We start from the raw sequence: 56,726 nt of genomic DNA, 5'->3' as shown, positions 1-56,726 counted from the left end.
GAAGACCTTGGACATCGGCACCGGCGCCAGCCCGATCAGCTTTTCAGCGAGGTCGATGCCGGGCTCGTGCGACTTGTGGCCGAAGATGTGATAGGTGGACAGCTGCCGCATCTGCTTGGCCGCCGCCTGGACCAGCCGCTCCTCACCCCAGCCGAGCGAGACGCACCACAGGCTGGCCATGCCCTCGATGTAGCCCTTGCCGCCATCGTCGAAGACGCGCACGCCCTCGCCGCGTTCGATGATCATCGGCCCCTGCGTCTCGTGCGCGTGCAGGTTGGTGTAGGGGTGGAGGATGAAGGCCTTGTCGCGGCTGGCGGCAGAGTTGCCGACGGTGCTGCCCGGAACGGTCATGGAGAGGGTCTTCCTGTTCGGTCTGATCGGGTCGCTCCCCCCGCCGTCCGCATCAATGTCCGCCGGAGGGTGTTCGATTTGTTAAACAGCTTCGCCGATCATACGCACAGTTCGGTTGCTCGACAAACCCGTATCAAGCTCATCCGTGCCATGCACGCAAGGCGCTGGCCCGACCGCGGCGGCGATGAGGCCGCTTGACCCGAACGATGGGGGAGGACCCGCTTTGTCCACGCGTTGCGGGGGCGCGGTATCACTGAGGGGCGGAAAGAAAAACCCTCTCCCGGGGCTCTCGGCGGATCTTCGATCCGCCTGACGCCGTCGGCACAAACGACGTTTGTGCGAGAGGCGGGAGAGGGCTTTGCAACCTTACCCCTTCCGAACCAGCCCGCTGACCGGCTGACCGTCGATCGTCAGCGAGCTGCCTTCGGCCCCGACCGTCACCGTCTGGCCGTCCTTGACGCGGCCTTCCAGGATCAGGGTCGCCAGCGGGTTCTGCAGCTCGCGCTGGATCACCCGCTTCAGCGGCCGTGCGCCATAGACCGGATCGTAGCCGGCGTTGGCCAGCCACGCCGTCGCCGCCTCGTCCACCGTCAGCGTGATCTCGCGGTCGGCGAGCATCTTGGTCAGGCGGCCGAGCTGGATCTTGACGATGCCGCCCATGTGCCGGCGGTCGAGCCGGTGGAACAGCAGGATCTCGTCCAGGCGGTTCAGGAATTCCGGCCGGAAATGGGCGCGGACGGCCTCCATCACCTCCTCGCGCACGGCGCCGCTGTCCTCGCCCTCCGGCTGCTCGGCCAGCGCCTGCGAGCCGAGGTTGGAGGTCATGATGATGACCACGTTGCGGAAGTCCACCGTGCGGCCCTGGCCGTCGGTCAGGCGGCCGTCGTCCAGCACCTGCAGCAGCACGTTGAAGACGTCCGGGTGGGCCTTCTCGACCTCGTCGAACAGCACGACCTGATAGGGCCGGCGGCGCACCGCCTCGGTCAGCGCCCCGCCTTCCTCATAGCCGACATAGCCCGGAGGCGCGCCGATCATGCGGGCGACGGAGTGCTTTTCCATGTATTCCGACATGTCGAGCCGGACCATCGCCGTCTCGTCGTCGAACAGGAACTCGGCCAGCGCCTTGGTCAGCTCGGTCTTGCCGACGCCGGTCGGACCCAGGAACAGGAAGGAACCGATCGGACGGTTCGGGTCCTGCAACCCGGCCCGCGCCCGCCGCACGGCGTTGGACACGGCGACGATCGCCTCGTCCTGGCCGATGACCCGGCCGCGCAGCTTGTCCTCCATCGCCAGCAGCTTCTCGCGCTCGCCGGCCAGCATCTTGTCGACCGGCACGCCGGTCCAGCGGCTGACCACCGCGGCGATGTCGCTGTCGCGCACCTCCTCGTTCAGCATGCGGCTGGAGGCATGCTCCTCGGCGTCCTTCAGGGCCTTCTCCAGGCCGGGGATGACGCCATAGGCCAGCTCACCCGCGCGGCCCCAGTTGCCGTCACGCTGCGCCGTCTCCAGCTCGGTGCGGGCCTTCTCCAGGTCCTCCTTGATCTTCTGCGCGCCCTGGAGCTGGTCCTTCTCGGCCTGCCACTTGGCGGTCAGCTCGGCCGACTCCTGCTCCAGCTCGGACAGCTCGCGCTCCAGATTGACCAGACGGTCGCGCGACGCCTGATCGGACTCGCGCTTCAGCGCCTCGCGCTCGATCTTCAGCTGGATGATGCGGCGGTCGAGTTCGTCGATGCTCTCCGGCTTGCTGTCCACCGCCATGCGCAGGCGGCTCGCCGCCTCGTCGATCAGGTCGATCGCCTTGTCGGGCAGGAAGCGGTCGGTGATGTAGCGGTTGGACAGGGTCGCCGCCGACACGATGGCGCTGTCGGTGATGCGCACGCCGTGGTGCACCTCATAGCGCTCCTTCAGGCCGCGCAGGATGGAGATGGTGTCCTCCACCGTCGGCTCCGACACGAAGACCGGCTGGAAGCGCCGGGCCAGCGCCGCATCCTTCTCGATGTACTTGCGGAACTCGTCGAGCGTGGTGGCGCCGACGCAGTGCAGCTCGCCGCGCGCCAACGCAGGCTTCAGCATGTTCGACGCGTCCATCGCGCCGTCCGACTTGCCGGCGCCGACCAGCGTGTGCAGCTCGTCGATGAAGACGACGATCTCGCCGGCCGCCGCCTGGATTTCCGACAGCACCGCCTTCAGCCGCTCTTCGAACTCGCCGCGGTACTTGGCGCCGGCGACCAGCGCGCCGAGGTCGAGCGACAGCAGTTGCTTGTTCTTCAGCCCCTCCGGCACGTCGCCCTTGACGATGCGCTGGGCCAGCCCCTCGACGATGGCGGTCTTGCCGACGCCGGGCTCGCCGATCAGGACGGGGTTGTTCTTGGTGCGGCGGGCCAGCACCTGGATGGTGCGGCGGATTTCCTCGTCGCGGCCGATCACCGGGTCCAGCTTGCCGTCGCGCGCCGCGGCGGTCAGGTCGCGGGCGTACTTCTTCAGGGCGTCATAGCCCTGCTCGGCGCTGGCGCTGTCGGCGGTGCGGCCCTTGCGGATGTCGTTGATGGCGGTGTTCAGCGCCTGCGGCGTCACACCGGCCGCCTTCAGCGCCTTGCCCGACGGGGTGCCGTCGGCCATGGCGAGCGCCAGCAGGATGCGTTCGGCGGTGACGAAGCTGTCGCCGGCCTTTTCGGCAACCTTCTCCGCCTGCTCGAACACGCGCGAAAGCTCGGGCGTCAGGTAGAGCTGACCGGCGCCGCTGCCCTCGACCTTCGGCAGCTTGTCCAGTTCGGCGTCGACCGCCGACAGGGCCGCCTGCGGGTCGCCGCCCGCCGCACGGATCAGGTTGGCGGCGAGGCCTTCCTTGTCGTCCAGCAGGGTCTTCAGCAGATGTTCCGGCGTCAGGCGCTGGTGCCCCCGGCGCACGGCCAGGGTCTGCGCCGCCTGCACGAAACCGCGGCTGCGCTCGGTGTATTTTTCGAAGTCCATGATGCTCCCCTTTCTCCCGACGACCGTCCGCGAGGCAGCCCGGTCGTTCCGATCCACATAACCCGTGCGATCCGCAAGGTTGCTGCGGAAGATGTAGGCAAGGCCAAAGGCCATGCAAGACCATCGACAGCGAAAGGTTATCGGCTGGGACACGCCGTCGCGGCCCGGCGCGAGCCAGTGCGAAAGAGGTAGCGCGACGACCGCCGATTGCGCCCCTTACCCGCCCCGGCGGACGGCGTCTAGACTGCGGCACCTCCCCCGCCGCCCTCCGTCCGCTCAGCCTGGAACCCCACCATGACCGATCTTGCCGACCCGCGCACGCGCACCGACCGGAGGGGCACCGACCGGACGGGCACCGCCGCTCCGCCGGCGGTCCAACCCGCGGCCCGGCCGATGACCAGGATGGCGCTGGCCCGGCTGCTGCGTTGCGCCTGGCGGCTGCGCGGGCTGTGGCATCTGCTGGCGCGGCCCTTGACCATGGGGGTGCGGGCGATCGTGCTGGACGAGTCGGACCCGGCCGGCGCCTGCGTGCTGCTGATCCGCCACAGCTACGTCGACGGCTGGCATCTGCCGGGCGGCGGCGTCGGGCGGGGCGAGACGCTGGCCGACGCCATGCGGCGCGAGGTGCGCGAGGAGGTCGGGCTGGAGGTGGACCGGACGGCGCAGCCCTTCGCCGTCTACGCCCGCTTCCGCAACGGCGCCAGCGACCATGTCGCGGTCTTCGTCGTGCGCGGCTGGAACGGCGGCCCGGCGACGGCCCCGGTGGCCGACAATGTCGAGATCGTCGAGGCGCGTTTCTTCCCGCTCGACCGGTTGCCGGCGGAGTTGTCGCCCGGCACGGCGCGCCGGCTGGACGAATTTCTTGGCCGCCGCCCGGTCGCCGAACGCTGGTAGCGTCACCAAATAAGGGGGAGGAGCGGGCGGACGCGGTGGTCCCGATCCGCCACAGCCGTCGCCGCGGCGTGGAATTCCGGCACCGCATCGGTTGACAGGGACGCTCCGCCCCTCTCATTGTGCAGTGCAATGAACGCCACACTCGCGACGATACGCCGCTACCCCGTCAAGGGGATGAGCGGCCAGGACCTTCCCGCCGCCGAGCTGACCGCCGGCCAGGCGATCCCGCTCGACCGCCATTATGGGCTGCTGCACGGCCCCGCCGCGCTGGACGCGGAGACGGAAGGCTGGCGTCTGCCGTCGGACTTCTTCACGCCGGACCGTACGGAAAAGCTGGCCGCGCTCCAGACCGAGTTCGACGAGGCGACGCGGACCCTGGTCGTCCGCCGCGGCGGGCGGCAGGTGTCGCGCGGCCGGCTGGACCAGCCGATGGGCCGCACCCTGCTGGAACAGTTCTTCGCCGCCTATCTGGCGGGCATCGTCCCCGGCATGCCGCGCTTCATCGAGGCGACCGGGGGCGAGGCGACCGGGAGCGGGGCGACGGGTGGCAGCTTCGGCGACAGCGAGGAGCCGTCGGTCACCCTGCTGAACCTCGCCAGCCTGCGCGACGTCGAGGAGCGGATCGCCAAACAGCCGGTCGATCCGCGCCGCCTGCGCGCCAACCTGCTGATCGACGGGCTGGACGCCTGGGCGGAACGCGCCTGGGTCGGCCGGACGCTGACCATCGGCGGGGCAAAGCTGGAGGTGGTGGAGGCGCTGGACTGCTGTCCCGGCCACGACGTCAACCCGGACACCGGCATCGCCGACCTCAGCCTGCCGACGATCATGGAGCGCGGCTATGGCCACAGCCAGATCCGGCTGCGTGCCCGCGTGGTGACCGGCGGCCGGATCGCGCAAGGCGATCCGGTCATTCTCGACGACTGAAAACCCGCCGGGCGATCAACAACCGCCGAGCCGTCAGGCGTTGACGGCCGTACGCTCTTCGCCGTCGGCCTCGTCCTCGTTGGCGGCGTCATCGTCGTCGCCCATCGAGGAACTGCCCTGCGACTGATGGCTGTGGCCATTGCCGGGCTGGCCGCCGCGCTGGCGGTTTTCCGATTCCTGGATCTGGTTGATGATGCGGAGGTAATGCTCCGCGTGCTGCAGGTAGTTTTCCGCCTGCACCCGGTCGCCGGACGACATCGCGTCGCGGGCCAGCGCCTGGTATTTTTCCTGGACTTGCCACGCGTTGCCGCGGATGCGGACGTCCGGACCGTTGCTGTCGAAGGTCTGGTGACGCAGCGGAACGTTCTGGCGCCGGCCGGCACTGCTGCCCCCGCCACCACCGCCGCCGCCACCCCCGCCGCCGCTGTTGCCACGACCACGCGAACGCCTGGAGTTCGGTCCCTGTCTCATTCGGCTCTTAAGGCCCCATGCAAGAGAAGCGCAGTCCCCGGAACGCTTCGGCGGCCATCCGGCCACCAAGCCCGCCATGGACGATTTTCCACGGCTCGGTCACGGGGTTCAAACGACGCGTCCGCATCGCGTGCGGCAGGCCTTGGCGGTCAGCGCTCGGCAGAAAACCATCCGAGAATCATGCTCCGCAGGCCATAGGTTCGCGGTCGTGTACCGCACACTACCCGCCATGGCCCGGCGATCCAACCGTTTTTTTGGTGAATCGGCCCCTCACCGCCCGTGTCGCGCCCGAACACAACGTTTTACCCCACCGAGGTCACACAGGATCGCGGTGTCGGCGAGCCCCTGCGCCTCGACCAGCGCGGCGACGTCCTCGGCTTGGCCCTGCCCGACCTCGAAGGCGACCAGCCCGCCCGGCCCGAGCAGGCGGGGCAGTTCCGCGGCGATGATCCGGTAGGGCTCCAGCCCGTCCGGTCCGCCATCCAGCGCGCGCAGCGGATCGTGCTCCCGCACCTCCGGCTCCAGCGTCGCGATGTCGGCGCTGGGGATGTAGGGCGGATTGGACACCACGATATCGAAACGATCGTTGATTCCCTTGGCCCAATCGCCGGTCTGGAAGCGCGCGCGCTCCGCCAGACCGTTGCGCGCGGCGTTGCCGGCCGCAGCAGTCACCGCCAGCGGGCTGAGATCGACGCCGAGACCGGTCGCGTTTGGCAGCTCCGACAGCAGCGCCAGCAGGATGCAACCCGTTCCGGTTCCGAGATCGAGCAGGCGGAGCGCGGCCTTCCGGTCCGGAATGGCCGCCAGAACCGCCTCCACCACCGTCTCGGTGTCCGGCCGCGGCTCCAGCGTGTCGGGGTTGAGCGCGAGGTCGATGGTCCAGAACTCGCGATGCCCCAGGATACGGCCGACCGGCTCCCGCGCGGCGCGGCGCTCGACCAGCGCCAGCGCACGGGCGGCATCGGCTTCGGAGACGGCTTGTTCCGCCTTCGTAATGAAGTCGGTGCGGGTCAGGGTCAGCGCGTGCTCGAGCAGGTAGCGCGCGTCGAGTTCCGGGGTGTCGACCCCGGCCTCGCGCAGGCGGGACTCGGCCACGGCGCGCAGGGCGCGGAGGTTCATGGGTGCGCGCCCCCCTCCCGCGACAACCAATCCCCTCCCCCGCCCAGCGGGGGAGGGTTAGGGTGGGGGCAAGTGTCCCTCATTGCAGGATGTGCCGGATGCGCAACCCCGTCCTCAAACACCGCGCCCGCGGCATGCGGATGCTGCCGACCGACGCCGAACGGCGCCTGTGGCAATATCTCCGCAACGGCCAACTCGGCGGCTGGCGGTTCCGGCGTCAGCATCCGATCCCTCCCTACATCCTTGATTTCGCGTGCCTGGAGGTCTGCATCGCGGTCGAGGTGGATGGCGGGCAGCATGCGGACTCCAGCTATGACGACGCTCGCACTGAGTTTCTGAGGGCTCGCGGCTGGCGGGTGTTGCGGTTCTGGAACAACGAGGTGCTGCGCAACCCGGAGGGGGTGGCGGCGAGCGTTCTGGAGGCTTTGGGAGGTCCCAGGCACGCGGACACTTGCCCCCACCCTGACCCTCCCCCGCTGGGCGGGGGAGGGAAATAGGTGTCGCCCGGCGGGTACGCTCACCCCAACTCCGCCAGCCTGGCGGCCTGGTCTTCGGCGACCAGGGCGTCGACCAGTTCGTCCAACGCTTCGCCGGCCATCACCTTGTCGATCTTGTAGAGCGTCAGGTTGATGCGGTGGTCGGTCACCCGGCCCTGGGGGAAGTTGTAGGTGCGGATGCGTTCCGAGCGGTCGCCGCTGCCGACCTGGTTCTTGCGGTCGGCGGCGCGGACGGCGTCCTTTTCGGCGCGCTCGCGGTCGTACAGGCGGGCGCGCAGCACCTTCAGCGCCTTGGCCTTGTTCTTGTGCTGCGACTTCTCGTCCTGCTGGATGACGACGAGGCCGGTCGGCAGGTGGGTGATGCGCACGGCGCTGTCGGTGGTGTTGACCGACTGGCCACCCGGGCCGGACGAGCGGAAGACGTCGATCCGCAAATCCTTCTCGTCGATGTGGATGTCGACCTCCTCCGCCTCGGGCAGCACGGCGACGGTGGCGGCAGAGGTGTGGATGCGGCCCTGCGCCTCGGTCGCCGGCACGCGCTGGACGCGGTGGACCCCCGACTCGAACTTCAGCTTGGCGAACACGCCGCGGCCGGTGATGTTGGCGGTGGCCTCCTTGTAGCCGCCGATGCCGGTCTCGCTGACGTCCATCGCCTCGAAGCGCCAGCCATGCAGGCCGGCGTAGCGCCGGTACATCTCGAACAGCTCGGCGGCGAACAGCGCCGCCTCGTCGCCGCCGGTGCCGGCGCGCACCTCCAGGATGGCGTTCTTCTCGTCCGCCTCGTCCTTCGGCAGCAGCGAGATCTGGACGGCGCGCTCCAGCTCCGGGATGCGCTTGGCCAGATCGCGGAACTCGTCCTCGGCCATCGCCCGCATCTCGGCGTCGCCGGCGGGGTCGGCGATCATGCCGGCAAGGTCGGCCGCCTCGGCCCGCGCCTTCTTCAGGCCGGCGATCGCCTCGGCGATCGGGGTGAGGTCGGAATACTCCTTCGACAGCCGGGCGAAGTCGCCGGAATCGGCCGTACCGGCTGCGAGCGTGTCGCGCAGCTCGTCGTAGCGGGCCATCACCCTATCGAACTTCTCGTCCAGGCTCACGTCGCTCGTCCTTATCCCGTTCGTTTCCGTCCAACCCGGCCCCGTCCGCGGCCGAACAGCGGTCCAGCCCGAACAGCCGGAACAGCAGCCGCTCGGCCGCCGCCCGTTGGGCCAGCCCTTCGCCGCTGCCATCGGCCGCCAGCGCCCGCAGCGCTTCCGACGGAGCGTGCAGCAGCCGGTTGACCAGCAGCCGCGTCGCCGACGCCGCGTCCAGGTCGCCATGCCCGGACAGCAGCCGCCGCCGCTCCGCCTCGAAATGCGCGCGCAACGCCGCCACGGCGGGCACGGCGGCGCGTTCGGCGCGGTCGCGGGCGAAGGCCCCCACCGCCTCGTCGACGATGCTCCAGGCCGCCTGGGTCGCCGCCTCGCGCCCGACGCGGCCCTGCAGCGCCACCCGTTCCAGATCGGCCAGATCATAGACGAAGGCGCCGTCCATGCCGGCGACCTCCGGGTCGACGTCGGCCGGAATGGCGGCGTCGACGACGAAGACCGGACGGCGGCGGCGGCGCCTCAACGCCGCCTCCATCATCGGTGCGGTCAGGATATAGCGCCCCAGACCGGCCGCGGTCACCAGGATATCGGCGCCGGCCAGCGCCGTCTCCAGCTCGGCCCAGGGCGCGAAGTGGCCGTCGAGCCGCCGCGCCGCCGCCTCCGCCCGGCGGTCGACCGGGGCGGCGATGGTCAGCCGCGGCAAGCCGGCCTCGCGCAGCCCCTCCAGCACCAGGGCGCCCATGTCGCCCAAGCCCACCAGCAGGGCGCCGCAGCGCCGGATGTCGCCGTGCAGGTCGCGCGCCACCTGGATGGCGGCGGCGGCGAGCGAGGTCGCCCCCTCAGCGATCGGGGTTTCGCTGCGCACCCGCTTGGCGGCGGCGTAGCCAGCCTGGAGCACCGCCTCCAGCTCCGGCCCGGTCATGCCGGCCGACGCGGCGCTGCGGTGGGCGGCCTTCAACTGGCCGAGGATGTGCGGTTCACCGACGATCTGGCTGTCGAGCGAGCAGGCCACCGCGAACAGGTGGCGCACCGCGTCGATGCCGGTGCGGGTGTAGAGCTGGGGCGCCAGGTCGACGGTGGGCAGGCCGACCCGGTCCGCCATCACCTCGGCGATCGCCAGCGCCGCCTCGTTCGGGCGTTCGTGGACGGCCTGCACCTCCACCCGGTCGCAGGTGCTGAGCCACAGCGCCTGCCCCACCCCGGCGGCGCGCAGCCGTTCCAGCATGCCCGGAACCTCCACCTCGTCGGTGGAGAGGCGGTCGCGGACGACACCGGCACAGGTCCGGTGGCTGGCGCCGATGACGAGGTAGGAGGTGGTGGTCACGCCGCGGATCGCTGTCCCTGCTTGATTGGGAGGCAGCTTACTCCGCGGCCGGCGCCACGTCTCGGGTGGTTTCGGCCGCCTCGGCCCCCGCCTCGGCCGCCGCCTTCACCGCCTCGATCGCGGCGGCCTTCTGTTCGACCAGCCCGACCAGATGCTCGACGATGTCCTGGTTCTTCAGCCGGTGGTCGGTGACGCCCGACAGGTAGACCTGATGGGTGTTGTTGCCGCCGCCGGTCAGGCCGATGTCGGTCTCGCGCGCCTCGCCCGGGCCGTTCACCACGCAGCCGATCACCGACAGGGTCAGCGGCGTCGTGATGTGGGACAGCTTCTGCTCCAGCAGCTCCACCGTCTTGATGACGTTGAAGTTCTGCCGGGCGCAGCTCGGGCAGGAGATCACCGTCACGCCGCGGCGGCGCAGGCCGAGCGACTTCAGGATCTCGTAGCCGACCTGGACCTCTTCCGCCGGCTCGGCCGACAGCGAGACGCGCAGCGTGTCGCCGATGCCCGACCACAGCAGCATGCCCAGCCCGATGGAGGACTTGACCGTGCCGGCGCGCAGGCCGCCCGCCTCGGTGATGCCGATGTGCAGCGGGTAGTCGCAGGCCTCCGCCAGACCCTGGTAGGCGGCGACGGCCAGGAAGGCGTCCGACGCCTTCACCGAGATCTTGAACTCGCGGAAATCGTTGTCTTCCAGGATCTTCGCGTGGTTCAGCGCGCTTTCGACCATCGCCTCCGGGCAGGGCTCGCCGTATTTCTCCAGCAAATCCTGCTCCAGCGAGCCGGCGTTGACGCCGATGCGCATCGAGCAACCGTAATCCTTGGCCGCCTTCACCACCTCGCGCACCCGGTCGGCCGAACCGATGTTGCCGGGGTTGATGCGCAGGCAGGCCGCCCCGCTCTCCGCCGCCTCGATGGCGCGCTTGTAGTGGAAATGGATGTCGGCGACGACCGGCACCTTGACTTGGGCCACGATGTCCTTCAGCGCCAGCGCCGACTCGCGGTCCGGGCAGGAGACGCGGACGATGTCCACCCCGACCCGCTCGGCCGCCTGGATCTGCTCCACCGTCGCCTTCACGTCGGTGGTCGGCGTGTTGGTCATGGTCTGGACCGAGATCGGCGCATCGCCGCCGACAAGCACGTTGCCGACGCGTATCTGGCGCGACTTGCGGCGGAGGATCTGGCGATAGGCGCGCACGGTCATGACGGAAAGCCTCTAGACAGCAAATACGATGCCGGACGCGCCTCCCGACGCGGCCGGGCCCAGGCCAGAAGTGCGGTGCGGCAGCGGAGAATCAAGAGCCCCGGCACCGCCGTTCAGCGGCGCACCAGCCCACGCTGGTCGATGGTGACGTCGCGCAGCACCTGACCGACCGACCCCAGCGGCGGGCTTTCCGTCCCGTCGGCCATCACCACCAGCCCGCCGGCGTTGCCGGTGCGGATCTTCACGTTGGGCTTGTCGGGCACCCGGAAGGTGTCGCCCGGCTTCAGCACGCGGGTGAAGACGATTTCGCTGCCGTCGCGCACCTGCAGCCAGCTTTCCTGCGTCGCCTTCAGGACCAGCTTCGCGTTGGTGTTCAGCGTGCCGTAGACCTTGCCGTTCGCCGGCACCGTCTCCGCCGCCGGAGCGGCCGGAGCGGCGGGCGGCGCGGCGGCGGTGGCGAGCGAGGTGGGTTCCTGCGGCGTGCTGTCCTCGTCGTCCTCGGCCGGCGGCGCCGGCACGTTGATGACCCCGGCGGGCGCCGGAGCAAGGGCAGCGACGGTCGGCGGCTTGGCGGGTGCCACGGGGGGCGGCGCGGAGCCGGACGCCGTCACGGCCGGCTTGGCCGCGCCGGGGGCGGGCCCCGCCGCCGCCGGCGCAGGCGGGGTGGCCGACGCCACGGAGGGCGGCGCCACCGGCATCGGCACGGAGGGCGTCGGAGCAGGGGCCGGGGCCGGAGCCCCGGTCGGAGGGGCCGCAGGGGTCACGGCAGAGGGCGCCGTCGGGGGCGTGGCCGGGGCCGCCGCCGGGGCGGTGGCGTCGGCGGCCGGCGGGTGGTCCGGCCGGCTCGGCACGCCGTCGAGCAGCGACACCAGCCGGTCGGGCAGCGTCGGCACCAGATCGGCGACGGAACGGTCGGTCGTCGACAGATAATACCAGCCGCCATAGACGATGCCGGCCAGCACCAGCGTGCCGAGCAGCAGCGTGCCGCCGGACGCCCGTCCCTCCGCCGCCGGGGTCGGCAGATAGAGTTCCTGGCGGCGGACCGTGCCGGCCGCCTCCTCCTTGTAGCGGGCGACGACGGTGTCGGGGTCGAGCCCCAGGCACTCGGCGTAGGAGCGCAGGAAGCCGACCGCGTAGGCGCTGCCCGGCAGATCGCCGTAGCGGCCCTCTTCAATGGCCAGCAGGTAAGGATAGCGGATGCGCAGCATCGCGGCGACGTCGCGCAGGTCGTACCCGTGCGCCACCCGCGTGTCGCGCAGCGTCTCGGAAACGGTGGGGCCGGACGGGGCCGGGTCGAAATCGCTGAAAACCTTGCGCTTGGCCATGGGCTCGCCATCTGCTCGCAACAGGTGTGCGCAGGGGGGCTTGCGCACAGGGGGCATCCGTGCGGATGCAACAAGCGGAATGGGTACGACATGCCGCACCCGCGGCGCAACCGCTATGACCGTGGTTCGACACCGGACAGCGCCCATGGCCCGTGACAATCACGCTTTCGCCATGGTCCGGCCGTCAGATCAGGACACCATGATCCTTGCCGAAGCTGCGCAGCTTGTCGCGCAGGCTGTGGTCGGCGCCGATGTAGAGGCCGCTCATGTACTGGCGCAGCGCCGCGACGTCGAGCGAGCGCAGCATCGTCTTCACCGGACCGACCGACGGCGGCGACATCGACAGCGTGCGGAAGCCGACGCCGATCAGCGCCATGGCGTCGAGCGGCCGCCCCGCCATCTCGCCGCAGATCGACAGCGACACCTTGTGCTTGGCGCATTCATCGACCAGCCGGCGCATCACGCACAGCATCGACGGCGACAGCGGGTCGTAGCGGCCGGAGGTGCGCGGGTTGCCGCGGTCGGCGGCGAACAGGTACTGGGTCAGGTCGTTGGAGCCGACCGACAGGAAATCCAGCTTCGGCAGCAGGGCCGGCAACTGCCACAGCAGCGACGGCACCTCCAGCATCGTGCCGACCCGCAGGTTGCCGGGTCGGGCGATGCCCTGGGCGTCCAGCCGCTTCAGCTCCAGGTCCACCAGGCGGCGGGCGGCGTCGAACTCGGCGACCTCGGCGATCATCGGGAACATCACCGACAGCGGCCGGCCGGCGGCGGCCAGCAGCAGCGCGCGCAACTGCTGGCGCAGTAGCGACGGATGATCCAGCCCGATGCGCACGGCGCGCCAGCCCAGCGCCGGGTTCTCCTCCTCGCCGCCGGTCATGTAGGGCAGCATCTTGTCGCCGCCGACGTCGAGCGTGCGGAACACGACCGGCCGGTCGCCGACCTCGTCCATGATGCGGGCGTACAGCTCGGTCTGCGCCTGCACGTCGGGGTAGGAGGCGCGGACCATGAACGGGATTTCGGTGCGGTAGAGCCCGACCCCCTCGGCCCCGCTGGCCGTCAGGTGCGGCAGGTCGATCAGCAGCCCGCAGTTCAACTGGATCGAGATCGGCACGCCGTCGCGCGTCACCGAGGGCAGGTTGCGGATCTCCGCATACATCTGCTCCTTGCGGTGCTGCAGGGCGACCGCCTCGGCGAAGGTCATCTGGATGTCTTCGGCCGGGCGGATGAAGACCGAGCCGTGGTCGCCGTCGACGATCAACTGGTCGAGCGGTTCGATCCGGTTCAGCGCGTCGGCCGCCTGCACCACCGGGATGTTCAGCGCGCGGGCGACGATGCAGACGTGGCTGCCGGGCGAGCCCTCCTCCAGCAGCAGGCCGCGCAGGCGGGTGCGGTCGTAGTCCAGCAGCTCCGCCGGCCCCATCGAGCGCGCCACCAGGATCATGTCCTCCGGCAGGGTCGCGCCGTCGGCGCTGCTGGTCTTGCCGGCCAGATGCTGCAGCAGCCGGTTGGTCAGATCCTCCAGATCCATCAGCCGTTCCCGGATGTAGGGATCGGTCAGATGGCTCATCCGGGCGCGGGTGTCGTTCTGCACCTGCTGCACCGCGGCCTCGGCGGTCAGGCCGACGCGGATCGCCTCGCGGATGCGCGACAGCCAGCCGCGGTCCTCGGCGAACATCCGGTAGGTTTCCAGGATGTCGCGCGGCTCGCTGAGACCGGCGAGCGACGCCGCCTCCAGCAGGTCGTCGATGGCGCTGTGCATGGTCGACAGCGCGGTGTTGAAGCGTTCCAGCTCGGCGTCGGCGTCCTCCGCCACCATCTGGCGGACGGTCAGCTGCGGCCGGTGGATCACCGCCAGCCCCATCGCCAGCCCGGCGCTCATCGCCGTGCCCGACAGGCGGGCCGGCAGCAGCACGGGGTCGCCGGTGGTGGTGACCTCCACCGGGTTGACCAGCTCGCTCTGGGCCACCAGCTCGGCGACGACCATGGCGATGGTCTGGAGGGTTTCGACCTCCTCCTCGACGTAGCGGCGGCGGTCCTTGTGCTGGATCACCAGCACGCCGCGCACCTTGCTGCCGCGCAGGATCGGCACGCCGGCGAGCGACAGGAAGGGATCCTCGCCCGTTTCCGGCCGGTAGGCGAAGCTGGGGTGCGTCGGCGCGTTGTCCATCGCCACCGGGCGGGCGTGGCCGGCGATGTAGCCGACGATGCCCTCGCCCACCCGCAGGCGGGTGTTGTGGACGGCGGTCTTGTTCAGGCCCTCGGTGGAGAACAGCTCGAGCACCTCGCCCGCGCGCATGACGTAGCAGGAGCAGACGTCCGCCCCCATCTCCGCCGCGATCAGCGTGACGATCTTGTCCAGCCGGTCCTGCCCCGACCCCGACCCGGCCATGATGTCGCGCAGCCGGGCCAGCAGCCGGCGCGACGAGGTGCCGTCGAAGCCGGGGGTGACGCCCTTCTCGCCGGCCGCGGTGTCGAGGGTGTCGGTCATCGCTACAACGCTCCCACGGGCGACTCCGCCATCGGGATCAACGATGCCTCATCGGAGGGACGCCTTGCCAGCGCCGATTCGGCCTGGGCGATCAATTCCGCCAGGATGTCGGCCACCGGCTGCTCGCGGGTGACCATGCCGACGCTCTGGCCGGCCATCAGCGAGCCGGTCTCGACGTCGCCCTCGACCACCGCGCGGCGCAGCGCGCCGGACCAGAAATGCTCGATCTCCAGGTTGCCTTCGTCGCGGCTCATCACCCCGGCGTCGACCTTGGCGATGATGTCGCGCTGGAACGCCATGAAGCGCTTCGACCCCTCGTTCGCCAGCGCCCGCACCGGGATCACCGGGAAACGCGGGTCGATCTGCACCGAGGTCTGGGCGTCGCGGGCCGACGCCCGCATGAAGGCCTGCTTGAAGTTGGGGTGGGCGATGCTCTCGGTCGCGCAGACGAAGCGGGTGCCGATCTGCACGCCGGCCGCCCCCAGCTCCAGATAGGACAGGATCGCCTCGCCCCGGCCGATGCCGCCGGCGACGAACACCGGCACCTCGCGCAGATCGGGCAGGATCTCCTGCGCCAGCACGGTGGTGGACACCGGGCCGATGTGGCCGCCGGCCTCCGTCCCCTCGATCACCAGCGCGTCGGCACCCTGCTTGACCATGCGCCGGCCGGCGCCCAGCGTCGGGGCGAAGCCCATCGCCTTGGCCCCGCCGTCCTTGATGCGGCGCAGGGTCGCACCGGACGGCAAGCCGCCGGCGATGACCACATGCCCGACCGCCTGCTCGCGGCAGACGTCGATCAGCTGGTCCAGCGCCGGGTGCATGTTGATCAGGTTGACGCCGAACGGTCTGGCGGTCAGCGCCCGGGTGCCGGCGATCTCGGCGGCGAGCTGGTCGGGGCCCATCGAGCCGCAGGCCAGCACGCCGAAACCGCCGGCGTTGGAGATGGCGGAGACCAGGTGCCGTTCCGACACCCAGCTCATCGCGCCGCCCATCACCGCGGTCGGTGTGCCGAGGAAGTCCCGGCCCCGTTGCCAGAGCCGGTCGAGCCGGACCCGCGCCGATGGTGCCCCCGACACGACTGCCGACAAGGCTGCCGACCGGGCCGCCGCGTGCGATGTGGCGTCGGTCATGGCCGGCCCTTCCCTGCTCTGTCCACCCGCGCTCAGGCGGCGTCCAGGCCGTAGGCGGTGTGCAGCGCGCGCAGCGCCAGCTCCGCATACTCCTCGGCGATCAGGACCGAAATCTTGATTTCCGAGGTGGAAATGACCTGGATGTTGATGCCCTTGTCGGCCAGCGCCTTGAACATGCGCTGGGCGACGCCGGCGTGGCTGCGCATGCCGACGCCGATGACCGACACCTTGACCACGTTGGCGTCCGACACGATGCGCTTGTACTTCAGCGTCGTCTGCGCGTCCTCCAGCACCTTCACGGCGCGGGCGATGTCCGCCTTGCCGACGGTGAAGGTCATGTCGGTCGACTTGCCGTCTTCCGACACGTTCTGGACGATCATGTCGACGTTGACGGCGTTGTCGGTCAGCGGACCGAAGATGGCGGCGGCGACGCCCGGCTGGTCGGCGACGCCCACCAGGGTGATCTTCGCCTCGTCGCGGCTGTAGGCGATGCCGCTCACAACTTCCTTTTCCACGATCTCGTCCTCGTCAACAACCAGGGTTCCGGGAAGCGAACTGCCCGCCGCCGCTTCGAAGCTCGACAGCACCTGCACGCGCACGCGATGGTTCATCGCCATCTCGACCGAGCGGGTCTGAAGCACCTTCGCGCCCTGCGAGGCCAGCTCCAGCATCTCCTCATAGGTGATCTTGTCGAGCTTGCGCGCCTTGGACACGATGCGCGGGTCGGTGGTGTAGACGCCGTCGACATCGGTGTAGATGTCGCAGCGGTCGGCCTTCACCGCCGCCGCCAGCGCCACCGCCGAGGTGTCGGAGCCGCCGCGGCCCAGCGTGGTGATGCGCCCGTCGTCCGACACGCCCTGGAAGCCCGCGACCACGGCGACCTCGCCGGTCTGCATGGAGCGTTCCATCTCGGTGGGATCGATCGAGACGATGCGCGCCTTGCCGTGCGTGTCGTCGGTGCGGATCGGGATCTGCCAGCCGGCCCAGGAGCGGGCGGGGATGCCGATCGACTGCAGGGCCACGGCCAGGAGACCGGAGGTCACCTGCTCGCCGGACGCCACGACCGCGTCGTATTCGCGGGCGTCGTGCAGCTTGTCGATGTCGTTGCAGTATTTGACGAGCTGGTTGGTCACGCCGGACATCGCCGACACGACGACGGCGACCTGATGCCCCGCCTTGACCTCTTGCTCGACCTTTCGGGCCACGTTCTTGATGCGGTCGATGTCGCCGACCGACGTGCCTCCGAACTTCAGGACGATCCGCGCCATACCTCACACCATGTCTGGCCGCCCCACGCATCATCGTGTCATGGGGTCGGCGGAGCGCACCCCCGCTCCACCGTTGCCGGCGCGGGGCGGCGTATCCATACTCCGTCGGTGGAAGCGAGGCAAGTTGCCCCGCATCCGAACAGCCAACCCGTTTACGGAACACCAGCCATGACCGCCACCGCCTCCGCCGCCCCGCACACGACCGCAACCGGCCCCGCCGGCGGCCGCACCCCCCGCGCCGGCACGGTGGACCCGGAGGACGTCGCCCGCTTCTCCGCCATCGCCGCGGAATGGTGGGACCCCGCCGGCAAGTTCAAGCCGCTGCACCGGCTGAACCCGCTGCGCCTGACCTACATCCGCGACGCCGTGTGCAAGCGGCTGGGCCGCGACCCGCTGGCGCCGCAGCCGCTGGCCGGCTTGCGCGTCGTCGACATCGGCTGCGGCGGCGGCCTGCTGGCCGAACCAATGGCCCGCATGGGCGCAACGGTGGTCGGGATCGACGCGTCGGAGAAGAACGTGCACACCGCCGCCGCCCACGCGGCGGAGAGCGGCACCCCGGTCGACTACCGCGCCACCACGGCGGAGGCGCTGGCCGCCGGCGGCGAGCGGTTCGACGTGGTGCTGGCGATGGAGGTGATCGAGCATGTCGCCGACGTCGACCTGTTCGTGAAGTCCTGCACCGACCTGCTGGCCCCCGGCGGCGTCCTGTTCCTGGCGACGCTGAACCGCACGCCGAAGTCCTTCGCGCTGGCCATCGTCGGGGCGGAGTACATCCTGCGCTGGCTGCCCCGCGGCACCCACAACTGGCGCCAGTTCCTGCGCCCGTCCGAACTGAACGCCGCCGTACGCGCGTACGGGCTGAGCGTACGCGACCTGACCGGCGTGACGTACAACCCGCTGACCGACGAGTTCCGCCTGAACCCGCGCGACCTCGACGTCAACTACATGGGCTGGGCCGAGCGGGGGTGAAGCCCGGCGGTCAGTCCGGCGACCAGCATTCCGCCCGCGCCTGCCCGCTCAACAGCCGCTGAAACCGGCGGGCGTGCGGCGTGACCGGCACGGCGGAGGGCAGGACGCAGCAACTGCGGTATTCCAGGGCCGGCTCGAACCGCCGCCAGACCAGGGTGGCGTCGCGGCGGTCGGCCAGCGGGTATGGATTCATCACGGCGATGCCCAGCCCGGCCCTGACCAGTTCGAGCGCGGAGACGGCGGTGGAGGTTTCCATCACCACCCGACGCGTGACGCCGGCATCGGCAAAGAGCTGGTCGATCCTGGAACGCATCGAATGCCTGCGGGTCAGGGCGATGCAGGGCATCGCCGCCAGATCGGCCGGACACAGGACCTCGTGGCGCGCCAGGGCGTGGTCGGCCGGCATGACACAGGCGAGGAAGGAGCTGTGGAAAGGCTCCAGCCGGACGCCCGAGTGCATCGGGGCGCTGTCGGTGATGCCCAGATCGGCGCGGCCCTCGGCCACCAGCCCAACGACGATGTCGGACGCCACGACCTCCAACTGGATGAGGACCTCGGGGTAACGCGCCCGGAAGCGGGCGGCCAGACGGCTGACGAGCGACAGCGCGAAGGCCGGAGGCGCCGCCACCGTCAGTCGTCCGGCCGTCGGGATCGCCGCCATTCCGGAGGCGACACGATCCAGCGCCAGGAAGATGTCGTCCAGTTCCTCGTTGATCGCCAGCGCCTCGGCCGTCGGCCGGATCAGCCGGCCCGACCGTTCGAACAGCGGGACGCCCAGCCGCGCCTCCAGCAGGGCCAGCGCGCGGCTGATCGAGGATTGCGAGCAGCCCAGGCGCCGCGCCGCGCTCGCCGTGGTGCCGTTGGTGATGGTGGCCCGCAGAGCTTCCAGCTCCACCAAGGTCGGACGGCGATTGCGCATGGCGAGGGACCGGTCGGTGGTTTGCGGCTCGATTGATCGCATTATCGCATTGGAGTTCCCGTTGTCGATGCGGTTTCCGCGGCCCCATGCTCACGGCTGGTCATGGGGTTGGAGGAGCATCATCATGCGTTGGATCGCGGTTGCGGGGATGGTCGGTGCGGCGTTGTGGCTGGCGGCCCAGGGGTCGGCCGGATCGCAGGAGATCAAGGGAAGCGACCTGACACCGTCCGCCGAGAACATGGCGCGGACCTGGAACGGCGCCAGCCTGGTGCTGCCCGCCGCGTTGACCGGCGGCCTGCTCTGGCAGGGACCGTTGCGCGACGCGCCGGCGGTCAGCGGCCGTTCGCCGGTCGTCCTCTTCATGCATGGCTCCAGCGGCCTTGCCCCGTTCGTCACCGAGTACCAGCGCTGGCTGGCGGACGATCTGGGGCTGCCGTCCATCGCCCCCGACAGCATGGCGATCCCCGACCGCCTGACCTACACGTCGCCGGTCGCCACCGATCTCTACGAGAAGGTCCACACGCTGCGGATGGGCGAGCTGGAGAACGCGCTCGCCGGAGCCAAAGCGTTGCCCTGGGTCGATCCGGCGAAGATCATCATCGTCGGAACCAGCGAAGGCGCGGTGCCGGTCGCCCGGCTGGCCAACCCGCTGCCAGTGGCGCGCGTCATCTATTCTTGGAGCTGCGAAGCCAACTATTTCGTCGACGCCCCGAAGACGGCAATTCCGCAGGAGACTCCGGTTCTCAGCATGATCGCCACCCGCGATCCCTATTTTTCCGGAGAAAACCCGTGGAACCGGCCCTACGCCGTCAGGGGCGATTGCGGCAACGCGCTGAAATCGCACCAGGACGCCATGATCGTGACGCTGGCCTCGAACAAGCACACGATCCTGAACACGCCGCAGGCCCACGACACCACCGCCGCCTTTCTCAAGCGCGTCCTGGCGCGCTGACGACCGGCTGCCACCCCGCAAAAGAAAAGGGCCGCGCACGGGGACGTGCGGCGGCCCTTTCGGCTTGCCGGCCAGTACGAGTGGCCCGTCAGTTGGACGGGCTGGGCTCGTGCTGGGTCAGAAGCGCGTACATCGCGTCGCCGGATTCGGCGCCGCGCAGCTTTTCGCACATGGACTGGTCGCGCAGCAGGCGCGACACGCGGGCCAGCGCTTTCAGATGGTCGGCACCCGCCTGTTCCGGGGCGAGGAGAAGGAAGATCAGGTCGACCGGCTGCTCATCGATCGCGTCGAAATCGATGGGCCGCTCCAAGCGGGCGAAGACGCCGTGGACGCGGTCCAGGCTGGACAGCTTGCCGTGCGGGATGGCGATGCCATGGCCCACGCCGGTCGTGCCCAGCCTTTCACGCTCCAGAAGGACGTCGAAGATCGCCCGCTCGTGCTGACCGGTCAGCTCGGACGCTTTGCGCGCCATCTCCTGCAGGGCCTGCTTTTTGTTGCCGGCCTTCAGGTTCGGGAGGATGGCGCGCGGAGAGATGAGGTCGAGCATGACGCTTGATGCCAGCGGGACGGGGTCGGCGCCGGTCAGGCGCCGGCCTTCTCCGCCGGGTCGACCCAGCCGATGTTCCCGTCGGCGCGGCGGTAGACCATGTTCAGGCGGCCGTGCGCACCGTTGTGGAACATCAGGGCCGGGGCCTGCGCCAGTTCCAGACGCATCACCGCCTCGCTGACCGACAGGGTGGCGATGGAGGTTTCCATCTCGGCCACGACCATCGGCTGGTGGGCGCCGTCGGCCGGAGCCTCGGCCTCGTCGTGGTGCTCGTCGCCCTCGGCTTCCAGGATCTGGTAGCGCGCCGGCAGGGCGGCGCCGTTCTCGACGGCGTGGTGGTCACGCAGGCGGCGCTTGTAACGGCGCAGGCGCTTGGCCAGCTTCTCGCAAGCGATGTCGAAGGCCGGATACGGCTCCGTCGCGTCGCCGGCGCTCTGCAGGACGATGCCGCGGCCCACATGGACCTGGATGTCGGCCTTGTAGAGGTGCGCGTCCTTGGTCAGGATCACGGTCGCTTCGATCGGCTTGTCGAAGTACTTGCCGACGACGGCGTTCAGGCTGTCGGCCACATGGGTGCGCAGAGCGTCGCCCACGTCGAGCTGCTTGCCTTTGACGGTGAGTTGCATGGTGGAACGTTTCCAAATTGGTCCGCTGGGGACGGGGTAGAGACGGCGTGTGCAGAGAACGGTCCGCCGCGTGCGGGCCGGGACGATAGGTCAGGGCTTACCGGGCTGTCAATCGAGCCCGCCCCGACCCTCCCGGCTACATGCGTGACATCTTGGCACGTCGTCGCTGCACCGATGACGGTATTTTCATCGCTTCACGATACTTCGCGACCGTCCTTCGCGCAATGTCGATCCCTTCGGCACGGAGGATCTCCACCAGTTTATCGTCGGACAGCACGTCTTCGGGCTTCTCGGCGTCGATCATCGTCTTGATGCGGTGCCGAACCGCTTCCGCGGAATGGGCGGCCTGGCCGTCGGCCCCCTGGATGGAGGAAGTAAAGAAGTACTTCAACTCGAAGACGCCGCGCGGCGTCGCCATGAACTTGTTGGTGGTGACGCGGCTGACCGTGCTCTCGTGCATGCCGATCGCCTCGGCGATGTCGCGCAGGATCAGCGGGCGCAGGTGCGAGACGCCATGGATGAAGAAGGCGTCCTGCTGGCGGATGATCTCGCTGGCCACCTTCAGGATGGTGGTGGCGCGCTGGTGCAGCGACTTGACCAGCCAGTTCGCCGACTGGAACCGTTCGGTGAGGTATTCCTTGTCGGCCTTGCTCTTGGCGCTGCCGGAGATGCGGGCGAAATAGCGGTGGTTGACCAGCACCCGCGGCAAAGTGTCCGGGTTCAGGTCGATCAGCCAGCCGCCGCCCGGGCTGGCCCGCATCAGGATGTCGGGGGTGACCAGTTGGGCCGGCGTGTGGTCGAAGGCGAGCGCCGGCTTCGGGTTCAGCTTGCGGATGTCGACGACCATGTCGGCGACGTCCTCGGCGTCGACGCCGCAGACCTTCATGATGGCCGACAGGTTGCGGGCGGCCAGAAGCTCCAGATTGTCGAGCAGCGCCGCCATCGCCGGGTCGAGCCGGTTCTTCTCACGCAGCTGGATGCTCAGGCATTCCTTCAGCGACCGCGCGAAGATGCCGGGCGGGTCGAAGCGCTGGCAGGCGGCCAGCACCCGGTCCACCCGCGCCGCGTCGCAGCCCAACTGCTCGGCCAGCGCCTCGGCGTCGAAGCCGACCAGCCAGCCGGCCTCGTCCAGCATGTCGATCAGCGCCAGCCCGATCAACTGGTCGCCCAGGTCGGGCAGGTCGATCTTCAACTGCTCGGTCAGATGGTCGCGCAGATTCTTTTCGCTGGTCAGCGTCGCTTCGAGGTTGCTGTCGTCATCCTCGAAGCCGCTGCGGCCGCCGCGCTCGCCATAGGAGCCGTAGACCTCGCTGCCGCCGTCCGACCCGTCGGAAAAACGGTCGTCGCCGTAGACATTCTCGAAGTCGGTGTCGAGCGGCGCCTCCGACGAGGAGGCCATGGTGTCCGACGAGGTCATCTCGACGGTGTCGCGGGTGCGCCCGTCGGACGGCGGCATCGCCGGCCCGTCGTCGCGGCCGTTCAGCCCGTCGACGCTGAGGCCGTTCGCCTCCATGCCGCCGGGGCCGTCCAGCCCGCCCGGCGCATCGCCGCCGGCGCCGTCACCCACGACGGGGTCGCTGCCGCCGTCGCCGGGGCCGCTGTCGCGCTCCAGCAGCGGGTTCTGTTCGATCTCGCGGTCCACGAAGTCCGACAGTTCGATGTTCGACAGTTGCAGCAGCTTGATCGCCTGCTGCAACTGCGGTGTCATCACCAGGGTCTGGGCTTGTCGAAGGTCGAGACGTTGAGCAAGCGCCATGGCTGTCGAACCGGGACCAGTGGGAACGAAGGGCTACAGACTGAACCGATCGCCGAGATAGACCCGACGCACGCCCTCGTGCGCCACGATCTCGTCCGGCCGTCCCTCCATTAGTACCACACCATCGTGCAAAATGTATGCCCGATCGACGAGATCCAAGGTTTCGCGCACATTGTGGTCGGTGATCAACACGCCGATGCCGCGGTCGCGCAGATGGCCGACCAGCTCGCGGATGTCGTTCACCGCGATCGGGTCGATGCCGGCCAGCGGCTCGTCGAGCAGGATGAAGTGCGGCTGGCCGGCCAGCGCGCGGGCGATCTCGACACGCCGCCGCTCGCCGCCGGACAGCGCCAGGGCGGGGGCACGGCGCAGGTGCGTCACCGAGAACTCCGCCAGCAGCTCGTCCAGCATCGCCTCGCGCGCGTCGCGGTCGCTCTCCACCACCTCCAGCACCGAGCGGATGTTGTTCTCCACCGTCATGCCGCGGAAGATCGAGGCCTCCTGCGGCAGATAGCCGATGCCGAGCCGGGCGCGGCGGTACATCGGCAGCGCGGTGATGTCCTGCCCGTCCAGCGTGATCGTGCCGGAGTCGGCGGCGATCAGCCCGGTGATCATGTAGAAGCAGGTCGTCTTGCCGGCGCCGTTGGGGCCGAGCAGCCCGACCGCCTCGCCGCGCTGGACGCCGATCGAGACGTCGCGGACGACCGGGCGCTTCTTGAACGACTTGCCCAGGTGATGCGCCACCAGCCCGTCGGTCGGGGCGGCGGGGGCTTGCGGTCCGGCGGTCGGGGCGGCGCCGGGGCCGTTCGCGGTCAGCACGGTCACGGCTTCTTGCCCGCAGGGGCGCCGCTCTTGTCGGCCCCCTTGTCGGCGCCGTTCTTCTCGCCGGGGATCAGCAGGCCGCTGACCCGTCCGCCGGCGTCGCGGCCGGCGATCACGCGGTTGATCTTGGTGTTCATGTTCATCTCGGCGGCTTCGCCGTTCAACTGGTTGTCGCCGCGGGTGATCTTCACGTTGCCGATCAGCACCGCGACGTTGTCGGCGACCGAATAGACCAGCTTCTCGGCCAGCGCCACATCGGTCGCGGTGGTGACGATCACGTTGCCGGAGCCGTCGATCCGCTCCATCTGGGTGGTGCCGTCGGGCATCTTCTTCAGCCGGCCGATCAGCACGTCGGCGCGCAGGCGGTCGTTGCCGCGCACCGCCACCGCGTCGCCGCGCGCCACCGTCAGATCCTGGCCCTCATAATACTCCAGGGTGTCGCGGGCGGTGACGACGTCCTTGGTGGTGACCAGTTTCAGAGCCTTGCCGGTGACGACGGCCACCTGCTTGTCGACGTCGTAGACGCCATGGTCGCCGAACACCTGCTGGGTCGGGCTGACCACGCGGACGTTGCCGTCGGCGACCAGCTGGAACACCTCGTTCCCCTTGCCCGGCACCTCGCGGTAATAGGCGGTCAGCACGTCGGCGAAGACGGTCGAGTCGTTGCGCTTGGCCGAGGCGTTGCCGCGCGCGACGTAGGCGCGCACGTCCTGGTGCCATTCGATCGCCTGGTCGGCGTTGATCTCCACCGGCTGCTTGCCGCCCATGCCGGGCAGCCCCTGCGCCGCGGCGGGGCTCGCCGCGAACAGGCCGCCGCACAGCGTTGCGGCCAGCGCGACGGCCAGCGCCGTGCGGTGAAGGGGCCGGCGAAGGGGATGGACTGGCGACCGGCTGGGCGTCACGGCTTCTTGCTCCCGGGGCGTTCGGCGGCCTGGACCTCGGCCTTCGACTGGTTGAGGAAGACCACGGTCTTGCCGCGGTCGGACATGCGGAAGCCGATGGCGTTGATCTCGCCCTGCGGCCCCTGCCCGGTGACCGCCTTGTCGCCCCAGGCGTTGCCCTTGCGGATGTCCGCCTCGGCCTCGCTGGTGGTGAACTCGTTGCCGTCGTCGCGCAGGACATGGACGTTGCCGCGCATCAGCAGGATGCCGGTCGCCTGATTGTACCAGCCCTTGTCGGAGTTCATCGTCACCCAGGTGCCGCTGGTCTCCGTCATCTCCGCCTTCGGCTCGTCGAGCAGGACGATGTCGGGCTGGTCGGTGGACTTGTCGGCCTTGGTGGCGACCAGCGAGAAGGGCTGGTTGTGTTCGTCCAGGCTGAAATAGCGCGGCTTCAGCATCTCGCTCTGCCCGGCGTCGGCGGCGATCCGCGGCGTCGGCGGGTTGTACAGCGACGGCCAGGCGGCCAGCAGCGCCACCATCGCCAGCGCGGCGGCCGGCAGGGCGAACTTCATGGCGGAGACGAAGCGGCTGTAGACCCGGCTGACCGGGCGGGTGTCGCGCCGCCGATGGGCGCGCAACGGGGCCGCCGGCTCCGGAGACGACGCCTGCGACAGGACGTGCCGCGGCGGCGCCTGAAGCGCGGGGGCTTGCGGCGCCCCGTTCCCGGCTGGGGTGCGGTCGGGTGTCGCGCGGTCAGGCGCGCGCAGGTCGTCCAGACTCAACTCTCGGTTCCTCCGGCTCGGCCTCGGCGTCCATGGCTCATGCGGCGACTCACGCGGCGCCCGCCCGCAGGCAATCGTGGATGTGCACGATGCCCAGCGGCCGGTCGGCCTCGATCACGAACAGAGTGGTGATCTGTTTCTCGTTCATCACGCGCAGCGCCTCGACGATCAACGCCTTCGGGCGGATCGTCTTGGGCCGCGGGGACATGATGCTGTCGGCGCGCTCGGCCAGAAGCTCTGGCGTCAGATGACGGCGCACGTCGCCGTCGGTGATGATCCCGACCAGCGCCCCCGCCTCGTCGGTTACCCCGACGCAGCCGAGCCGCTTGGCCGTCATCTCGAAGATGACCTCGGACAGCGGCGAATCAAGACGGCACAGGGGAAGATCCGCTCCCTTGTGCATGATGTCCGTCACCTTCAGCAGCGCCCGGCCGAGCTGACCGCCGGGGTGGAACTCGCGGAAATCGGCGGCGGAGAAGCCGCGCCGCTCCAGCAGCGCCACCGCCAGCGCGTCGCCCAGCGCCAGCATCATCGTGGTGGAGGTGGTCGGCGCCAGGCCCAGCGGGCAGGCCTCCGGCACCGGCGGCAGGATCAGCGCCACGTCCGACTGCTCGGCCAGCGGCGACGCCGCCTTGCGGGTCATGCCGATCAGCGGGATGCCGAAGCGGCGGGTGTAGGCGATGATGTCGGCCAGCTCGTGCGTTTCGCCGGAGTTGGACAGCGCCACCACCGCGTCGATCTTCGCGATCATGCCGAGGTCGCCGTGGCTGGCCTCGCCCGGATGGACGAAGAAGGCCGGCGTGCCGGTCGAGGCCATCGTCGCGGCGATCTTGCGGGCGACGTGGCCCGACTTTCCCATGCCGGTGACGACGACACGGCCCTGGATGCCGTGCAGGAGGTCGAGCGCCCGCAGGAAGGCGCCGTCGAGGCTGTCGGCCAGCGCGACCAGCGCGTCGGCCTCCGTCCTGAGGACGCGGACGGCGCAGGCGAGGTCGCGGTTGTCCACCGCGCTCGATTCACCGGCGGCGGGAGGGGTCAGGCTGGACGTGATCACGCTGGTCAAGGCTGTCGATGCCTTCCGTTCAAGGCCGCGGCCCGATGGCCGGGCAAACGCCGGCACCGCCGGCTGCCACACAAACGCCGGCACCGCCGGCTTCCAAAGCGATCTCCGGCAACGCCGGCTCGGCACACGGCGGCGGACGCCGCATCCCGTCCGGGAAAGAGCCCGTCAGGGTCGGCGTCCGCCGCGGCACAGTATGCCCACCACCGCAGCCGGGGTCAAACCCACGCCCGGTCCGGTTGGGGCCAGCCCCATCCGGTTGCCGGTCAGTGCGCCAAAATGTCCGGGGTTTCCCAGCCGCCGAGGTCCAGCTCGCCGCGGGCCGGCAGGAAGTCGAAGCAGGCCTGGGCCAGATGGGTCCGCCCCTCGCGCGCCAGCATGACGTCCAGCTTGGCCTTCAGGTCGTGCAGGTGCAGCACGTCCGACGCGGCGTACTTCATCTGGTCGGTGCTGAGATCCGCCGCGCCCCAGTCGGACGACTGCTGCTGCTTGGACAGCTCGACCCCCAGCAGGTCCTTGCAGAGATCCTTCAGGCCATGACGGTCGGTGAAGGTGCGGACCAGCTTGGACGCCACCTTGGTGCAGTAGACCGGCTGGCAGGAAATGCCGAGATAGGCCCGCATCACCGCCACGTCGAACCGGGCGAAGTGGAACAGCTTGGTGACGTCGGGGTTGGTCAGCAGGCGCTTCAGGTTCGGCGCCTCGTACTGGCCCTTGCGGAACTGCACCAGATGGACGGCGCCGTCGCCGGCCGACAGCTGGACCAGGCACAGGCGGTCGCGGTGGGGGTTCAGCCCCATCGTCTCGGTGTCGATGGCGATGGCGTTGTCACGGGCGCCGGCGGCGAGGTCGAGGCCGTCCGGCAGGTCGCCGTCATGAAGGTCGATGGGCATGGTCGCTTCCCGGAAGGGTAAGGCCCCCGGCCACGGACCCTAGAAACGACGAACGCCGCTCTGCACGGCCTCCCTCTTGATCGAGAGAGCTGTGCATGCGGCGCAGCCGGGTAGAAAGAAATGGTGCCCAGGAGAAGACTCGAACTTCCACGACATTTCTGCCACAGGTACCTGAAACCTGCGCGTCTACCAATTCCGCCACCTGGGCTCGGTGCTCGGTGTGTGGGCGGTTTTCTAATGATCCGGCCGGGGGGCGTCAACAGCTTTTTTCGGCCTCTTTCACTTTTTCGCGGCCACCCTTGCCGGCCCCCCTCCGACAGGCCGCCATCCCCGCGACACGATCCCCCACCGTCCAGAGGCCCTAGCTTGCCGTCCGGGCATTCGCTATAAGCATCCCCGCAGATTTCATGGCGACACACAGTCGGACGACGCGCGGGGGCGCGGCCGGGGCGCTTCGCCCCGACGCTCCAAGGACCCCCGGCAGGCGCGCAACGGCACGGGAGACGGTCGATGTCCTATCGCACTCAGGTTATCACGGTGTTCGGCGGTTCGGGCTTCATCGGCCGCCACCTGATCCGGCGCCTCGCCAAGTCGGGCGCCGTCATCCGCATCGCCACGCGGACGCCGGGCAAGGCGGCCTTCCTCAAGACGGCCGGCGCCGTCGGCCAGATCGTGCCCTTCGGCACCGACTGCACCAAGGACGAGTCGGTCGCCCGCGCGCTGCAGGGCGCCGACATCGCCATCAACCTGCTGGGCGTGCTGTACGAGCGCGGGGCGCAGAGCTTCCAGGGCGTCCACACCGACGCCGCCGGCCGCATCGCCCGGCTGGCCGCCGCCAACGGCGTGACCCGCATGGTCCATGTCTCGGCGATCGGCGCCGACGCCGCCTCGCATTCGGCCTACGCCCGCTCCAAGGCGGCGGGCGAGCAGGCGGTGCGCGCCGGCTTCCCCGCCGCGACCATCCTGCGGCCCAGCATCGTCTTCGGGCCGGAGGACAACTTCTTCAACAAGTTCGCCGCGATGGCCCAGAAGGCCCCGGCCCTGCCGCTGATCGGCGGCGGCAAGACCCGCTTCCAGCCGGTCTATGTCGGCGACCTCGCCGACGCCATCGTCGCCGCGCTGGAACTGGAGAGCGCCAAGGGCAAGACCTTCGAGCTGGGCGGCCCGCGCGTCTACAGCTTCCGCGAGTTGCTGGAGCTGACGCAGAAGGAAATCCGCCGCCACCGTCCGCTGGTGACGATCCCCTGGAACATCGCGGAGTCGCTGGGCGGCCTGCTGGAAAAGGTGCCGCTGCTCGCCCCGGTCCTGACCCGCGACCAGGTGGAGCTGCTGAAGCGCGACAACATCGTCGCCCCTGGCGCCCCGGGCTTCAAGGAGCTGGGCATCACCGAACTGGCGACCTGCGAGGTGATCCTGCCGACCTACCTGTCGCGCTTCATCGTCGGCGGCCGCTACACCACGCTGACCGGCGACAAGGACGCGGCGGGTCATGGCGCGGCGGACAGCGCGCACTGAGCGGTCTTTCCATCGCACGGAACGAGCCCCGGCCGACCGCCGGGGCTTTTTCTTTTTGCCCGGTTGCTTGGCCCGTTGTTTGGCTGGGGAGAGGCGGCGCACCGCTCCGCTCCCGCTTGATTTCTTCCCATTCGATGGCATCTGCCCTTGTCCGCCGCGGGCCCCGCGCGTGGATGTGAGGGTGACGGTGGAGACGGGTTCATGAGCGATACGGTCAGCCGGCGGACGCCCGACGGCACGGCAGCCGACCAGCGCAGAGTCGGCGAGAGGACGCGCGCCGACGCCGCGCGCTGGGCGACCGTCGCCGCCTTCTTCCTGAACGGCACGGTCTTCGGCGTCTGGGCGACGCAGATCCCGCTGCTGAAGAGCCGGCTCGACCTCAGCGCCGCGGTGCTGGGGGTGGCGCTGCTGTTCCTGGCGGTCGGGGCGCTGACGGCGATGGTCGCGAGCGGGCCGCTGCTCGGGCGGCTGGGCAGCGCGCCGGTGACGCGGGTGACCGCGCTGCTGTTCGCCGGGCTGCTGCCGCTGCCGGCGCTGGTGCCGGACGTGGTGACGCTCTGCGTCGTGCTGGCGCTGTTCGGCGCGTCGGGCGGCACGATGGACGTGGCGATGAACGCCCAAGGGGCGCTGGTGGAGCGGCGGCTCGGCCGGCCGATCATGTCGTCGCTGCACGGGATGTGGAGCCTGGGCGGGCTGACCGGCGCCGGGCTGGGCGGGCTGCTGCTGCCGTTGATGCCGCCGGCCGCCCAGGCCGGGCTGGTGTCGGCCGGACTGGTCGTCCTGTTCCTGGTCCTGCAGGGCCGCATGCTGCCCGACCGCAACGCCTCGGGCGGCGGGCTGGTGCTGCCCGACCGCAAGACGCTGCTGCTGGGGTTGCTCGCCGCCCTGTCCTTCATGAGCGAGGGCGCCGTCCTGGACTGGAGCGCCATTCACCTGCGTGAGGATCTCGGCGCGGCGGCCTCGCTCGCCGGCATGGGCTTCGCCGTCTTCTGCGGCGCGATGGCGGTCGGCCGCTTCGGCGGCGACCGGCTGCGGCACCGGTTCGGCGGGGCGACGCTGATGCGCGGCGGCGGGCTGCTGGCCACGGCCGGGTTGGGTCTGGTGCTGGCGGCGGGGCTGCTGGCGGGCGGGTCGCCGCTGCTGGCGATCGTCGGCTTCGGCCTGACCGGGATCGGCCTGTCGAACATCGTCCCGGTGCTGTTCAGCACGGCGGGCGCGGTGGAGAGCGGCCACCCCGACCACGCCGTCGCCGCGGTGTCGACCATGGGCTACGCCGGGGTGCTGGCCGGCCCGCCGCTGGTCGGCTTCATCGCCCAGGCGACCAGCCTCGCGACCGCCTTCGCCCTGATCGCCTTGCTCGCCCTGTTCGTGGCCGCCGCGGCGGCCCGTGCGGTGCCGCGGCGGGCATAAGCGACCTTACAGATACAGGAACGCCAGCATTCCGGCGCCGACGGCGATACGGTACCAGCCGAAGGGGGTGAAGCCGTAGCGGCCGACGAAGTCGACCAGCGTCTTGACCACCAGGGCGGCGGCGATGAAGGCGGTGATGAAGCCGACCAGGATCAGCAGCCCGCTGTCGAAGCTCATGCCCGACCAGTTCTTGTAGAGGTCGTAGACGGTGGCGCCGGCCATCGTCGGCACCGCCAGGAAGAAGGAGAACTCGGCGGCGGCACGACGGTCGACCCCCATCAGCAGGGCGCCCAGGATGCTGGCGCCCGAGCGGGAGACGCCCGGCACCAGCGCCAGGCACTGGCAGAAGCCGATCTTCAGGGCCAGCGGGGCGGAAAAGCTCTCGATCTTGTGGTAGCGGGCGGTCGGCACGAAGCGCTCCACCACCAGGATGGCGATGCCGCCGACGATCAGGGCGATGCTGACCACGGTGGGGTTGAACAGCACCGCCTTGATGATGCCGTGCAGCCCGGCGCCCAGCACCATCGCCGGCAGGAAGGCGATCAGCACCGCCATGACGAAGCGCCGCGCGCCCGGATCGTCCTTCAGACCGGTCGCGACGTTCCACAGCCGGTGGAAGTAGACGACGCAGATCGCCAGGATGGCGCCCAACTGGATCACCACCTCGAACACCTTGCCGGGCGGACCCTGAAAGCCGAGCAGTTCGTCCAGCATGATGAGGTGGCCGGTGGAGGACACCGGCAGGAACTCGGTCAGCCCCTCCACCAGACCCAGGAGGGTGGCGTCCAGATATTGATCGATCAGCATTGCGGCACTCAAGCCTTCGGCAGGGTTTGATATGCAGCGGCTTATATCAGGCACGCCCGCGCTTGGCGACGTCGAGGGATCGGTACCCCTTTCTACGATATTGTCCTGAAACGAGACTAATTTTCTGTCTCACTTTCATGACCATCCACCGTGACGCTTACGCATTTCAGCCTTGCGGAAGAAAAGGTCAACAAGTGAGACCTATCGGTTCTTTTGTGCTTCCGCGGCCGCTGCACATGCGTTATATGACGAGCGTCCGCCAGTTCGCGGACGTTCGATTTCAACCCAGCCGGCGGTCCCGGGACATCCAGGACCCTCGGTCAGGCGACCGCCCCGCACCGGCGTCGGGGCCGCGAAGCGAAGGAGCAGACGTCATGGCGAACCAGAAAATGTTGGGCTTTGTGCACACCGCGCAGACGATGCCCGACAAGCGGTCGGCCGCCGACCGCCGCCAGGACTTTGCGGAAATCTACGCCCGCTTCAGCGATGAGCGCGCTGCTGAGCAGGCCAACCGCTGCTCGCAGTGCGGCGTTCCCTTCTGCCAAGTGCATTGCCCGGTCTCCAACAACATCCCCGACTGGCTGAAGCTGACCGCGGAAGGCCGGTTGGAGGAAGCCTACGAAGTGTCGCAGGCCACCAACAACTTCCCGGAAATCTGCGGCCGCATCTGCCCGCAGGATCGCCTGTGCGAGGGCAACTGCGTCATCGAGCAGTCGACGCACGGCGCCGTCACCATCGGTTCGGTCGAGAAGTACATCAACGACACCGCCTGGGAAAACGGCTGGGTCAAGCCGCGCACGCCGTCGAAGGAACTCGGCCTGTCGGTCGGCGTGATCGGCGCCGGCCCGGCTGGCCTCGCCGCCGCCGAGGAACTGCGGGCCAAGGGTTACGAGGTCCATGTCTATGACCGCCATGACCGCATGGGCGGCCTGCTGGTCTACGGCATCCCCGGCTTCAAGCTGGAAAAGGACGTCGTCGCCCGCCGTGTCCAGCGTCTGGCCGACGCCGGCGTGATCTTCCACCCGAATTTCGAGATCGGCCGCGACGCCGAACTCAGCGACCTGCGCAAGCAGCATGTCGCCGTGCTGATCGCCACCGGCGTCTACAAGGCGCGCGACATCAAGGCCCCCGGTGCCGGGCTGAAGAACATCGTCCCGGCGCTGGAATACCTGACCACCTCGAACAAGGTCGGGCTGGGCGACAGCGTCGCGGCGTACGAGGACGGCTCGCTGAACGCCGCCGGCAAGAAGGTGGTGGTCCTGGGCGGCGGCGACACCGCGATGGACTGCGTGCGCACGGCGATCCGCCAGGGCGCGACCTCCGTCAAGTGCCTGTACCGCCGTGACCGCAAGAACATGCCGGGCTCGCAGCGCGAGGTCGCGCACGCCGAGGAAGAGGGCGTCGAGTTCGTCTGGCAGGCCGCCCCGGAAGGCTTCACCGGCGAGGATGTGGTGACCGGCGTGCGCGCCGTCCGCATCCATCTGGGCGTCGCCGACGCCACCGGCCGCCAGACCCCGCAGGTGATCGAGGGCTCCGCCTTCACCGAGCCGGCCGACCTCGTCATCAAGGCGCTGGGCTTCGAGCCGGAAGACCTGCCGGGCGCCTTCGGCTCGCCCGACCTGACGGTCACCCGCTGGGGCACGCTGCTGATCGACCACCGCACCAAGATGACCAGCCTGGACGGCGTCTTCGCCGCCGGCGACATCGTCCGCGGCGCCTCGCTGGTGGTCTGGGCCATCCGCGACGGCCGCGACGCCGCCGACGCCATGCACGCCTACGCCCAGTCGGTGAAGACGCCGGCGCTGGCCGTCGCGGCGGAGTAAATCCACCCACCTGCCCCTCCCCAGCCCTCCCCCGCTTCGCGGGAGAGGGTGCCTTACGGGACGGCGGCGGCAGTCCCCTCTCCCGCGTGAGCGGGGGAGGGTTAGGGAGGGGGCCGTACGCCCCCCGCATCAAGAACCACCGTCTACCCCAGGGGGCCCTTCCCTTCGGCCCCCCAGGTCAACGTCCAGACTGTGAAAGGGTCGTTCCATGACCACCGAGTTGAACCAGGGTGAGCAGTTCGTCGCCGACTTCCGCGCCAACGCCGCGGCGCTGACCACTGCGCACGCCTACAATCCGGCCGACGAGCACGACGCCTGCGGCGTCGGCTTCATCGCCGCGATCGACGGCAAGCCCCGCCGTTCGGTGGTCGAGAAAGGCATCGAGGCGCTGAAGGCGGTCTGGCACCGCGGCGCGGTGGACGCCGACGGCAAGACCGGCGACGGCGCCGGCATCCATGTCCAGGTGCCGCAGAAGTTCTTCAAGGATCATGTCAAGATCATCGGCCACCTGCCGCCGGAGAACAATCTGGCGGTCGGTCAGGTCTTCCTGCCGCGCATCAGCCTGGACGCCCAGGAAGCCTGCCGCTGCATCGTCGAGACCGAGATCCTGTCCTTCGGCTACTACATCTACGGCTGGCGCCAGGTGCCGATCAACGTCGACATCATCGGCGAGAAGGCCAACGCCACCCGGCCGGAGATCGAGCAGATCATCGTCGGCAACAGCAAGGGCGTGTCGGACGAGCAGTTCGAACTGGACCTCTACATCATCCGCCGCCGCATCGAGAAGGCGGTCTACAACGAGCAGATCACCGACTTCTACATCTGCTCGCTGTCGGCGCGCTCGATCATCTACAAGGGCATGTTCCTCGCCGAGCAGCTGTCGACCTTCTATCCGGATCTGACGGACGACCGGTTCGAGTCGAGCTTCGCCATCTACCACCAGCGCTATTCGACCAACACCTTCCCGACCTGGCCGCTGGCCCAGCCCTTCCGCATGCTCGCCCACAACGGGGAGATCAACACGCTGAAGGGCAACGTCAACTGGATGAAGGCGCACGAGACCCGGATGGAGCATCCGGTGTTCGGCGCCAACATGGGCGACCTGAAGCCGGTGATCGGCGTCGGCCTGTCGGACTCCGGCGCGCTCGACACCGTGTTCGAGGTGATGGTCCGCGCCGGCCGCACCGCGCCGATGGTCAAGATGATGCTGGTGCCGCAGGCGCTGACCAGCTCGCAGACCACGCCGGACAACCACAAGGCGCTGATCGCCTACTGCAACTCGGTGATGGAGCCGTGGGACGGCCCGGCTGCGCTGGCGATGACCGACGGCCGCTGGGTCGTCGGAGGCATGGACCGCAACGGCCTGCGCCCGATGCGCTACACCATCACCACCGACGGGCTGATCATCGCCGGTTCCGAAACCGGCATGGTCAAGATCGAGGAGAATCAGGTCGTCGAGAAGGGCCGTCTCGGCCCGGGCGAGATGATCGCCGTCGACCTGCGGGCCGGCAAGCTGTTCCATGACCGCGAGCTGAAGGACCACCTCGCCGCGAAGAAGCCGTGGGGCAACTGGGTCAAGAACACCACGCACCTGGACGAGCTGGTCAAGACCGCCTCGCTGAAGGGCGAGCCGTCGGAGATGGAGAAGGCCGAGCTGCGCAAGCGGCAGATGGCCTTCGGCCTCGCCATGGAAGACATGGAGCTGATCCTCCACCCGATGGCGGAGGACGGCAAGGAGGCGATCGGCTCGATGGGCGACGACAGCCCGATCGCCGTGCTGTCCGACAAGTACCGCGGCCTGCACCACTTCTTCCGCCAGAACTTCTCCCAGGTCACCAACCCGCCGATCGACAGCTTGCGCGAGCGCCGGGTGATGAGCCTGAAGACCCGGCTGGGCAATCTCGGCAACATCCTGGACGAGGACGAGAGCCAGACCCGCCTGCTCCAGCTCGACAGCCCGGTGCTGACGACCGCCGAGTTCCGCGCCATGCGCGACTACATGGGCGAGACGGCGGCCGAGATCGACGCGACCTTCCCGGTCGACGCCGGCCCCGACGCGCTGCGCGACGCGCTGCGCCGCATCCGCCAGGAGGCGGAGGACGCGGTGCGCGGCGGTGCCAACCACGTCATCCTGACCGACGAGGCGATGGGGGCCGAGCGCGCCGCCATCCCGGCGATCCTGGCGACCGGCGCGGTCCACACCCACCTGATCCGCTCCAACCTGCGCACCTTCACCTCGCTGAACCTGCGCACGGCGGAGTGCCTGGACACCCATTACTTCGCGGTGCTGATCGGCGTCGGCGCCACCACCGTCAACGCCTACCTCGCCCAGGAAGCGGTGGCCGAGCGCCAGCGCCGCGGCCTGCTGGGCTCGCTGTCGCTGGAAAAGGCGATGGCGAACTACAAGAAGGCGATCGACGAGGGCCTGCTGAAGATCATGTCCAAGATGGGCATCTCGGTCATCAGCAGCTACCGCGGCGGCGGCAACTTCGAAGCCATCGGCCTCAGCCGCGCGCTGGTCGCCGAGCATTTCCCGGCGATGGTCAGCCGCATCTCCGGCATCGGCCTGAACGGCATCCAGAAGAAGGTGCTGGAGCAGCACGCCGTCGCCTACGACCAGGAGGTCGTGGCCCTGCCGGTGGGTGGCTTCTACCGCTTCCGCAAGTCGGGCGACCGTCATGGCTGGGAGGGCGGCATCATCCACACCCTCCAGCAGGCCGTCACCAACGACAGCTACACCACCTTCAAGAAGTATTCGGAGCAGGTGAACAAGCGGCCGCCGATGCAGCTGCGCGACCTGCTGGAGTTCCGCACCACCAAGGCCGCCGTGCCGGTGGACGAGGTCGAGAGCATCACCTCGATCCGCAAGCGCTTCATCACGCCGGGCATGTCGATGGGCGCCCTGTCGCCCGAGGCGCACGGCACGCTGAACGTCGCGATGAACCGCATCGGCGCCAAGTCCGACTCGGGCGAGGGCGGTGAGGATCCGGCGCGCTTCCGTCCCGACAAGAACGGCGACAATTGGAACTCCGCCATCAAGCAGGTGGCGTCGGGCCGCTTCGGCGTCACCGCCGAGTACCTGAACCAGTGCCGCGAGCTGGAGATCAAGGTCGCCCAGGGCGCCAAGCCCGGCGAAGGCGGCCAGCTGCCCGGCTTCAAGGTGACGGAGATGATCGCACGGCTGCGTCACTCGACGCCGGGCGTCATGCTGATCAGCCCGCCGCCGCACCACGACATCTACTCGATCGAGGATCTGGCGCAGCTCATCTATGACCTGAAGCAGATCAACCCGGACGCCAAGGTCACGGTGAAGCTGGTCAGCCGGTCGGGCATCGGCACCATCGCCGCCGGCGTGGCGAAGGCCAACGCCGACATCATCCTGATCTCCGGCAACTCCGGCGGCACCGGCGCCAGCCCGCAGACCTCGATCAAGTTCGCCGGCCTGCCCTGGGAGATGGGCCTGTCGGAGGTGCATCAGGTCCTGACGCTGAACAAGCTGCGCCACCGCGTGCGGCTGCGCACCGACGGCGGCCTGAAGACCGGCCGCGACATCGTCATCGCCGCCATGCTGGGCGCGGAAGAGTTCGGCATCGGCACCGCCAGCCTGATCGCCATGGGCTGCATCATGGTCCGGCAGTGCCATTCCAACACCTGCCCGGTCGGCGTCTGCGTCCAGGACGAGAAGCTGCGCGACAAGTTCGTCGGCACGCCGGAGAAGGTCGTCAACCTCTTCACCTTCCTGGCCGAAGAGGTCCGCGAGATCCTGGCCAAGCTGGGCTTCCGCACGCTGAACGAGGTGATCGGCCGCACCGACCTGCTGCATCAGGTCAGTCGCGGCGGCGCCCACCTCGACGACCTCGACCTCAACCCGCTTCTGGCCCAGGTCGATCCGGGCGAGAACGCGCGCTACTGCACGCTGCAGGGCCGCAACGAGGTGCCGGACACGCTGGACGCCCGCATCGTCGCCGACGCCCGCCCGCTGTTCGAGGAGGGCGAGAAGATGCAGCTCGCCTACAACGCCCGCAACACGCAGCGCGCCATCGGCACGCGGCTGTCCTCGATGGTGACGCGGAAGTTCGGGATGTTCGGGCTGCAGCCCGGCCACATCACCGTCCGCCTGCGCGGCACCGCCGGCCAGTCGCTGGGCGCCTTCGCGGTCCAGGGCATCAAGCTGGAGGTGATGGGCGACGCCAACGACTATGTCGGCAAGGGCCTGTCGGGCGGCACCATCGTCGTCCGTCCGGCGACCAGCAGCCCGCTGGAGTCGAACACCAACACCATCATCGGCAACACGGTGCTGTACGGCGCCACCGCCGGCAAGCTGTTCGCCGCCGGCCAGGCCGGCGAGCGGTTCGCGGTGCGCAACTCCGGCGCCACCGTGGTGGTGGAGGGCTGCGGCTCCAACGGCTGCGAGTACATGACGGGCGGCACCGCGGTGATCCTGGGCAAGGTCGGCGACAACTTCGCCGCCGGCATGACCGGGGGCATGGCCTACCTGTACGACCCGGAAGACTCGCTGCCGCTGCACATCAACGAGGAGAGCGTCATCTTCCAGCGGATCGAGGTGCCTCACTACGAGGCCCAGCTCCGCGCCCTGATCGAGGAGCATGTCGCCGAGACGCAGAGCCGTTTCGCCGCCGAGATCCTCAATGACTGGCAGCGTGAACTCGGCAACTTCTGGCAGGTCGTGCCGAAGGAGATGCTGCACCGTCTGGCCGTGCCGGTGACCCTGCCGCGCGCCATCCCGGCGGAGTGACCCGGTAAGGATGCGCCGCCGCTCCGCCCGCCCATCCGGGCGGCGGGGCGGGACGCGGATGCGAAAACGGCGCGCCGGTCCGGCAGGACGGCGCGCCGTTTCTCGTTCACCCCTCCGCCATACCGGAAGGGGGCGGCATCACGGCTCCAGCACCCAGGGCTCCGCCTTGGCGGCCGCCATCCAATCCTGCAGCGCCGGCAGGGCCAGCACCGCGTCCATATAGGCGCGCGTCCCCTCGCCCACCGCGACGCCGTAGGTGGCGAAGCGGGTGACCACCGGGGCGAACATCGCGTCGGCGATGGTGAAGCGGCCGAACAGGAACGGCCCGCCCTGACCGTACGCCGCCCGGGCATCGGCCCACAGCCGTTCGACACGGGCGATGTCGACGGCGGTGGCCGGGGTCATCCCCTCGCCCTTGCGGTCGCGCTTCAGGTCCATCGACATGGTGCTGCGCAGCGAGACGAAGCCGCCATGCATCTCCGCCGCCACCGACCGGGCGACGGCGCGGGCGGCCCGATCCGCCGGCCACAGCCCGGCCTCGGGCGCCAGCTCCGCCACATACTCGCAGATCGCCAGCGAGTCCCAGACGGTGAGGTCGCCATGGCGCAGGCAGGGCACACGGCCCGACGGCGAATGCTCGCCGATGCGCGCCGCGGTGTCGGGCTGGCGCAGCGGGACGACGACCTCGCGGAACGGCAGCCCGGCCTGCTTCAGCACCAGCCACGGGCGGAGCGACCAGGAGGAATAGGCCTTGTTGCCCATCACCAGGGTCAAGTCGGACGGGGTCGGATCGGACATCGAAAGCACCTCGCAAGACAGCGCATGACGCGCAACGACGGGCCGCCGAGCATGCCGCCCGACCCACCCCGGCGCAAGCCCCCGCCCGCTGGGGGCGCCGTCGTCGAGCGGCGGCGCCGCCGTCCCGCAGCGGCGAAAAAGGGCAAAAAAAGCGCTTGCGGGGTCGGGGGCTTTTGAGTAAGTTGCGCGCCTCGACGCCGACGGCCTCCGCCGGTGTCGGGACACAGGTGGATCAAGGCGCCCGTAGCTCAGCTGGATAGAGCATCAGACTACGAATCTGAGGGTCAGGAGTTCGAATCTCTTCGGGCGCGCCATCCTCCAAACAACACGCTCTGCGACACGCAAGGCCACCTCCGGGTGGCCTTTGTCGTTTCCGGGGTCGGTGCGGACCGGGCATCCCACAGCCGTCGCCCCTCCCCGCCCCCCGCGCTTGGCGGGGGAGGGAAAGGGCGGCGGCCGGCACGCCTCGGCGGTCCTGCTCAGCGGTCGTGCAGCGGCGCCATCTGGTCGAGCCGGTGGGCGAACTCGATGTCGGCCTGGGTGACGCCGTCAGCGCTGCGGGTGTAGAGGATCACCTCGACCCGGCCGACGTCGTTGAACCATTCCGGGTGATGGCCGGTCTTCTCGGCGAACAGGGCGACCTGGGTCATGAAGCCCCAGGCGGCCGAGAAATCGGCGAAATGGTAGGTCTTGCGGATGGCGTCGCGTTCCAGCACCTCCGACCAGCCGTGCAGTTCCTTCAGTGCCGTCTGGCGGTGCGCCCCGACCAAGCGATCGGACATGATGGCCTCCCTTCGTTTTGTCGCCCATCCCTTCCTTGGCGGATGGGCGGCGGTTCGCTACCTTCTTTGGCATGATACGGAAACCCTCAGGTCCCCATACGGTTCCGCCCACGGTCGAAGACCTGGAGCGCATGGCCGAAGAGGCGCTCGACACCATCCCGGCGGAGCTGCTGGCCCCGGTCGGGAACCTCGTCATCCATGTCGAGGATTTTCCTGATGAGGATACCGAGCGGGAGATGGAGCTGGAAAGCCCCTTCGACCTCCTGGGGCTCTATCGGGGCGTGGATCTGACGCGGCAAAGCGTCGCCGATGTCCGCGGCGGCCCCGACATGATCTTCCTCTACCGCCGCCCGATCCTGGATTACTGGTGCGAAACCGGGGAGGAACTGCCCGCCATCGTCCGCCATGTCCTGATCCACGAGATCGGCCACCATTTCGGCTTCTCCGACGACGACATGGAGCGGATCGAGGCGATGGGCTAACCGTCCAACGCCGCCACCACCCGGCGGCGCAGGGCGGGGACCAGCTCCGCGTCGAACCAGGGGTTGCGGTTCAGCCAGGCAGTGTTGCGCCAGCTCGGGTGCGGCAGCGGGATGAAGGCCGGACCATAATCCCGCCACGCCGCCACCGTCTCCGTCATCGTCGCCTTGCGGCGGTCGCCGAGGTAGCGCGCCTGGGCGTACTGCCCGATCAGCAGCGTCAGCCGCACCCCCGACAGCGCCGCCAGCACCGGCGGGTGCCACAGCGGCGCGCATTCCGGCCGCGGCGGGTAATCGCCGCCGCTTTTCCCCTGGGCGGTGGGCGGCGCGGTGCCGGGGTAGCACAGCCCCATCGGCACCACGGCGATGCGCGATTCGTCATAGAAGGCGGCGCGGTCCATCGCCAGCCACGCCCGCAGCCGGTCGCCGGAAGCGTCATCCCAGGGAACGCCGCTGGCGTGCACCCGGGCGCCGGGCGCCTGCCCGATCACCAGCAGGCGGGCGGTCGCCGTGCCGCGCAGCACCGGCCGGCAGCCGTGCGGCAGCGCCCCCGCGCAGACGGTGCAGGCCCGCACCCGCGCGAACAGGCGGTCGAGGTCCGATCCGCCGTCACCATCGACATCAGACAAGTGTCAGCATATCCCGAACGAAGGCCGGCACCACCTGGGTGGCCGGACCGTGGATGGAGCTGTGGAAATAGGAGGCGCCCTCCGACGGTTCCAGGTTCAGCTCGACCGTATAGGCGCCGGCGGACCGCGCCTCCGCCACGAAACCGGCGGCCGGGTAGACATGGCCGGAGGTGCCGACCGACACGAACAGGTCGCACTCCTCCAGCGCCCGCTGGATACGCTCCATCTGATAGGGCATCTCGCCGAACCACACCACGTCGGGGCGCAGGCCGCCCTTGCGCCCGCAGGTCAGGCACAGGTCGTGCACCGACAGGTCGCCATGACAGTCCGTCACCGCGCGGCAGTGCATGCAGAACGCCTTGCGCAGCTCGCCATGCATGTGCAGCGGCGCCGCGGAGCCGCCGCGCTCGTGCAGGTCGTCGATGTTCTGCGTCACCAGCAGGACCTCGCCCGGCCAGCGCCGCTCCAGCTCGGCCAGCGCCCGGTGCGCGGCGTTGGGCTGGATCGCCGGGTCGAGCAGGCCGCGCCGCCGGTCGTTGTAGAAGCGGTGGACCAGATCGGGGTCGCGGGCGAAGCCCTCCGGCGTCGCCACGTCCTCCAGATCGACCTGGCTCCAGATGCCGCCGGCGCAGCGGAAGGTGTCGAGACCCGACTCCTTGGAGATCCCCGCACCGGTCAGGATCACGATCCGGTCGGTCGGGCGCAGGCGGTTGGTCAGGGTGGACATCGGACGATCCTTTGGCGATGGGCCTTTGGCGATGGGCCTTTGGCAGCGGGCTTTTGGCGGTGTGGCCCTTAGCGGTTCGGAAACCGGATGCGCGGACACTGGTGTGCAGGAACACGGGTGTGATCCGGTGCGGCGCGGTATGCCGCGACAGCCATAAAGAAGAGAGGATGGTGAGGGTGGTCAAGGTCCTGTTCGTCTGCACCGGCAACATCTGTCGGTCGCCGACCGCCGAGGGGGTGTTCCGCCAGCTGGCCGCAAACGCCGGGTTGGACGGCGTGGTCGCCGCCGATTCGGCCGGCACCCACGGCTATCACGTCGGCGAGCCGCCCGACCCGCGCACGCGGCGCGCGGCGCTGACCCGCGGCGTCGACCTGTCGGACCTGCGCGCCCGCAAGGTGACGGCGGCCGACTTCACCCGCTTCGACCACATCCTGGCGATGGACCACGGCCACCTCGCCGACCTCCGCCGCCTCGCCCCGCCGGACGCCACCGCGGCGCTGCGGCTGTTCCTGGATGACGCGCCCGGCTTGCAGGGTCGCGCGGTGCCCGATCCCTATTACGGCGGCGCCGCCGGGTTCGAGGAGGTGCTGGACCTGTGCGAGGCCGGGGCGCGCGGCCTGCTGGACCTCCTGCGGCGCGAGGTTGGGCATCCGATTCGCGAAACAGTCGGTTAACGTCTCGCGGTGTGGCGCCTGCATGGTTTATGCTGATCGTACACAGCCCTTTCGGAGTCTGCGCCAGCCATGACCAGCGCCACCACCGGGACGATGACGTCCGGCGGGATTCTCGACGGCATCGTCCTGTTCGAGGCCTTCACGCCGGAGGAACGCGCGGCGGTGGCGGCGCGCGGCCGGGTGTTCGACGCCCCGTCCGGCACCGTGTTGATGCGCGAGGGCGACCGCGCCGACTCGCTCTACGTGCTGCTCGCCGGCACGGTCCGCGTCGTCCGCAGCGACCCGTTCGGCGGACAGGTGGAGGTCGGGTTCCGCCGCGCCGGCGACTGTTTCGGCGAGATGGCGCTGATCGACGGCGGCTCCCGCTCCGCCTCGGTGATCGCCGCGACGCCGGTGACGGTGTTCGAGCTGGAACGCGACCTGTTCCTCGCCCTGATCTCGCCCTCGCCGGACCTGCTGGCCAAGCTGCTGCGCGAGCTGACCCGGATGATCCGCGACGTGTCGGAGCGGGTGGTGCGCGAGGATCTGGAGCGCCGCACCCGCGCCGCCGAATCGGCGCTGGCCAGCCACCGCGCCATCACCCAGGCGGTGACCGGGCTGGCGCACGAACTCAACACGCCGCTCGGCGTCTGCGTGACGGTGTCCAGCCATCTGCAGGAACTGGCGCGGACCGGACCGGCGGCGCTGGGCGCCGCGGATCTGCAGGAACCGGCGGCGCTGCTGGACGCCAACCTCGCCCGCGCGGTGGAGCTGGTGGAGGCCTTTACCGCCATCGCCGCCTGCCAGAACAACGAACCGCTGGAGGGCCTCGACCTGCGGCAGGCGGTGGCCGACGCCGCCGCGCTGTTCGCCGCCCAGCAGCCCGAGCTGCCGCTGGCCGTGCGGGTGGTGCCGGGCGCCCCCTGCCCCTGGATCGGCTGCGCCCCGCATCTGGACCGGGTGCTGCACCACCTGTTCGCCAACGCCGTCGCCCACGGCTACGCCGGCGGTCCCGGCACCGTCGACGTGGCGATCGAGCCGGCGATGCTGGACGCCACCCCGGCCTGGCGCCTGACCGTGCGCGACCAGGGCGCCGGCATCCCGGCCCGCCACCTGCCGACCCTGACCGACGCCTTCTTCACCACGGCACGGGCGCGCGGGCACAAGGGGCTTGGGCTGGCGGTGGTCTTCAACACGGTGACCGGCCCGCTCGGCGGCCGTCTGGTCATCGACAGCGCCCCCGGCGCCGGCACCACCGTCACCATCACGGTGCCGCAGGAGCTGTGACGGCGCGCCTTACCCGTGCAGGGCGAGCCCCTTGACGGTCTTGTCCACCGCCTTCTTCGGGCCGCGCAGGGCGAGGCCGACCAGATCCGGCGCGTCGGCGTCGTCGGCGCGGAAGACGGCGCGGTTGGCGGCGTCGTGGCCGGTGGTGAACATCGCCGCCACATAGGGCACCAGGGTCAGGCCGCGTTCCAGCGCCGCGTCGCGGACGCTGCGCAGCCGGTCGCGGTCGGCGGTGAAGATCAGGATCGGCTGGCCGAGCATGCGGCCATAACGCCGGTCCGCCGCGTCGATGTACGGCTCGCCCAGCGCCTCGGGCGCCGCGGCGGCGATGCCGGTGGCGAGGAAGGCGGCGACGTTCAGCTTTTGCCACACCGGCAGGTCGTCGCGGATGATCAGCGCGACCTTGGTGTCGAAGCGGACGGGAGCGTCGGGCGAAGCCGACGTGTCGGGATCGGTGTTGGTCATCAGCGTGTCGGGCATGGCGGTGTCTCCTTCGCCGTCACGCTGCCCGATCGCGCCGCCCTCAGTCTGGAACGTTTGTGCACAGATCGCGGTAGGCCGCCGGCGTCAGGCCATAGGCGCGGCGGAACCAGCGGCCGAGATGACTCTGGTCGGCGAAGCCCACCTCCGCCGCGACCGCCGCCGGCGTCTCGCCCGCCGCCAGCCCCCGCCGGGCGCTGCGCAGCCGCAGGCGCACCAGATAGGCGTGTGGCGACAGGCCGAAGGCGTCGCGGAAGACGCGGTTCAAGCGGAAACGGTCGACGCCGGCAGCGCTGGCCAGCTCGTCCAGCCCGACATCCTCGGCCATACGGGCGTGCAGCAGCGCCCGCGCCCGCGCCGCCGCCGGTTCCGTCCGGCCGCGTGGGCGCTCGGGAGTGTCGGCGAGGTGCCCGGCCAGCCGCGCCGCCAGCGCGTCGATGGCAAGGTCGCGCGCCAGCCGCCCCTCGCCGCCATGCAGCGCCAGGAAGGCGGAGCGGATCACCGCGGCCAGACCGGGGTCGTCGGCCAGCGTGTCGCGGAAGCCCAGCGTCGGAGGCTGCGGCAGCAGGCTGCGCAGCGCGTCGGTCCGGGCGGCGAGCAGCGGCACCGGCAGGTAGAGCATGGCGTAGGTGAAGCCGTCCTCGGCCGGGCTGTGGCCGTCATGCGCCTCGCCCGGTTCGATCAGGATGACGCGGCCGGGGGTGCTGGTGTGCAGCCGACGCCGGCAGCGGAAGGCCTGCACGCCCTGTTCGGTGACGCCGACCAGCAACTCGTCATGGTCGTGCAGGTCGTAGGCGTGGCCGCGGAAATGGGCACGGATGGTTTCGATGCCGGTGTCCGCGTCGCGGCGGACCGCCATCCAGTCGCGACCGTTCGGCGTGCCGGCGGTCCGCCCCATCCCTGTCCCTCCTGTTATACCGGCAGGCCAAAGACTTGACCTGCCGTATTGCGTTCAAACGCCACGCAGGCTTTACCGCGCCCGTGTGGGCGCGCCGCCGCCCCAGATCTCTATAGGGGGCGGCGGCCGGCGAACGCTTGACAAGTCAGTTCAAGCGTTCGCCGGTATCACACCCCGGTCAGTAGATCAGTTCGTTCTCGCCGCTGCCTTCGGCAATGACGATCTCGCCGCGGGCGGCCAGATCCTTGGCGAGCTGGACCATGTACATCTGCGCCTCGTCGACCTCGCGGACGCGGACCGGGCCCATGGCGGCCATGTCCTCGCGCAGGATCTTGGCGGCGCGTTCGGACATGTTGGAGAAGAACAGGTCCTTCAGCGTCTCCGACGCGCCCTTCAGGGCGGTGCCCAGCTTCTGCTTGTCGACGGTGCGCAGCAGGGTCTGGACGCCGCTGGGGTCCATCTTCGACAAATCCTCGAAGGTGAACATCAGCGACTTGATGCGCTCGGCGCTGTCGCGGTTGCGCTCCTCCAGCGCGGCCATGAAGCGGTGCTCGGTGGTGCGGTCCAGGCCGTTGAAGATCTCCGCCAGCATCTCGTGGCTGTCGCGCCGGCTGGTGCGGGCGAGGTTGGTCATGAACTCGGTGCGCAGCGTGCGCTCGACGTCGTCCAGGACCTCCTTCTGCACCGCCTCCATGCGCAGCATGCGCATGATGACCTCCATCGCGAAGCTTTCCGGCAGCTGGGTCAGCACGCGGCCGGCGTGTTCCGGGCGGATCTTCGACAGCACCACCGCGACGGTCTGCGGGTATTCGTTCTTCAGATAGTTGGACAGGACCGATTCATTGACGTTGGCCAGCTTGTCCCACATGGTGCGGCCGGCCGGACCGCGGATTTCCTCCATGATCTGGTCGACCTTGTCCTTGGGCAAGGTCTTCAGCAGCAGCCGTTCGGTCGAATCGAACGAGCCGACCAGCGATCCGGTCGCCGACATCTGCTCGGCGAACTCGACGAACAGGCGTTCGATCAGGTTGGCGGACACGGTGCCCAGGTTGGCCATCACCTGGGACAGCTCCTTGATCTCCTCGTCGTCCATCAGGGTGAACAGCTTGCTCGAGTGCTCCTCGCCCAGGGACAGCATCAGGATGGCGGCCTTCTCCGGACCGGTGAGGGTCCGGTAGTCCTCGCGAACCTTCAGCGCCATGTCTCCGCCTCCACCAACCGCGCCGCCGGAATCGCGGCGGCGTCATGAATCCTGCCCCGTCGTTGTAATACGTTCCGATTGGGGGTGCCATCCCTTCGGGAAGGCAAAGAAGGGACAATTTTAACCAAAAGTTCCCTCTCGCCCTCCCAATGGGATTGTCGGATCAACCGAATCGCTTGGCGATCACCGCGTAGACGGCGCGCAGGCCCAGCGCCTCGCCGCCTTCCGGACGGCCGGGGCGGGCCGAGCCGTTCCAGGCGTAGGTGTCGAGATGCGCCCAGGGCGTGCCCTTCGACACGAACTCCTGCAGGAACAGCCCGGCGGTGATGGCGCCGGCGAAGCCGTTGGTGGTGACGTTGTTGATGTCGGCCACCTTGCTGTCCAGCCCCTTGCGGTAGGGCGCCCACAGCGGCAGCCGCCACATCGGGTCGTCGACCGCGGTCCCGGCCTCCAGCAGGTCGCCGGCCAGCGCGTCGTCGTTGCTCATCAGCGCCGGCAATTCGGGGCCCAGCGCCACGCGGGCGGCGCCGGTCAGGGTGGCGAAGTCGACCAGCAGCGCCGGCTTTTCCGAATCCGCCTCGGCCAGGGCGTCGCACAGGATCAGCCGCCCCTCGGCGTCGGTGTTGCCGACCTCCACCGTCAGGCCCTTGCGGGTCTTCAGCACGTCCTGCGGCTTGAAGGCGTCGCCGGACACCACATTCTCCACCGCCGGCACCAGCACGCGCAGCCGCACCGGCAGCCCGGCCATCATCACCATGCGGGCCAGCGCCAGCGCATGCGCCGCGCCGCCCATGTCCTTCTTCATGATCAGCATGGCCGAGGACGGCTTCAGGTCCAGCCCGCCGGTGTCGAAGCAGACGCCCTTGCCGACGATGGTGACCTTCGGGTGTGCCGGGTTGCCCCAGCGCAGGTCGATCAGCCGCGGTTCGCGCGGGCTGGCGCGGCCGACGGCGTGGATGGCCGGGTAGTCGCGGTCGAGCAGGTCCCGGCCGACGATCACCTCCACCGCCGCGTCGAACTCTTCGGCGAGGTCCTGCGCCACCTGGGCCAGTTCCGCCGGGCCGAGGTCACAGGCGGGGGTGTTCACCAGGTCGCGCACCAGGGCGGTGGCGGTCGCCGCCCGCTCCACCTCGCCATGGTCGGCCCGCTCCGGCCAGACCAGGTTGGCGAAGCCCTTGTCCGACGGCTTCTTGTAGCGGCCGAAGCGGTAGCAGCCCAGCGCCCAGCCCAGCGCCGCCCGCGTCGCCGCCCGCTCGTCGAGCGCCGCCCCGGTTCCGGTCGGATCGATGCGGTAGGAGCCGGCCGGCAGCGCCGACGGCAGCCCGGCGAAGGCCCAGGAATCATCGAGCGCCGATACGCCGGCCAGCACGCGGGCGACGGCGCCGTCCGGCCCCGGCAGGAAAACGGTCGACCCGGCCTCGCCGGTGAAGCCCACCGCCTTGACCCAGGCGGCGACGGCCGGCGACTGCGCGGCCAGCCAGTCGGCGAGCCCGGCCTTGGTCACGGGGGTGATGGCGACGGTATCCGGGCCGTCGACGGCAAGCAGGTTGGCGAGCAAGACGAGGAATCCTTCTCACGAGGTCGCGTCACGCATCCGGTGCGGATGCCCATCCCCAAAGGATGGCGCGGCGGACGCCGGCTGGAAAGGGGGCATGACGCAAGGGCGCACCCCGGCGATGCCTCTGGATTGCCGGGCCGCCGCCGGGTTATACAGGGACCATCTGTTTTTGGAGTCTGTCCCGTGGCCGAAGCCCCTTTCAACAAGCATTTCCCGGTGTCCTGGGAAGAGCTTCACCGCAACGCCAAGGCGCTGGCCTGGCGGCTGATCGACCGTGGCCCGTGGAAGGGCATCATCGCGATCACCCGCGGTGGCCTGGTCCCCGCCGCCATCATCGCGCGCGAGCTGGAAATCCGCATGATCGACACCGTCTGCGTGTCCAGCTACGACCACCAGAACCAGCGCGAGGCGATGGTGCTGAAGGGCACCGAAGGGGCGCACGCCGGCGACGGCGAGGGCTGGCTGATCATCGACGATCTGGTCGACACCGGCAAGACCGCGGTCGTGGTGCGCAAGATGCTGCCCAAGGCGCATTTCGCCACCGTCTACGCCAAGCCGGCCGGCCGGCCGCTGGTCGACACCTTCATCACCGAGGTCAGCCAGGACACCTGGATCCACTTCCCCTGGGACATCGAGCTGCAGTTCTCGCAGCCCATCGCCAAGCAACGCAACGGCTGACGCCCGGCGCCGGTCCGGCACGGTTCATTACGTAAAAATTTACCGTTGCCGGACTACAAACGGCCGACATCGGAGTTCCGGGGACCGGACGGCGCCACCCGCCGTCCATCCCGGCTCCACCTTCCCGCGTCACAACTCCGCGTCGCCCCCTCCCGCGCATGACCGACGACAGCTCAGACGATCTGCGCCCCGACGAGGTGCATCAGGAGGAACTGCGGCGCAAGATCGACGCCCTGGTCGCCCGCCTGCCCGCCAGCCTGGTCTATCATCTCCTCAGCGAGATCGAGGGCATGGACAGCGAGCCGACCGACCGCGTCCAGCTCGTCCGCCAATACGTCATCGAATATCTGAACCGCCAGCGCACCAACCGCGCCCGGCGCCTGTTCACCACCCTGTTCGAAGCCTTCCTGATCGACGACGACGTGCTGTACCACGCCGGCGTCTCCATCCCCGGCATGCTGCAACGGGTCGACGTCGGCGCCCTGTGGGAGGCGCTGAGCCGCGACGCCTTCCCGCTGCTGGCGGTCGAGGCGCAGGAGATGCTGGACGAGATGGCGTGCGGCGAGGTGATCGACCGTGTGCTGCGTTCCCCCGTCGCCACCGTGTTGAAGGAGCGGATGCGGGTCGCCGCGGTGAAGCATCTCGACGCGATCGTCGGCAACAAGAAGGCGGTGGAGGAACTGCTGGCCGGGATGTCGCGCAACCGGCCGCGCCGCACCCGCCTGATGTCCGGCTTCCTGGAAAAGACCCCGGCGATCGACGCCGGCACGCTGCGGCTGATGCATCTGATCCTGGCCGGGGCCGAAGGGCCGCTGAAGCTGGTCGCCGACCGGCTGGAGGATGTCCCCGCCGCCTGCGCCGGCGAGGCCGAGACCAACCGCCGGGCCGACGAGCTGCTGGACGCGACCGAGGCGCTGCGCGACCGCTGCAGCGACGAGGTGGCGAACCTGCTGCCGCTGTCGGTGCTGACGGTGAAGCGCAATTACGGCGTCGCGGCGCTCTACATCCGCCAGAGCGGCGTCGATCCCGGCCGCGGCGATGCCATGACCGCGGCGCTGACCGGCCACTTCATCGGGGTGACGCGGGCGCTGACCGCGGCGCTGAGCGTCATCCTGAAGCTGAACGAGCGGGTCCCCGGCTCCGCCATCCGCCCCAGCGCCAAGGAGAAGGCGCGGCTGGAGGCGCTGACCCAGCGGCTGGACCAGTTGATCCACGCCGTCACCGCCGCCGGCCTGATGGAGGACCGGCGCAGCGAGCCGGCCTTCCGCAACGCCTGGACCCAGGCGGCGAAGATCATCGGCTCGCGCGTGGCCGCGGTGGCGCTGGAACGCTCGGCCCAGGCGGCGGCGGCCCGGCGCCAGCCGGTCATCGACCACGCCGACATCGTCTGGCTCGACCGGCTGCTCTGGCAATGGCAGGGCATGTCGCGCGACTTCGGCTTCGAGACCTACGACCTGGTGAAGTGGCGCGAGACGCTGCTGGAGGAGCTGCGCGCCAACGTCGAGAAGGCGATGAAGTTCGAAGAGACCGACCCGTTCGACGAGCGGATGGAGCATCTGCTGCGCATCAACGCGCTGAGCGGCGTGTTCGGCCAGCGGATCAGCGCCTGGATCCCGACCTTCAGCCACAACATGACCCGCCTGCTGTCGCACCGCCTGGAACGCGGCGGTTCGCTCGGCCCCGACGAACAGGCGATCATCGACGACCTCGTCGCCACCGCCCGCACCGAAGTCGGCAAGTCGCGCTATTGGAAAAGCAACGAGCTGATGGACCTGATCGAACTGTCGGAACGCGCGCGGTCGGTCGGCTAGGCCCGGCCGGCAGGCTCGGGCAAGCACGCGGGGCGGTCGGCACGCTGCGACCAATCCGCGCACACACGCAAAAACGCGGGTCAGTCGCCGTTTCCGGCAACACCCGCGACGATCAACTCTCGATGTCCTTGGGAAGGAAAATGGTGGAGCCGAGGAGGATCGAACTCCCGACCTACGCATTGCGAACGCGTCGCTCTCCCAGCTGAGCTACGGCCCCACACTCACGCCGTCCCGTCAGTCGTCGTTCCGGCGTGGCGCGGTTATTGTCCATCACGGGGGGTGCTGTCAAGCGCTTGATTCGGAAAAAATGAAAAGCGGTGCGCGGGCCGTCGCGGCGTCCGGTCCGCCCGCTTTGCCGATCCTTGTCGATCCCCTGTCCATCCCCTGGGCCGCGTCCCGCTCCAATGCTTCACCGCGGGATGGCCACACTGGACAGCCCTTGCCGCTTGTGCTTAGGGTGCCCGGAAAACGCTGGCGCCCGCTTTCCCCGTGCGCGCGGCCGTCGCAAAAAACCGCTATGGAGCAGGCCCGGCATGATCGCGCTGTATGTGCTCATCGACACCATCCTGAATCTCTTCTTCTGGGTCCTCATCCTGTCGGCGGTCCTCAGCTGGCTGGTCGCCTTCAACGTGGTGAACACGCGCAACCGCGCGGTCTACGTCATCGGCGACTTCCTGTACCGGGTCACCGAACCGGTGCTGCGCCCGATCCGCCGCGTCCTGCCCAGCATGGGCGGGCTCGACCTGTCGCCGATCGTGGTGCTGCTGCTGATTTCCTTCGTCCAGAACCTGATGGCCCAGTACTGGCCGCGCTTCTGATGGCGGCCCCGGCGCCCTCCCCACTCGAGCCGGTCGGCGACGGCCTGCGGGTGACGCTGCGGGTGACGCCCAAGGCGTCGCGCAACGCGATCACCGGGGTGGCCGACAGCGCCGGCGGCGGACGGGTGTTGAAGGTGGCCGTCACCACCGTGCCAGAGAACGGCAAGGCCAACGAGGCGGTCATAAAACTGTTGTCGAAGGCGTGGAAACTGCCCAAGACCAGCCTGACGGTGGTGGCCGGCGCCACCGACCGGAACAAGATACTGCATGTGGCCGGGGACCCGGCGGCGCTGATGCCGCGGCTGACGGGTCTGATCGGCGACCTGAGCGAGGGTGGAGAGTGAGCATGGCGGACGCGACGATCATCGACGGCAAGGCCTTCGCCGCCGGCCTGCGCAAGCGGGTGGCGGAGGGTGTGGCGGCGCTGAAGGCCAGCCACGGCGTCACCCCCGGTCTGGCCGTGGTGCTGGTCGGCGAGGATCCGGCGAGCCAAGTCTATGTCCGCTCCAAGGAGCGTGCGCTGGTCGAGCTGGGGATGAACAGCTTCGACCATCACGAATCGGCCGACATGGCCGAATCCGACCTGCTGGCGCTGATCGACCATCTGAACGCCGACCCGGCGGTGCACGGCATCCTGGTCCAGTTGCCGCTGCCCCGCCACATCGACAGCCAGAAGGTGCTGGCCCGCATCGTCCCGGAAAAGGACGCCGACGGCTTCCACGTCGTCAACGCCGGCCTGCTCGCCACCGGCCAGCCGGGCGCCATCGTGCCCTGCACGCCGCTGGGCAGCCTGCTGCTGATCCGCGACACGCTGGGCCGCGACCTGAAGGGCAAGCGGGCGCTGGTGCTCGGCCGTTCCAACATCGTCGGCAAGCCGATGGCGCAACTGCTGCTGCAGGCCGACTGCACGGTGACGATGGCCCATTCCCGCACGGTGGATCTGCCGGCGGAGTGCCGCCGCGCCGACATCCTGGTCGCCGCCGTGGGCCGGCCGGAGATGGTGCGCGGCGACTGGATCAAGCCGGGCGCCACCGTGATCGACGTCGGCATCAACCGCGTTCCGGCCGCCGAAGCGGGCAAGACCCGGCTGGTCGGCGACGTCGCCTTCGACGAGGCGGTGAAGGTCGCCGGCGCCATCACGCCCGTTCCCGGCGGCGTCGGCCCGATGACCATCGCCTGCCTGATGCTGAACACGCTGGCCGCCGCCTGCCGCGCGGCCGGCGCCCCGGTGCCGGAAGAGGCATCCCTCGGGAACGCCCAAGGGACCACCCGGTGATCACCGTCCACGCCCGCAGCGACGGGCGGGTGGTGCGCCAACCGCTGGAACTCGGCGAACCCTTGCCGGCCGATGCGGTGTGGATCGACCTTCTGCGTCCGAACGAGGCCGAGCGCGCCCATGTCGGCGCGCTGACCGGCTGCGACCTGCCGACGCGCGAGGAGATGAAGGAGATCGAGGCGTCCAGCCAGCTCTATGTCGAGGGGGAGGGGCTGTACATGACCTCCTCGATCATCTCGCGCGCGACCTCGCCCCACCCGGAACAGGGCGAACTGACCTTCGTGCTGACGCCGCGCCACCTGATCACGCTGCGCTACACCGAACCGCTGCCGGTCATCACCTTCGCCGCCCGCAGCGTCCGCCAGCCCGAGCTGCTGGCGACCTCGGAAAGCGCGCTGTTCGGCCTGCTCGACGCGGTGATCGACCGGGTGGCCGACGTGCTGGAGCTGGTGGGTGGCCGCATCGACGAGCTGTCGGCCCGCATCTTCGACGATTCGCTGGATGGCGGCGGCTTCGGCAAGGCGGCCAAGAAGCCGGACGAACTGCAGGACGTGCTGCGCGGCATCGGCCGCGCCGGCGACCTGACCCACAAGGTGCGCGACAGCCTGGCCGGCCTCGACCGGCTGGTGGTGTTCCTGACCTCGGTCAGCGGCGGGCGGCTGAACAAGGAACAGAAGACCGCGCTGAAGACGATGACGCGCGACTTGCGCTCGCTGACCGAACACGCCGGCTTCCTGGCGCACGAGGCGAACTTCCTGCTCGACGCCACGCTGGGGCTGATCAACATCGAGCAGAACGCCATCATCAAGATCTTCTCGGTGGTGTCGGTCGCCCTGATGCCCCCCACGCTGATTGCCTCGGCCTATGGCATGAACTTCAAGCACATGCCGGAGCTGGACTGGGAGTTCGGCTATCCCATGGCCATCGTGCTGATGGTGCTGTCGGCGGTGGTGCCGCTCTGGTACTTCCGCCGCCGCGGCTGGCTGTAGGCACCGGATCCGACAACAAGCCCGACACCAAGGACGACGCCGATGACGACCATCCTGCCCGACGCCGCCCTCGACGCGCTGCTGGCGCAGGATGTTCCCTACGGCGACCTGACCACCGACCTGCTCGGCATCGGCGACCGGCCGGCGCGCATGCGCTTCGCCGCGCGCGGCGCCATGGTGCTGTCCGGCACGGAGGAGGCGGCGCGGCTGATCGTGAAGGCCGGCGGCCAGATCGACTCCGTCGCCCCCAGCGGCACCGGCCTGGAGGCCGGGGCGGTCTTCCTGGAGTCGCACGGGCCGGCCGGAGCCCTGCACCGCGCCTGGAAGATGGCGCAGACGCTGACCGAATACGCGTCGGGCATCGCCACCCGCGCCCGGCGGATCGTCGACGCCGCCCCCGGCGTGACCGTCGCCTGCACCCGCAAGAACTTCCCCGGCGCCAAGGACCTCAGCGTCAAGGCGGTGCAGGCCGGCGGGGCGGTGATGCACCGGCTGGGCCTGTCGGAAACACTGCTGGTCTTCCCCGAGCACCGCGCCTTTCTGGCCGCGCCACCCGAGAGCTGGCTTGCTGAGCTGCGCCGCAAGGCGCCGGAAAAGAAGATCGTGGTGGAGGTCGGGTCGATCGACGAGGCGGTGGCCGTCGCCCGCGCCGGTGCCGACGTCATCCAGTTGGAAAAGCTCTCCCCCGACGCCGCCCGCGCGGTGATCAAGGCGACCCGCGACCTGACGCCGCCACCGGTGGTCGCGCCCGCCGGTGGGGTGACCGAGGCCAACGCCGCCGCCTACGCCGCGGCTGGCTGCCGCCTGCTGATCACCTCGGCCCCCTTCTTCGGCCCGCCCGCCGACGTCCAGGTGACGTTGGAACCAGCGTGACCACGAACAGGAGCATCACACCGCGACGGTGAGTCGCAGGTCGCATTCCATCGCATTCCGAGAGTTCAAAGCCCTTCCGCGCCACCGCCGCGTGCGGCACAGTCCCTGCGCGGACGGGATGGCGGATGGGCCGCCATCCCCGCTGCACACAAGGAGTGAAGAGGACGATGCAAATCCTCAAGCTCCTGATCCTGGCGTTGGAGATCGTCAAGCGTCTGCTTGACCTCTTCCGCTAGAATCGGGCCGGCGGGCAGGGGGGCGGAATCCCCCTGTCCGCCAAGCCTGATATTGCCTCAACCGTGTCCGCAGTCAACCGGTGCGAACGCCCTTTCGGTCACTCCGCGGCGAGCCCACCGCCCAGTTCGATGCGCACCTCCACCACGCCGGGCTCGTCCAGGTTCTCCTTGCGGACGAAGCCCAGGGCCCGGCACATGCCCAGCATGTTGGTGTTCTCGCGCAGCACCTCGCCATAGACCTCCCTGATGCCGCGGGAGCGGGCGTAGTCGAGGATCTTGTTCATCAGGATGTAGCCCAGCCCCTGGCCCTTCATGTCGGACCGCACCATCACCGCGTATTCGGCGCGGCGGTTGTCGGGGTCGGCGGTGATGCGGACGACGCCATACATGATCGTCTCGCCGGTCTGCGGGTCGGGACCGACGGCGATCAGCCCCATCTCGCGGTCGTAGTCGATCTGGGTCAGCCGCGCCGCGGCTTGGTGCGACAGCCGTTTCAGCGGCGCGAAGAAGCGCAGCCGCAGGTCTTCCGCCGTCTGGTTCTCCACCAGATGGTGCACCAGCGGCTCGTCCTCCGGCAGGATCGGGCGGACGAAGAATTGGCGGCCGTCCTTGATGGTGATGCGGTCTTCCAGCGCCTTGGGATAGGGGCGGATCGCCAGCCGTTTCGCCCCGGCCAGCGCCGGCACGCCGACCTTGATGCGGGCGTCGAGCGCCAGCACGCCCTCGGCGTCGGCCAGCAGCGGGTTGATGTCCAGCTCGGCGATCTCGGGGAAATCGACGACGAGTTGGCTGACCTTGTTCAGCGTCAGCGCCACCGCGTCGAGATCGACCGCCGCGCGCGAGCGGAAACCCTGCAACTGCTTGTGGATGCGGGTGCGGCTCATCTGCTCGGCCGCCAGCTTCATGTTCAGCGGCGGCAGGGCCAGCGCGTAGTCCTCCACCACCTCCACCCCGATGCCGCCCTCGCCGAACAGCAGGACCGGGCCGAACATCTCGTTGTCGGTCATGCCGACGATCAGCTCATAGGCGTCGGGACGGACCGCCATCTCCTGGACGGTGAAGCCCTCGATCCGTGCCTCGGGCGCCAAGTCGTGGACACGGGCCAGCATCGCCTCGGCCTCCGCCCGGACCTGATCGGGGCCGGTCAGCCCCAGCGCCACACCGCCGACGTCGGACTTGTGGGTGATGTCGTGCGACAGGATCTTCAGCGCGATCGGGCCGCCGATGACACGGGCGGCGTTGGCCGCCTCCTCCGGCGTTTCGGCGACGCGGGTGTCGACCACCGGGATGCCGTAGGCCGCCAGCACGCGCTTGGCCTCGAACTCGCTGAGCCAGTCGCGCTTTTCCGCCATGGCGCGGGAGATCACCTTCTTCACCGTGATCTCGTCGGGCTGGAAATCCTCCGCCACCGACGGCGGGGTCTCCATCAGCAGCTGTTGGCTGCGGCGGTAGCGCACCAGATGCATGAAGGCGCGCACCGCGTCCGACGGGCCGCTGTAGGTCGGGATGCGGCTGGCGGCGAACGCCTTGCGCGCCTCCACCGCCGATTGGTCGCCGATCCAGCTGGTCAGCACCGGGTGCCGGCGCGCCTTGTTGGCCTGCACCGTCTCGACCACCGCCTGGGCGATGGCGGCGCTGTCGGTCAGCGCCGACGGGCAGTGCAGCACCAGCACCGCGTCGTTGTTGGTGTCCTGCATCAGCGCGTTCAACGCCTCGGCGTAGCGCTTGGGCGTGGCGTCGGCACCGATGCGCAACGGGTTGCGGAAGGGCGTGCCGCCGGGCTGCGGGCCCAGCGCCTTGACCAGCGCCTCCTGCGTCTCCGGCGCCAGGGTGGCGAGCTTGCCGCGGGCCTGGATCAGCTTGTCGGTCGCCATGACCCCCATGCCGCCGCCGTTGGTCAGGATCGCCAGCCGGTCGCCGGTGATCGGCACGCCGGTGCCCAGCGTCCCGGCGGCGTCGAACAGCTCGGCCAGGTCGTTCACCCGCAGCACGCCGGCGCGGCGGAACACCGCGTCGTAGACGGCGTCCGACACCGCCAGCGCCCCGGTGTGGGAGGCCGCCGCCTCCTGCGCCTCGTCGGAGCGGCCGGCCTTGATGACGATGACCGGCTTCTGGCGCGAGGCGGAACGGGCGGCCGACATGAACTTGCGGGCGTGCGTGATGCTCTCGATGTAGAGCAGGATGGCGCGCACCGTGACGTCGGAGGCGAGATAGTCCAGCAGGTCGCCGAAATCGACGTCGCCGCGGTCGCCCAGCGACACCAGGTGCGAGAAGCCGATCCCGCGCGACGTCGCCCAGTCGGCGATGGAGGTCAGCACCATCGAGCTTTGCGCCACCAGCGCCACGTCGCCCTTCTTGGGCGCCACCGGCGCGAAGCTGGCGTTCATCCCGCGGCCCGGCACCATGGCGCCCAGGCTGTTCGGGCCCAGCACCCGCATCAGGTAGGGCTTGGCGGTGTCCAGCATCGCCTGGGTCTGGTCGGCCGTCATGCCGTTGGTCATGACGATGGCGGCCTTGGTGCCGCGCTTGCCCAGCGCGTCGATGGTCGCCGCCACCGTATCGGGCGGCGTGCAGATGACGCCCAGGTCGGGTGTGATCGGCAGGCTGTCGACCGTCTTGTAGGTCAGCACCCCTTCGACCGCCCGTTCGGTGGCGTTGACCGGCATCACCGGACCGTCGAATCCGGCCTGGAACAGGTTGCGCGCCACCATGGCGCCCACCGTCCCCGGCTTGCGGCTGGCGCCGATCAGCGCGATGGAGGCAGGTTTGAACAGCTTGTCGAGGTTGCGAACGGTCATGACCGGATCCGGTGCTGGGGTAGCCGCCGGTCCCAGTCTGTCACGGGACGCCGACGGTTGTGATGACGGTTTTGAGGACGAACAGCTTGGACGCGGACTTTCATCCAGACCGTTTGCTGCGACGCAACATTAACGGCTGGTATGACCATTGGACAAGAGGGCGTTTCGTCGCGCCCACGGGTCGACG

At 69.6% G+C, this 56,726-nt stretch carries 49 protein-coding genes and 3 tRNA genes (1 of these 52 only partly in view); 20 read left to right on the top strand and 32 right to left on the bottom strand.

What is annotated here, in order from left to right; translation table 11 throughout:
- Positions 1-351, bottom strand: the start of a protein-coding gene (locus TSO352_RS15275; RefSeq protein ID WP_109108138.1) for an aspartate aminotransferase family protein. It extends 1,032 nt beyond the left edge of the window; only the first 351 of its 1,383 coding nucleotides appear in the window; it begins with the start codon at positions 349-351; its stop codon lies off the left edge, out of view.
- Between the two features lie 366 nt (positions 352-717).
- The gene (gene clpB, locus TSO352_RS15270; protein WP_109108137.1) at positions 718-3,321 is read right to left on the bottom strand and encodes an ATP-dependent chaperone ClpB; all 2,604 of its coding nucleotides are present in this window, start codon (positions 3,319-3,321) and stop codon (positions 718-720) included.
- 294 nt (positions 3,322-3,615) lie between these two features.
- On the opposite strand from clpB, the gene TSO352_RS15265 reads away from it, so the two are divergent.
- Both TSO352_RS15265 and TSO352_RS15260 read left to right on the top strand, forming a co-directional pair.
- Positions 3,616-4,215, top strand: coding sequence for an NUDIX domain-containing protein (locus TSO352_RS15265; protein WP_247872117.1), 600 nt, complete (start codon positions 3,616-3,618; stop codon positions 4,213-4,215).
- A 129-nt stretch (positions 4,216-4,344) separates the two neighbouring features.
- Positions 4,345-5,139 carry an MOSC domain-containing protein gene (locus tag TSO352_RS15260; RefSeq protein ID WP_109108136.1) on the top strand — a complete coding sequence of 265 codons (795 nt, stop codon included), beginning with the start codon at positions 4,345-4,347 and terminating at the stop codon, positions 5,137-5,139.
- A gap of 33 nt (positions 5,140-5,172) precedes the next feature.
- On the opposite strand, the gene TSO352_RS15255 is transcribed toward TSO352_RS15260, so the two are convergent.
- Positions 5,173-5,610 (bottom strand): DUF4167 domain-containing protein, encoded by a 438-nt coding sequence (locus tag TSO352_RS15255; protein WP_109108135.1) that lies wholly within the window; start codon positions 5,608-5,610, stop codon positions 5,173-5,175.
- A 270-nt stretch (positions 5,611-5,880) separates the two neighbouring features.
- Positions 5,881-6,729, bottom strand: a complete 849-nt coding sequence (gene prmC / locus TSO352_RS15250) for a peptide chain release factor N(5)-glutamine methyltransferase (protein ID WP_109108134.1) — start codon at positions 6,727-6,729, stop codon at positions 5,881-5,883.
- Positions 6,730-6,827: 98 nt separating this feature from the next.
- On the opposite strand from prmC, the gene TSO352_RS15245 reads away from it, so the two are divergent.
- Positions 6,828-7,226 carry a DUF559 domain-containing protein gene (locus TSO352_RS15245; protein ID WP_109108133.1) on the top strand — a complete coding sequence of 133 codons (399 nt, stop codon included), beginning with the start codon at positions 6,828-6,830 and terminating at the stop codon, positions 7,224-7,226.
- 20 nt (positions 7,227-7,246) lie between these two features.
- On the opposite strand, the gene prfA is transcribed toward TSO352_RS15245, so the two are convergent.
- The 7 genes from prfA to TSO352_RS15210 all read right to left on the bottom strand — a co-directional run bounded on the left by prfA (position 7,247) and on the right by TSO352_RS15210 (position 17,050).
- A complete protein-coding gene (prfA, locus tag TSO352_RS15240; RefSeq protein WP_109108132.1) occupies positions 7,247-8,320 on the bottom strand; it encodes a peptide chain release factor 1 in 1,074 nt (357 codons plus the stop codon).
- Complete coding sequence (gene hemA, locus TSO352_RS15235; protein WP_109108131.1) at positions 8,295-9,635, bottom strand: glutamyl-tRNA reductase; 1,341 nt, start codon at positions 9,633-9,635, stop codon at positions 8,295-8,297. The genes prfA and hemA overlap by 26 nt, the downstream gene beginning before the upstream one ends.
- Before the next feature lie 37 nt (positions 9,636-9,672).
- A complete protein-coding gene (ispG, locus tag TSO352_RS15230; RefSeq protein ID WP_109108130.1) occupies positions 9,673-10,836 on the bottom strand; it encodes a flavodoxin-dependent (E)-4-hydroxy-3-methylbut-2-enyl-diphosphate synthase in 1,164 nt (387 codons plus the stop codon).
- A gap of 113 nt (positions 10,837-10,949) precedes the next feature.
- Entirely contained in the window at positions 10,950-12,161 is a 1,212-nt protein-coding gene (locus TSO352_RS34275) for a helix-turn-helix domain-containing protein (RefSeq protein ID WP_109108129.1), read from the bottom strand.
- Between the two features lie 184 nt (positions 12,162-12,345).
- Positions 12,346-14,652, bottom strand: a complete 2,307-nt coding sequence (gene ptsP, locus TSO352_RS15220; RefSeq protein WP_109108128.1) for a phosphoenolpyruvate--protein phosphotransferase — start codon at positions 14,650-14,652, stop codon at positions 12,346-12,348.
- A gap of 2 nt (positions 14,653-14,654) precedes the next feature.
- Complete coding sequence (locus TSO352_RS15215; protein WP_109108127.1) at positions 14,655-15,782, bottom strand: nitronate monooxygenase; 1,128 nt, start codon at positions 15,780-15,782, stop codon at positions 14,655-14,657.
- Between the two features lie 32 nt (positions 15,783-15,814).
- Positions 15,815-17,050 (bottom strand): aspartate kinase, encoded by a 1,236-nt coding sequence (locus tag TSO352_RS15210; RefSeq protein WP_109108126.1) that lies wholly within the window; start codon positions 17,048-17,050, stop codon positions 15,815-15,817.
- Positions 17,051-17,218: 168 nt separating this feature from the next.
- Here TSO352_RS15210 and ubiG point away from each other — a divergent pair, with 168 nt between their 5' ends.
- Entirely contained in the window at positions 17,219-18,019 is an 801-nt protein-coding gene (ubiG, locus tag TSO352_RS15205) for a bifunctional 2-polyprenyl-6-hydroxyphenol methylase/3-demethylubiquinol 3-O-methyltransferase UbiG (protein ID WP_247872116.1), read from the top strand.
- A 10-nt stretch (positions 18,020-18,029) separates the two neighbouring features.
- Here the strand turns inward: ubiG and TSO352_RS15200 are convergent, their stop codons facing one another.
- The gene (locus TSO352_RS15200; protein ID WP_158284592.1) at positions 18,030-18,938 is read right to left on the bottom strand and encodes a LysR substrate-binding domain-containing protein; all 909 of its coding nucleotides are present in this window, start codon (positions 18,936-18,938) and stop codon (positions 18,030-18,032) included.
- A 124-nt stretch (positions 18,939-19,062) separates the two neighbouring features.
- Between TSO352_RS15200 and TSO352_RS15195 the strand changes: the two genes are divergently transcribed.
- A complete protein-coding gene (locus TSO352_RS15195) occupies positions 19,063-19,890 on the top strand; it encodes a hypothetical protein (protein WP_199231603.1) in 828 nt (275 codons plus the stop codon).
- Between the two features lie 88 nt (positions 19,891-19,978).
- Here TSO352_RS15195 and ptsN read toward each other — a convergent pair whose 3' ends face one another.
- The 9 genes from ptsN to TSO352_RS15150 form a co-directional block, all read right to left on the bottom strand.
- The gene (ptsN, locus tag TSO352_RS15190) at positions 19,979-20,437 is read right to left on the bottom strand and encodes a PTS IIA-like nitrogen regulatory protein PtsN (RefSeq protein ID WP_109108124.1); all 459 of its coding nucleotides are present in this window, start codon (positions 20,435-20,437) and stop codon (positions 19,979-19,981) included.
- A 35-nt stretch (positions 20,438-20,472) separates the two neighbouring features.
- On the bottom strand, positions 20,473-21,063 hold the full coding sequence (gene raiA, locus TSO352_RS15185; RefSeq protein WP_109108123.1) for a ribosome-associated translation inhibitor RaiA: 591 nt from the start codon (positions 21,061-21,063) through the stop codon (positions 20,473-20,475).
- A gap of 136 nt (positions 21,064-21,199) precedes the next feature.
- The gene (gene rpoN, locus TSO352_RS15180; RefSeq protein WP_109108122.1) at positions 21,200-22,819 is read right to left on the bottom strand and encodes an RNA polymerase factor sigma-54; all 1,620 of its coding nucleotides are present in this window, start codon (positions 22,817-22,819) and stop codon (positions 21,200-21,202) included.
- Positions 22,820-22,852: 33 nt separating this feature from the next.
- The gene (gene lptB, locus TSO352_RS15175; protein ID WP_109108121.1) at positions 22,853-23,644 is read right to left on the bottom strand and encodes an LPS export ABC transporter ATP-binding protein; all 792 of its coding nucleotides are present in this window, start codon (positions 23,642-23,644) and stop codon (positions 22,853-22,855) included.
- A complete protein-coding gene (locus tag TSO352_RS15170; protein WP_247872115.1) occupies positions 23,641-24,543 on the bottom strand; it encodes an LptA/OstA family protein in 903 nt (300 codons plus the stop codon). The genes lptB and TSO352_RS15170 overlap by 4 nt, the downstream gene beginning before the upstream one ends.
- Positions 24,540-25,304, bottom strand: a complete 765-nt coding sequence (gene lptC, locus TSO352_RS15165) for an LPS export ABC transporter periplasmic protein LptC (protein ID WP_247872114.1) — start codon at positions 25,302-25,304, stop codon at positions 24,540-24,542. Before lptC ends, TSO352_RS15170 begins: the two co-directional genes overlap by 4 nt.
- A gap of 49 nt (positions 25,305-25,353) precedes the next feature.
- Complete coding sequence (locus TSO352_RS15160) at positions 25,354-26,358, bottom strand: KpsF/GutQ family sugar-phosphate isomerase (RefSeq protein WP_109108342.1); 1,005 nt, start codon at positions 26,356-26,358, stop codon at positions 25,354-25,356.
- Between the two features lie 272 nt (positions 26,359-26,630).
- The gene (locus TSO352_RS15155) at positions 26,631-27,257 is read right to left on the bottom strand and encodes a ribonuclease H-like domain-containing protein (protein ID WP_109108120.1); all 627 of its coding nucleotides are present in this window, start codon (positions 27,255-27,257) and stop codon (positions 26,631-26,633) included.
- Positions 27,258-27,378: 121 nt separating this feature from the next.
- Positions 27,379-27,465: transfer RNA gene (locus tag TSO352_RS15150), tRNA-Leu, on the bottom strand.
- Between the two features lie 302 nt (positions 27,466-27,767).
- On the opposite strand from TSO352_RS15150, the gene TSO352_RS15145 reads away from it, so the two are divergent.
- Positions 27,768-28,772 carry a complex I NDUFA9 subunit family protein gene (locus TSO352_RS15145; protein WP_109108119.1) on the top strand — a complete coding sequence of 335 codons (1,005 nt, stop codon included), beginning with the start codon at positions 27,768-27,770 and terminating at the stop codon, positions 28,770-28,772.
- A 201-nt stretch (positions 28,773-28,973) separates the two neighbouring features.
- The gene (locus tag TSO352_RS15140; protein WP_247872113.1) at positions 28,974-30,182 is read left to right on the top strand and encodes an MFS transporter; all 1,209 of its coding nucleotides are present in this window, start codon (positions 28,974-28,976) and stop codon (positions 30,180-30,182) included.
- A gap of 6 nt (positions 30,183-30,188) precedes the next feature.
- Here the strand turns inward: TSO352_RS15140 and TSO352_RS15135 are convergent, their stop codons facing one another.
- The gene (locus tag TSO352_RS15135; RefSeq protein WP_109108118.1) at positions 30,189-30,989 is read right to left on the bottom strand and encodes an undecaprenyl-diphosphate phosphatase; all 801 of its coding nucleotides are present in this window, start codon (positions 30,987-30,989) and stop codon (positions 30,189-30,191) included.
- Positions 30,990-31,363: 374 nt separating this feature from the next.
- On the opposite strand from TSO352_RS15135, the gene TSO352_RS15130 reads away from it, so the two are divergent.
- Together TSO352_RS15130 and gltB are read left to right on the top strand one after the other, a co-directional pair.
- On the top strand, positions 31,364-32,812 hold the full coding sequence (locus TSO352_RS15130) for an NAD(P)-dependent oxidoreductase (protein WP_109108117.1): 1,449 nt from the start codon (positions 31,364-31,366) through the stop codon (positions 32,810-32,812).
- 208 nt (positions 32,813-33,020) lie between these two features.
- On the top strand, positions 33,021-37,568 hold the full coding sequence (gene gltB, locus TSO352_RS15125) for a glutamate synthase large subunit (RefSeq protein WP_109108116.1): 4,548 nt from the start codon (positions 33,021-33,023) through the stop codon (positions 37,566-37,568).
- 138 nt (positions 37,569-37,706) lie between these two features.
- Here the strand turns inward: gltB and TSO352_RS15120 are convergent, their stop codons facing one another.
- Entirely contained in the window at positions 37,707-38,366 is a 660-nt protein-coding gene (locus TSO352_RS15120; protein ID WP_109108115.1) for a glutathione S-transferase family protein, read from the bottom strand.
- Between the two features lie 237 nt (positions 38,367-38,603).
- Here TSO352_RS15120 and TSO352_RS15115 point away from each other — a divergent pair.
- Positions 38,604-38,680 (top strand) — tRNA-Arg (locus tag TSO352_RS15115).
- Between the two features lie 165 nt (positions 38,681-38,845).
- Here the strand turns inward: TSO352_RS15115 and TSO352_RS15110 are convergent.
- Positions 38,846-39,148, bottom strand: a complete 303-nt coding sequence (locus TSO352_RS15110) for a 4a-hydroxytetrahydrobiopterin dehydratase (RefSeq protein ID WP_109108114.1) — start codon at positions 39,146-39,148, stop codon at positions 38,846-38,848.
- Positions 39,149-39,279: 131 nt separating this feature from the next.
- Here TSO352_RS15110 and TSO352_RS15105 point away from each other — a divergent pair, with 131 nt between their 5' ends.
- The gene (locus TSO352_RS15105) at positions 39,280-39,630 is read left to right on the top strand and encodes a metallopeptidase family protein (RefSeq protein ID WP_109108113.1); all 351 of its coding nucleotides are present in this window, start codon (positions 39,280-39,282) and stop codon (positions 39,628-39,630) included.
- On the opposite strand, the gene TSO352_RS15100 is transcribed toward TSO352_RS15105, so the two are convergent.
- Both TSO352_RS15100 and TSO352_RS15095 read right to left on the bottom strand, forming a co-directional pair.
- The gene (locus tag TSO352_RS15100) at positions 39,627-40,256 is read right to left on the bottom strand and encodes a uracil-DNA glycosylase family protein (RefSeq protein WP_109108112.1); all 630 of its coding nucleotides are present in this window, start codon (positions 40,254-40,256) and stop codon (positions 39,627-39,629) included. The two genes, TSO352_RS15105 and TSO352_RS15100, sit on opposite strands and share 4 nt — an antisense overlap.
- Complete coding sequence (locus TSO352_RS15095; RefSeq protein ID WP_109108111.1) at positions 40,249-40,983, bottom strand: NAD-dependent deacylase; 735 nt, start codon at positions 40,981-40,983, stop codon at positions 40,249-40,251. Before TSO352_RS15095 ends, TSO352_RS15100 begins: the two co-directional genes overlap by 8 nt.
- A 176-nt stretch (positions 40,984-41,159) precedes the next feature.
- Here TSO352_RS15095 and TSO352_RS15090 point away from each other — a divergent pair, with 176 nt between their 5' ends.
- Both TSO352_RS15090 and TSO352_RS15085 read left to right on the top strand, forming a co-directional pair.
- Positions 41,160-41,657 carry a low molecular weight protein-tyrosine-phosphatase gene (locus TSO352_RS15090; protein WP_109108110.1) on the top strand — a complete coding sequence of 166 codons (498 nt, stop codon included), beginning with the start codon at positions 41,160-41,162 and terminating at the stop codon, positions 41,655-41,657.
- Positions 41,658-41,726: 69 nt separating this feature from the next.
- Positions 41,727-42,923, top strand: coding sequence for a cyclic nucleotide-binding domain-containing protein (locus TSO352_RS15085; RefSeq protein WP_109108109.1), 1,197 nt, complete (start codon positions 41,727-41,729; stop codon positions 42,921-42,923).
- Between the two features lie 9 nt (positions 42,924-42,932).
- On the opposite strand, the gene TSO352_RS15080 is transcribed toward TSO352_RS15085, so the two are convergent.
- The 4 genes from TSO352_RS15080 to TSO352_RS15065 all read right to left on the bottom strand — a co-directional run bounded on the left by TSO352_RS15080 (position 42,933) and on the right by TSO352_RS15065 (position 47,060).
- Positions 42,933-43,403, bottom strand: coding sequence for a DUF2000 domain-containing protein (locus TSO352_RS15080; protein WP_247872112.1), 471 nt, complete (start codon positions 43,401-43,403; stop codon positions 42,933-42,935).
- A gap of 43 nt (positions 43,404-43,446) precedes the next feature.
- The gene (locus TSO352_RS15075; protein WP_109108108.1) at positions 43,447-44,301 is read right to left on the bottom strand and encodes an AraC family transcriptional regulator; all 855 of its coding nucleotides are present in this window, start codon (positions 44,299-44,301) and stop codon (positions 43,447-43,449) included.
- A 178-nt stretch (positions 44,302-44,479) separates the two neighbouring features.
- Positions 44,480-45,502, bottom strand: coding sequence for a flagellar motor switch protein FliG (gene fliG / locus TSO352_RS15070; RefSeq protein ID WP_109108107.1), 1,023 nt, complete (start codon positions 45,500-45,502; stop codon positions 44,480-44,482).
- A gap of 163 nt (positions 45,503-45,665) precedes the next feature.
- On the bottom strand, positions 45,666-47,060 hold the full coding sequence (locus tag TSO352_RS15065) for a leucyl aminopeptidase family protein (protein ID WP_109108106.1): 1,395 nt from the start codon (positions 47,058-47,060) through the stop codon (positions 45,666-45,668).
- 183 nt (positions 47,061-47,243) lie between these two features.
- Here TSO352_RS15065 and gpt point away from each other — a divergent pair, with 183 nt between their 5' ends.
- The gene (gpt, locus tag TSO352_RS15060; protein ID WP_109108105.1) at positions 47,244-47,738 is read left to right on the top strand and encodes a xanthine phosphoribosyltransferase; all 495 of its coding nucleotides are present in this window, start codon (positions 47,244-47,246) and stop codon (positions 47,736-47,738) included.
- Between the two features lie 158 nt (positions 47,739-47,896).
- The gene (locus TSO352_RS15055; RefSeq protein ID WP_109108104.1) at positions 47,897-49,549 is read left to right on the top strand and encodes a hypothetical protein; all 1,653 of its coding nucleotides are present in this window, start codon (positions 47,897-47,899) and stop codon (positions 49,547-49,549) included.
- A 141-nt stretch (positions 49,550-49,690) separates the two neighbouring features.
- Here the strand turns inward: TSO352_RS15055 and TSO352_RS15050 are convergent.
- Positions 49,691-49,766, bottom strand: a tRNA-Ala gene (locus tag TSO352_RS15050).
- Positions 49,767-50,082: 316 nt separating this feature from the next.
- On the opposite strand from TSO352_RS15050, the gene TSO352_RS15045 reads away from it, so the two are divergent.
- The 5 genes from TSO352_RS15045 to modD are packed head-to-tail and all read left to right on the top strand — an operon-like array spanning position 50,083 to position 53,505.
- Entirely contained in the window at positions 50,083-50,367 is a 285-nt protein-coding gene (locus tag TSO352_RS15045) for a YggT family protein (protein WP_109108103.1), read from the top strand.
- Positions 50,367-50,711, top strand: coding sequence for a DUF167 family protein (locus TSO352_RS15040; protein WP_109108102.1), 345 nt, complete (start codon positions 50,367-50,369; stop codon positions 50,709-50,711). The genes TSO352_RS15045 and TSO352_RS15040 overlap by 1 nt, the downstream gene beginning before the upstream one ends.
- A gap of 2 nt (positions 50,712-50,713) precedes the next feature.
- Positions 50,714-51,643 (top strand): bifunctional methylenetetrahydrofolate dehydrogenase/methenyltetrahydrofolate cyclohydrolase FolD, encoded by a 930-nt coding sequence (gene folD / locus TSO352_RS15035; RefSeq protein ID WP_109108101.1) that lies wholly within the window; start codon positions 50,714-50,716, stop codon positions 51,641-51,643.
- On the top strand, positions 51,640-52,632 hold the full coding sequence (locus TSO352_RS15030; protein ID WP_109108100.1) for a magnesium transporter CorA family protein: 993 nt from the start codon (positions 51,640-51,642) through the stop codon (positions 52,630-52,632). Before folD ends, TSO352_RS15030 begins: the two co-directional genes overlap by 4 nt.
- A 42-nt stretch (positions 52,633-52,674) precedes the next feature.
- The gene (gene modD / locus TSO352_RS15025; protein WP_109108099.1) at positions 52,675-53,505 is read left to right on the top strand and encodes a ModD protein; all 831 of its coding nucleotides are present in this window, start codon (positions 52,675-52,677) and stop codon (positions 53,503-53,505) included.
- 334 nt (positions 53,506-53,839) lie between these two features.
- Here the strand turns inward: modD and TSO352_RS15020 are convergent, their stop codons facing one another.
- Positions 53,840-56,539 (bottom strand): bifunctional acetate--CoA ligase family protein/GNAT family N-acetyltransferase, encoded by a 2,700-nt coding sequence (locus TSO352_RS15020; RefSeq protein WP_109108098.1) that lies wholly within the window; start codon positions 56,537-56,539, stop codon positions 53,840-53,842.
- Positions 56,540-56,726: the final 187 nt, after the last annotated feature.

Source organism: Azospirillum sp. TSO35-2, assembly GCF_003116095.1.
GTDB lineage: Bacteria > Pseudomonadota > Alphaproteobacteria > Azospirillales > Azospirillaceae > Azospirillum.
This window is presented reverse-complemented; position numbering and strand designations above follow the sequence as displayed.

Bases quoted from the DNA above. Each gene is read 5' to 3' on its own strand.
- gltB (WP_109108116.1), top strand. From the start codon at position 33,021: ATGACCACCGAGTTGAACCAGGGTGAGCAGTTCGTCGCCGACTTCCGC.
- TSO352_RS15155 (WP_109108120.1), bottom strand. From the start codon at position 27,257: ATGCCCATCGACCTTCATGACGGCGACCTGCCGGACGGCCTCGACCTC.
- folD (WP_109108101.1), top strand. From the start codon at position 50,714: ATGGCGGACGCGACGATCATCGACGGCAAGGCCTTCGCCGCCGGCCTG.
- ubiG (WP_247872116.1), top strand. From the start codon at position 17,219: ATGACCGCCACCGCCTCCGCCGCCCCGCACACGACCGCAACCGGCCCC.
- raiA (WP_109108123.1), bottom strand. From the start codon at position 21,063: ATGCAACTCACCGTCAAAGGCAAGCAGCTCGACGTGGGCGACGCTCTG.
- TSO352_RS15265 (WP_247872117.1), top strand. From the start codon at position 3,616: ATGACCGATCTTGCCGACCCGCGCACGCGCACCGACCGGAGGGGCACC.
- TSO352_RS15075 (WP_109108108.1), bottom strand. From the start codon at position 44,301: ATGGGGCGGACCGCCGGCACGCCGAACGGTCGCGACTGGATGGCGGTC.
- TSO352_RS15105 (WP_109108113.1), top strand. From the start codon at position 39,280: ATGGCCGAAGAGGCGCTCGACACCATCCCGGCGGAGCTGCTGGCCCCG.
- TSO352_RS15055 (WP_109108104.1), top strand. From the start codon at position 47,897: ATGACCGACGACAGCTCAGACGATCTGCGCCCCGACGAGGTGCATCAG.
- TSO352_RS15095 (WP_109108111.1), bottom strand. From the start codon at position 40,983: ATGTCCACCCTGACCAACCGCCTGCGCCCGACCGACCGGATCGTGATC.
- TSO352_RS15135 (WP_109108118.1), bottom strand. From the start codon at position 30,989: ATGCTGATCGATCAATATCTGGACGCCACCCTCCTGGGTCTGGTGGAG.
- TSO352_RS15255 (WP_109108135.1), bottom strand. From the start codon at position 5,610: ATGAGACAGGGACCGAACTCCAGGCGTTCGCGTGGTCGTGGCAACAGC.
- TSO352_RS15210 (WP_109108126.1), bottom strand. From the start codon at position 17,050: ATGGCGCGGATCGTCCTGAAGTTCGGAGGCACGTCGGTCGGCGACATC.
- TSO352_RS15020 (WP_109108098.1), bottom strand. From the start codon at position 56,539: ATGACCGTTCGCAACCTCGACAAGCTGTTCAAACCTGCCTCCATCGCG.
- TSO352_RS15145 (WP_109108119.1), top strand. From the start codon at position 27,768: ATGTCCTATCGCACTCAGGTTATCACGGTGTTCGGCGGTTCGGGCTTC.
- TSO352_RS15080 (WP_247872112.1), bottom strand. From the start codon at position 43,403: ATGCCCGACACGCTGATGACCAACACCGATCCCGACACGTCGGCTTCG.
- TSO352_RS34275 (WP_109108129.1), bottom strand. From the start codon at position 12,161: ATGGCCAAGCGCAAGGTTTTCAGCGATTTCGACCCGGCCCCGTCCGGC.
- TSO352_RS15045 (WP_109108103.1), top strand. From the start codon at position 50,083: ATGATCGCGCTGTATGTGCTCATCGACACCATCCTGAATCTCTTCTTC.
- TSO352_RS15215 (WP_109108127.1), bottom strand. From the start codon at position 15,782: ATGACCGACGCCACATCGCACGCGGCGGCCCGGTCGGCAGCCTTGTCG.
- TSO352_RS15260 (WP_109108136.1), top strand. From the start codon at position 4,345: ATGAACGCCACACTCGCGACGATACGCCGCTACCCCGTCAAGGGGATG.
- ispG (WP_109108130.1), bottom strand. From the start codon at position 10,836: ATGACCGTGCGCGCCTATCGCCAGATCCTCCGCCGCAAGTCGCGCCAG.
- ptsN (WP_109108124.1), bottom strand. From the start codon at position 20,437: ATGCTCGACCTCATCTCTCCGCGCGCCATCCTCCCGAACCTGAAGGCC.
- TSO352_RS15120 (WP_109108115.1), bottom strand. From the start codon at position 38,366: ATGTCCGATCCGACCCCGTCCGACTTGACCCTGGTGATGGGCAACAAG.
- TSO352_RS15040 (WP_109108102.1), top strand. From the start codon at position 50,367: ATGGCGGCCCCGGCGCCCTCCCCACTCGAGCCGGTCGGCGACGGCCTG.
- modD (WP_109108099.1), top strand. From the start codon at position 52,675: ATGACGACCATCCTGCCCGACGCCGCCCTCGACGCGCTGCTGGCGCAG.
- prmC (WP_109108134.1), bottom strand. From the start codon at position 6,729: ATGAACCTCCGCGCCCTGCGCGCCGTGGCCGAGTCCCGCCTGCGCGAG.
- clpB (WP_109108137.1), bottom strand. From the start codon at position 3,321: ATGGACTTCGAAAAATACACCGAGCGCAGCCGCGGTTTCGTGCAGGCG.
- TSO352_RS15195 (WP_199231603.1), top strand. From the start codon at position 19,063: ATGCGTTGGATCGCGGTTGCGGGGATGGTCGGTGCGGCGTTGTGGCTG.
- ptsP (WP_109108128.1), bottom strand. From the start codon at position 14,652: ATGACCGACACCCTCGACACCGCGGCCGGCGAGAAGGGCGTCACCCCC.
- TSO352_RS15200 (WP_158284592.1), bottom strand. From the start codon at position 18,938: ATGCGCAATCGCCGTCCGACCTTGGTGGAGCTGGAAGCTCTGCGGGCC.
- TSO352_RS15245 (WP_109108133.1), top strand. From the start codon at position 6,828: ATGCGCAACCCCGTCCTCAAACACCGCGCCCGCGGCATGCGGATGCTG.
- TSO352_RS15140 (WP_247872113.1), top strand. From the start codon at position 28,974: ATGAGCGATACGGTCAGCCGGCGGACGCCCGACGGCACGGCAGCCGAC.
- rpoN (WP_109108122.1), bottom strand. From the start codon at position 22,819: ATGGCGCTTGCTCAACGTCTCGACCTTCGACAAGCCCAGACCCTGGTG.
- TSO352_RS15085 (WP_109108109.1), top strand. From the start codon at position 41,727: ATGACCAGCGCCACCACCGGGACGATGACGTCCGGCGGGATTCTCGAC.
- TSO352_RS15130 (WP_109108117.1), top strand. From the start codon at position 31,364: ATGGCGAACCAGAAAATGTTGGGCTTTGTGCACACCGCGCAGACGATG.
- fliG (WP_109108107.1), bottom strand. From the start codon at position 45,502: ATGGCGCTGAAGGTTCGCGAGGACTACCGGACCCTCACCGGTCCGGAG.
- TSO352_RS15110 (WP_109108114.1), bottom strand. From the start codon at position 39,148: ATGTCCGATCGCTTGGTCGGGGCGCACCGCCAGACGGCACTGAAGGAA.